50 protein-coding genes and 1 riboswitch are annotated in these 56,156 nt (G+C 65.6%); of the genes, 19 read left to right on the top strand and 31 right to left on the bottom strand.

What is annotated here, in order from left to right; all coding sequences use genetic code 11:
- Positions 1 to 294: 294 nt before the first annotated feature.
- Positions 295 to 1,185, bottom strand: coding sequence for a LysR family transcriptional regulator (locus tag IR187_RS11745; protein WP_194954806.1), 891 nt, complete (start codon positions 1,183 to 1,185; stop codon positions 295 to 297).
- A gap of 140 nt (positions 1,186 to 1,325) precedes the next feature.
- Here IR187_RS11745 and IR187_RS11750 point away from each other — a divergent pair, with 140 nt between their 5' ends.
- The 4 genes from IR187_RS11750 to IR187_RS11765 are packed head-to-tail and all read left to right on the top strand — an operon-like array spanning position 1,326 to position 3,239.
- Positions 1,326 to 1,958: a pyridoxamine 5'-phosphate oxidase family protein gene (locus tag IR187_RS11750; RefSeq protein ID WP_194954807.1), complete on the top strand. Its 633-nt coding sequence runs from the start codon at positions 1,326 to 1,328 to the stop codon at positions 1,956 to 1,958.
- Entirely contained in the window at positions 1,955 to 2,566 is a 612-nt protein-coding gene (locus tag IR187_RS11755) for a glutathione S-transferase family protein (RefSeq protein WP_194954808.1), read from the top strand. Before IR187_RS11750 ends, IR187_RS11755 begins: the two co-directional genes overlap by 4 nt.
- Positions 2,566 to 2,787, top strand: coding sequence for a tautomerase family protein (locus IR187_RS11760; protein ID WP_088443221.1), 222 nt, complete (start codon positions 2,566 to 2,568; stop codon positions 2,785 to 2,787). Before IR187_RS11755 ends, IR187_RS11760 begins: the two co-directional genes overlap by 1 nt.
- The gene (locus tag IR187_RS11765) at positions 2,784 to 3,239 is read left to right on the top strand and encodes a DMT family transporter (RefSeq protein WP_194954809.1); all 456 of its coding nucleotides are present in this window, start codon (positions 2,784 to 2,786) and stop codon (positions 3,237 to 3,239) included. The genes IR187_RS11760 and IR187_RS11765 overlap by 4 nt, the downstream gene beginning before the upstream one ends.
- Here the strand turns inward: IR187_RS11765 and IR187_RS11770 are convergent.
- The 3 genes from IR187_RS11770 to IR187_RS11780 all read right to left on the bottom strand — a co-directional run bounded on the left by IR187_RS11770 (position 3,236) and on the right by IR187_RS11780 (position 6,861).
- Positions 3,236 to 3,679, bottom strand: a complete 444-nt coding sequence (locus tag IR187_RS11770) for a DUF6265 family protein (RefSeq protein WP_324187688.1) — start codon at positions 3,677 to 3,679, stop codon at positions 3,236 to 3,238. The genes IR187_RS11765 and IR187_RS11770 overlap by 4 nt on opposite strands.
- A 67-nt stretch (positions 3,680 to 3,746) precedes the next feature.
- Entirely contained in the window at positions 3,747 to 6,047 is a 2,301-nt protein-coding gene (locus IR187_RS11775) for a TonB-dependent receptor (protein WP_194954810.1), read from the bottom strand.
- Positions 6,048 to 6,183: 136 nt separating this feature from the next.
- Entirely contained in the window at positions 6,184 to 6,861 is a 678-nt protein-coding gene (locus tag IR187_RS11780; protein ID WP_194954811.1) for a hypothetical protein, read from the bottom strand.
- Positions 6,862 to 6,998: 137 nt separating this feature from the next.
- Here IR187_RS11780 and IR187_RS11785 point away from each other — a divergent pair, with 137 nt between their 5' ends.
- On the top strand, positions 6,999 to 7,925 hold the full coding sequence (locus tag IR187_RS11785; protein ID WP_194954812.1) for a DUF4189 domain-containing protein: 927 nt from the start codon (positions 6,999 to 7,001) through the stop codon (positions 7,923 to 7,925).
- 40 nt (positions 7,926 to 7,965) lie between these two features.
- A riboswitch (TPP riboswitch) is annotated at positions 7,966 to 8,077 on the top strand.
- 54 nt (positions 8,078 to 8,131) lie between these two features.
- Positions 8,132 to 10,024, top strand: a complete 1,893-nt coding sequence (gene thiC / locus IR187_RS11790; protein ID WP_194954813.1) for a phosphomethylpyrimidine synthase ThiC — start codon at positions 8,132 to 8,134, stop codon at positions 10,022 to 10,024.
- Positions 10,025 to 10,689: 665 nt separating this feature from the next.
- Here the strand turns inward: thiC and IR187_RS11795 are convergent.
- Complete coding sequence (locus IR187_RS11795) at positions 10,690 to 11,349, bottom strand: SOS response-associated peptidase family protein (RefSeq protein ID WP_194954814.1); 660 nt, start codon at positions 11,347 to 11,349, stop codon at positions 10,690 to 10,692.
- Positions 11,350 to 11,396: 47 nt separating this feature from the next.
- Here IR187_RS11795 and IR187_RS11800 point away from each other — a divergent pair, with 47 nt between their 5' ends.
- The 3 genes from IR187_RS11800 to IR187_RS11810 are packed head-to-tail and all read left to right on the top strand — an operon-like array spanning position 11,397 to position 12,594.
- Complete coding sequence (locus IR187_RS11800) at positions 11,397 to 11,762, top strand: type II toxin-antitoxin system RelE/ParE family toxin (RefSeq protein WP_194954815.1); 366 nt, start codon at positions 11,397 to 11,399, stop codon at positions 11,760 to 11,762.
- Positions 11,755 to 12,078, top strand: coding sequence for a helix-turn-helix domain-containing protein (locus IR187_RS11805; RefSeq protein ID WP_194954816.1), 324 nt, complete (start codon positions 11,755 to 11,757; stop codon positions 12,076 to 12,078). The genes IR187_RS11800 and IR187_RS11805 overlap by 8 nt, the downstream gene beginning before the upstream one ends.
- Before the next feature lie 12 nt (positions 12,079 to 12,090).
- Complete coding sequence (locus tag IR187_RS11810; RefSeq protein ID WP_194954817.1) at positions 12,091 to 12,594, top strand: 2'-5' RNA ligase family protein; 504 nt, start codon at positions 12,091 to 12,093, stop codon at positions 12,592 to 12,594.
- A 3-nt stretch (positions 12,595 to 12,597) separates the two neighbouring features.
- Here IR187_RS11810 and IR187_RS11815 read toward each other — a convergent pair whose 3' ends face one another.
- Positions 12,598 to 13,257, bottom strand: a complete 660-nt coding sequence (locus tag IR187_RS11815) for a DUF2726 domain-containing protein (protein ID WP_194954818.1) — start codon at positions 13,255 to 13,257, stop codon at positions 12,598 to 12,600.
- 156 nt (positions 13,258 to 13,413) lie between these two features.
- Between IR187_RS11815 and IR187_RS11820 the strand changes: the two genes are divergently transcribed.
- Complete coding sequence (locus IR187_RS11820; protein WP_194954819.1) at positions 13,414 to 13,884, top strand: glycine zipper 2TM domain-containing protein; 471 nt, start codon at positions 13,414 to 13,416, stop codon at positions 13,882 to 13,884.
- Positions 13,885 to 13,897: 13 nt separating this feature from the next.
- Here IR187_RS11820 and IR187_RS11825 read toward each other — a convergent pair whose 3' ends face one another.
- On the bottom strand, positions 13,898 to 14,776 hold the full coding sequence (locus IR187_RS11825; protein WP_194954820.1) for an arylamine N-acetyltransferase family protein: 879 nt from the start codon (positions 14,774 to 14,776) through the stop codon (positions 13,898 to 13,900).
- Positions 14,777 to 15,023: 247 nt separating this feature from the next.
- Between IR187_RS11825 and IR187_RS11830 the strand changes: the two genes are divergently transcribed.
- Both IR187_RS11830 and IR187_RS11835 read left to right on the top strand, forming a co-directional pair.
- The gene (locus IR187_RS11830; protein ID WP_194954821.1) at positions 15,024 to 15,902 is read left to right on the top strand and encodes a hypothetical protein; all 879 of its coding nucleotides are present in this window, start codon (positions 15,024 to 15,026) and stop codon (positions 15,900 to 15,902) included.
- A 25-nt stretch (positions 15,903 to 15,927) separates the two neighbouring features.
- Positions 15,928 to 16,476, top strand: a complete 549-nt coding sequence (locus IR187_RS11835) for a hypothetical protein (protein WP_194954822.1) — start codon at positions 15,928 to 15,930, stop codon at positions 16,474 to 16,476.
- An 8-nt stretch (positions 16,477 to 16,484) separates the two neighbouring features.
- On the opposite strand, the gene IR187_RS11840 is transcribed toward IR187_RS11835, so the two are convergent.
- The 6 genes from IR187_RS11840 to ung form a co-directional block, all read right to left on the bottom strand.
- Positions 16,485 to 16,916 (bottom strand): OsmC family protein, encoded by a 432-nt coding sequence (locus IR187_RS11840; protein WP_194954823.1) that lies wholly within the window; start codon positions 16,914 to 16,916, stop codon positions 16,485 to 16,487.
- Between the two features lie 47 nt (positions 16,917 to 16,963).
- On the bottom strand, positions 16,964 to 17,296 hold the full coding sequence (locus tag IR187_RS11845; protein ID WP_194954824.1) for a DUF962 domain-containing protein: 333 nt from the start codon (positions 17,294 to 17,296) through the stop codon (positions 16,964 to 16,966).
- Positions 17,297 to 17,346: 50 nt separating this feature from the next.
- On the bottom strand, positions 17,347 to 17,802 hold the full coding sequence (locus tag IR187_RS11850) for a YaiI/YqxD family protein (RefSeq protein WP_194954825.1): 456 nt from the start codon (positions 17,800 to 17,802) through the stop codon (positions 17,347 to 17,349).
- Between the two features lie 13 nt (positions 17,803 to 17,815).
- Positions 17,816 to 17,947, bottom strand: a complete 132-nt coding sequence (locus IR187_RS17015) for a hypothetical protein (protein ID WP_267463781.1) — start codon at positions 17,945 to 17,947, stop codon at positions 17,816 to 17,818.
- 78 nt (positions 17,948 to 18,025) lie between these two features.
- Positions 18,026 to 18,784 (bottom strand): sulfite exporter TauE/SafE family protein, encoded by a 759-nt coding sequence (locus IR187_RS11855; protein WP_194954826.1) that lies wholly within the window; start codon positions 18,782 to 18,784, stop codon positions 18,026 to 18,028.
- Entirely contained in the window at positions 18,781 to 19,494 is a 714-nt protein-coding gene (ung, locus tag IR187_RS11860; protein ID WP_194954827.1) for a uracil-DNA glycosylase, read from the bottom strand. Before ung ends, IR187_RS11855 begins: the two co-directional genes overlap by 4 nt.
- Before the next feature lie 141 nt (positions 19,495 to 19,635).
- Here ung and IR187_RS11865 point away from each other — a divergent pair, with 141 nt between their 5' ends.
- Complete coding sequence (locus IR187_RS11865; protein WP_194954828.1) at positions 19,636 to 20,880, top strand: multidrug effflux MFS transporter; 1,245 nt, start codon at positions 19,636 to 19,638, stop codon at positions 20,878 to 20,880.
- A gap of 97 nt (positions 20,881 to 20,977) precedes the next feature.
- Here the strand turns inward: IR187_RS11865 and IR187_RS11870 are convergent, their stop codons facing one another.
- The 8 genes from IR187_RS11870 to IR187_RS11905 form a co-directional block, all read right to left on the bottom strand.
- Positions 20,978 to 22,537 carry an amino acid permease gene (locus IR187_RS11870; RefSeq protein ID WP_194954829.1) on the bottom strand — a complete coding sequence of 520 codons (1,560 nt, stop codon included), beginning with the start codon at positions 22,535 to 22,537 and terminating at the stop codon, positions 20,978 to 20,980.
- A 104-nt stretch (positions 22,538 to 22,641) separates the two neighbouring features.
- Complete coding sequence (gene pbpC, locus IR187_RS11875) at positions 22,642 to 24,786, bottom strand: penicillin-binding protein 1C (RefSeq protein WP_194954830.1); 2,145 nt, start codon at positions 24,784 to 24,786, stop codon at positions 22,642 to 22,644.
- Positions 24,787 to 24,953: 167 nt separating this feature from the next.
- Positions 24,954 to 30,797 carry an alpha-2-macroglobulin family protein gene (locus IR187_RS11880; protein WP_194954831.1) on the bottom strand — a complete coding sequence of 1,948 codons (5,844 nt, stop codon included), beginning with the start codon at positions 30,795 to 30,797 and terminating at the stop codon, positions 24,954 to 24,956.
- A gap of 137 nt (positions 30,798 to 30,934) precedes the next feature.
- Positions 30,935 to 31,312, bottom strand: a complete 378-nt coding sequence (locus IR187_RS11885; protein WP_194954832.1) for a histidine triad nucleotide-binding protein — start codon at positions 31,310 to 31,312, stop codon at positions 30,935 to 30,937.
- 9 nt (positions 31,313 to 31,321) lie between these two features.
- Positions 31,322 to 31,654: a phosphoribosyl-ATP diphosphatase gene (locus IR187_RS11890; RefSeq protein WP_194954833.1), complete on the bottom strand. Its 333-nt coding sequence runs from the start codon at positions 31,652 to 31,654 to the stop codon at positions 31,322 to 31,324.
- 142 nt (positions 31,655 to 31,796) lie between these two features.
- Complete coding sequence (locus IR187_RS11895) at positions 31,797 to 32,096, bottom strand: hypothetical protein (RefSeq protein WP_194954834.1); 300 nt, start codon at positions 32,094 to 32,096, stop codon at positions 31,797 to 31,799.
- Positions 32,097 to 32,122: 26 nt separating this feature from the next.
- Positions 32,123 to 35,008 (bottom strand): M16 family metallopeptidase, encoded by a 2,886-nt coding sequence (locus tag IR187_RS11900; protein WP_194954835.1) that lies wholly within the window; start codon positions 35,006 to 35,008, stop codon positions 32,123 to 32,125.
- A gap of 100 nt (positions 35,009 to 35,108) precedes the next feature.
- Positions 35,109 to 37,298: an acylase gene (locus tag IR187_RS11905; protein ID WP_194954836.1), complete on the bottom strand. Its 2,190-nt coding sequence runs from the start codon at positions 37,296 to 37,298 to the stop codon at positions 35,109 to 35,111.
- Between the two features lie 142 nt (positions 37,299 to 37,440).
- Between IR187_RS11905 and IR187_RS11910 the strand changes: the two genes are divergently transcribed.
- Positions 37,441 to 39,012, top strand: coding sequence for a leucyl aminopeptidase (locus tag IR187_RS11910; protein WP_194954837.1), 1,572 nt, complete (start codon positions 37,441 to 37,443; stop codon positions 39,010 to 39,012).
- Positions 39,013 to 39,080: 68 nt separating this feature from the next.
- Positions 39,081 to 41,660 carry an ATP-dependent chaperone ClpB gene (clpB, locus tag IR187_RS11915; protein WP_194954838.1) on the top strand — a complete coding sequence of 860 codons (2,580 nt, stop codon included), beginning with the start codon at positions 39,081 to 39,083 and terminating at the stop codon, positions 41,658 to 41,660.
- Between the two features lie 9 nt (positions 41,661 to 41,669).
- Here clpB and IR187_RS11920 read toward each other — a convergent pair whose 3' ends face one another.
- The 5 genes from IR187_RS11920 to IR187_RS11940 all read right to left on the bottom strand — a co-directional run bounded on the left by IR187_RS11920 (position 41,670) and on the right by IR187_RS11940 (position 44,577).
- Entirely contained in the window at positions 41,670 to 41,996 is a 327-nt protein-coding gene (locus IR187_RS11920; RefSeq protein ID WP_194954839.1) for a hypothetical protein, read from the bottom strand.
- A gap of 36 nt (positions 41,997 to 42,032) precedes the next feature.
- Positions 42,033 to 42,245 (bottom strand): hypothetical protein, encoded by a 213-nt coding sequence (locus tag IR187_RS16860; protein ID WP_228765884.1) that lies wholly within the window; start codon positions 42,243 to 42,245, stop codon positions 42,033 to 42,035.
- A 154-nt stretch (positions 42,246 to 42,399) separates the two neighbouring features.
- Entirely contained in the window at positions 42,400 to 42,717 is a 318-nt protein-coding gene (locus IR187_RS11930; RefSeq protein ID WP_194954841.1) for a hypothetical protein, read from the bottom strand.
- A 215-nt stretch (positions 42,718 to 42,932) separates the two neighbouring features.
- Positions 42,933 to 43,268: a hypothetical protein gene (locus IR187_RS11935; RefSeq protein WP_194954842.1), complete on the bottom strand. Its 336-nt coding sequence runs from the start codon at positions 43,266 to 43,268 to the stop codon at positions 42,933 to 42,935.
- Between the two features lie 124 nt (positions 43,269 to 43,392).
- Positions 43,393 to 44,577, bottom strand: coding sequence for an aspartyl/asparaginyl beta-hydroxylase domain-containing protein (locus tag IR187_RS11940; RefSeq protein ID WP_194954843.1), 1,185 nt, complete (start codon positions 44,575 to 44,577; stop codon positions 43,393 to 43,395).
- A 45-nt stretch (positions 44,578 to 44,622) separates the two neighbouring features.
- Between IR187_RS11940 and IR187_RS11945 the strand changes: the two genes are divergently transcribed.
- On the top strand, positions 44,623 to 45,651 hold the full coding sequence (locus IR187_RS11945; protein ID WP_228765886.1) for a hypothetical protein: 1,029 nt from the start codon (positions 44,623 to 44,625) through the stop codon (positions 45,649 to 45,651).
- A 100-nt stretch (positions 45,652 to 45,751) separates the two neighbouring features.
- Here the strand turns inward: IR187_RS11945 and IR187_RS11950 are convergent, their stop codons facing one another.
- The 4 genes from IR187_RS11950 to xseA form a co-directional block, all read right to left on the bottom strand.
- Positions 45,752 to 48,748 carry a TonB-dependent receptor domain-containing protein gene (locus IR187_RS11950; protein WP_194954844.1) on the bottom strand — a complete coding sequence of 999 codons (2,997 nt, stop codon included), beginning with the start codon at positions 48,746 to 48,748 and terminating at the stop codon, positions 45,752 to 45,754.
- A gap of 265 nt (positions 48,749 to 49,013) precedes the next feature.
- On the bottom strand, positions 49,014 to 49,949 hold the full coding sequence (locus IR187_RS11955) for a M23 family metallopeptidase (protein WP_194954870.1): 936 nt from the start codon (positions 49,947 to 49,949) through the stop codon (positions 49,014 to 49,016).
- Positions 49,949 to 50,161 carry a DUF2093 domain-containing protein gene (locus tag IR187_RS11960; protein WP_194954845.1) on the bottom strand — a complete coding sequence of 71 codons (213 nt, stop codon included), beginning with the start codon at positions 50,159 to 50,161 and terminating at the stop codon, positions 49,949 to 49,951. The genes IR187_RS11955 and IR187_RS11960 overlap by 1 nt, the downstream gene beginning before the upstream one ends.
- Before the next feature lie 76 nt (positions 50,162 to 50,237).
- Complete coding sequence (gene xseA, locus IR187_RS11965; protein WP_194954846.1) at positions 50,238 to 51,662, bottom strand: exodeoxyribonuclease VII large subunit; 1,425 nt, start codon at positions 51,660 to 51,662, stop codon at positions 50,238 to 50,240.
- Between xseA and purD the strand changes: the two genes are divergently transcribed.
- Both purD and IR187_RS11975 read left to right on the top strand, forming a co-directional pair.
- Complete coding sequence (gene purD, locus IR187_RS11970; RefSeq protein WP_194954847.1) at positions 51,661 to 52,953, top strand: phosphoribosylamine--glycine ligase; 1,293 nt, start codon at positions 51,661 to 51,663, stop codon at positions 52,951 to 52,953. The genes xseA and purD overlap by 2 nt on opposite strands.
- 46 nt (positions 52,954 to 52,999) lie before the next feature.
- Positions 53,000 to 53,632 (top strand): hypothetical protein, encoded by a 633-nt coding sequence (locus tag IR187_RS11975; protein WP_228765890.1) that lies wholly within the window; start codon positions 53,000 to 53,002, stop codon positions 53,630 to 53,632.
- A gap of 280 nt (positions 53,633 to 53,912) precedes the next feature.
- Here IR187_RS11975 and IR187_RS11980 read toward each other — a convergent pair whose 3' ends face one another.
- Positions 53,913 to 55,235, bottom strand: coding sequence for a hemolysin family protein (locus IR187_RS11980; RefSeq protein WP_194954848.1), 1,323 nt, complete (start codon positions 55,233 to 55,235; stop codon positions 53,913 to 53,915).
- A gap of 220 nt (positions 55,236 to 55,455) precedes the next feature.
- On the opposite strand from IR187_RS11980, the gene IR187_RS11985 reads away from it, so the two are divergent.
- The gene (locus tag IR187_RS11985; RefSeq protein WP_194954849.1) at positions 55,456 to 56,142 is read left to right on the top strand and encodes an OmpA family protein; all 687 of its coding nucleotides are present in this window, start codon (positions 55,456 to 55,458) and stop codon (positions 56,140 to 56,142) included.
- Positions 56,143 to 56,156: the final 14 nt, after the last annotated feature.

Below are 56,156 nucleotides of genomic sequence, written 5' to 3' on the forward strand. Positions count from 1 at the left end.
AGAGGCGCAGAGAACGCAGAGGGGAGCGCGGTTCAACTCTGCGATCTCCGCGCCTCTGCGCGAATTTTATAAAGTGCTGCGTTTCGACCGAGAGCAGACATGGCCGATCCTCCCCATCGACTTGCGATGGGGAGGGGGACCGCCGCGAAGCGGTGGTGGAGGGGCCGCGAGCGTCAGCGAGCGCTGCGCGCTCGCCCCCTCCGTCAGCCCTGCGGGCTGCCACCTCCCCATCGCAAGTCGATGGGGAGGATTATCAACGCCCGATCCCCACCCCAAAGCCGCCTTCGCCTTCCTTCACCCCAGCCCCGCGGTCCGCATCCGCGCCTTCATCGCATCGACAAAGGCGCGCACCGCGGGCAATCGCGCGCGCGAGGGTTCGAACAACAGGTGGACCGGCAGCGGCGGCGGCTGCTCGTCGGCGAGCAGCGCGATCAGTCGGCCCGCATCCAGCGCGTCCGCGATCTGATAGCTCAGCAGGTTGGCAATCCCCAGTCCCGCCTCGGCCGCCGCCAGCGCGCCGTCGACCGTGTTGAGCACCAGCCGCGGCCTTGGGTCGAGCCGCCACTTGCCGCTCGCCAGCTGCCATTCGCCCGCCGCGCGCGGCCCCATCGTCCCGATCAGCTCATGCCCCGCCAGCTCGGCGATCGCCTGCGGTGCGCCGCGCCGCGCCAGATAGGCGGGGCTAGCGACGAGCATCTGGCGCACCCAGCCGATCCGCACCGCCTTCAGCCCCGAATCGGCCAGCGCGCCGATGCGCACTGCGACGTCGATGCCTTCCTCGACGATGCGCACATTGCGGTCGATCAGCATCATCCGCACCGCCAGCGCGGGGTGCGCGGCGATCAGCGCCCCCGCCACCGGCAACACATGAAGCCGCCCGAACATCACCGGCGCGGTCAGGTAAAGCTGCCCGCCCGGGACGGCGGCGGCGCCACGCAACGCCCGCTCGGCCCCCGCAAGGTCGGTGAGAATCCGCCGCGCCTGGTCGAGAAAGGCCGCGCCCGCATCGGTCAGTGCGACCGCGCGCGTCGAACGATGGAACAATATGGTGCCAAGTCGCGCTTCGAGCGCCGCGATGCCGCGCGTCACCGCCGGCGGCGAACTGTTCAGCTTGCGTGCCGCCGCCGCGAAACCGCCTTCGTCGGCGACCGCAACGAACATTTCGAGCGTCAGCAACCGGTCCATCGATTATTCCTCAAACCGGAACATAAAAGTTCGATATGTGGTTATTATCACGCTTTGTGTAATGATCTAGCACCGCAAGACGGATGGCTGCATGTCCCCTCTGCCGCCATCCGCCCCTTGCGCGATGAAAGGTCCGCCCGATGGCCCGCAACTACCGCCACACGATGTTCAGCGAAGCGGTCAAGGCGCTGCAGGAGCGCCACGGCTCGCGCGCCGCCTATCTGAAGATGGACGCGGGCGCCGACGGCGCCCCCGACGCGCTGACCGCGAAAGAACTGGATTACATTGCACTGCGCGACAGTTTCTACATGGCCAGCGTCACCGCGCACGGCTGGCCCTATATGCAGCATCGCGGCGGTCCTGCGGGTTTCCTCCGCCACTTGGGCGGCAACCGCATCGGCTTCGCCGACTATCGCGGCAACAAGCAATATATCAGCACCGCGAACCTAGCGGGAGACGACCGCGTCTCGCTGTTCCTGATGGATTATCCGAACAAGGACCGGCTGAAACTGGTCGGCCACGCGCGCAGCGTCGAGCTCGCCGACGATCCCGCGCTGGTGACGTCGCTGATGCCCGTGGGGTATCGCGCCGTCCCCGAACGCGCCTTTCTGGTCGATGTCATCGGCTGGGAATGGAATTGTTCGCAGCACATCACCCCGCGCTTTACCGAGGCCGAAATTTCCGCCGCGATCCAGCCGATGGCGGCCGAGCTCAACCAATTGCGCGCCGAAAACGCCGCGCTTCGCACCCGCCTGTCCGGAGACCGCCGATGATCCAGCTGTACGCCACCGCGCTGTCGGGTAACGCCCACAAGGTCCGCATGGCGCTCGCCTTGCTGGACCTGGGGTGGGAGGAGATTGCGACCGACGCCGCGGCGCGCCAGTCCGACGCCTTTGCCGCCATCACCCCGATGCGCCAGATCCCCGTCTACGTCGAAGGTGACCGCACGCTGCGCGACAGCCAGGCGATCCTTTCGTATCTCGCCGCGCGCCACCGCCCCGGCGACTGGGACGGCCGAACGGCCGAGGAACGCGGCGAAATCGCGCTCTGGCTGTCGCACGCCGCCAACGAAGTCGCGAACGGGCCCGCCACCCTCCGCCTCGCGCGCCAGTTCGGCGCGACGATCGCCGAGGAACAGGCGCAGGCGGTCACCGCGCGCTTCCTGCCCGTCATCGAGGCGCATCTGGCGGCGCACCGCTGGCTGGTCGGCGACCGGCTGACCATCGCCGACCTTGCCGCGAGCCCCTATCTGGCGTTGATGGCCGAAGCCGGTATCGACCTTGCCGACTGGCCCGCAATCGGCGAATGGACACAGCGGATCGCGGCATTGCCCGGCTTTCCCGCCATGCCGGGCTGGCCCGCCGCCGAAGGAGCCCAATGATGCCCTATGTGAACATCAAGATTACCCGCGAAGGCGCAACACCCGAACAAAAGGCCGAGCTGATCGGCGGCGTCACCGAATTGCTCCAGCGCATCCTCGGCAAGAACCCTGCCACCACCGTCGTCACCATCGACGAGGTCGATTTGGACAATTGGGGCATCGGCGGCCTGCCCGTCGCCGAATTTCGTGCCGCGCAGGCCGCGAAAGCGCCGCCGCAATGACCAGCAGCAACGCGCCGACCTTCGCGGTCGTCATGCTGCTCACCGGCATCGGCATCCCGATCCTCGCCGCCTTGAACGGCGGCCTCGGCGCGCGACTGGGCAGCCCGCTGGCGGCATCGACGATCCTCTTCGGCCTCGCCTTCCTGATCGCCGCCACCGGCGCGCTGGCGACCGGGACGCTCGGCCAGATCCGCTTTGCGGGCGATATCCCGTTCCACTTCTACTTCGGCGGGCTGTTCGTCGCCTTCTACGTCATTTCGGTGACCTTCATCGCCCCCAAATTCGGCGTCGGCAACGCGATCTTCTTCGTCCTCGTCGGCCAGCTCGTCAGCGCCGCGGTGATCGACCATTTCGCGTTGTTCGGATCGATGCGCTTCCCCGTCGATGCCAAACGCCTCGCCGGCATCGCGCTGATGGTCGCGGGCGTCTGGCTGGCGCGCCGGACGGGCTAGCGCCGCCGATACATCCAGCGCATCGGCTTCGACCCGTCGATCAGCGAAATCGTCGCGGTCAGCGTGTCGCCGTCGCGGGCATAGTGGATACGCTGCGGATAATCATGCGCCGGATTTTCGAACGTCGCGCTTGCCGCATCGTGCTGCACCAACGCAAACGCCACCGCCGCCCGCCCGCCGGGCTGCGCGATATAAGCGGGCGCGCCGTCCGCCCCCGCCGCGATCCGCAGAAATTCAAACTCGCGCAAGGCATCACCGCGGCCCGACCGGCTGTGCCCCAGCATCACCCCGCCGCGCGGGCCGGTCCAGCTTTCCTCGGTCCAGCGGTCGTCCGCCTCGCTTGTCCACTGCCCCGCCAGCCAGCCAAAGTCTTCGACCTTTGCCGCGGGTGCAGCCGCGACCAGCAACAGGCTCAGCCCTGCCGTCAGCCAATTTGTCACCACGCCCCCTGACCCTCCCCGGCGCTCATCGCCGCAGCAGGGTCAGGATAGCGCAGCGGCGCCGCGCTTAAAAGCGCCCGATCACCTGCACCCCGTACATCCGCGGTTCGGCAGGGATGAAGGTCGGGATGCCGAACGCGCCGCCGGTGTTGCCCGCGTCGAGCAGATAATCCTCGTTGCCCGCGTTGCGGATGAAGCCCGCAATCTCGAACCGCTCGTTCGCAAAGCTCACCCCGGCGCGCGCATTGACCAATGTCACCGCGTCCTGGCTGATCCCCTCGCGGTTCGGCACTTCAAAGAAGATCTTGCTGCGATAGGTCACCGTCGGGGTCGCGAACAGCCGCATCCCGCCGCCCAGATCGGCGTTCACGGTAAAGCCCGCCGCCGCCTGCCATTCGGGCTGGAGGCGGAAACGGTCGCCGGCGAACACGCCGTTCGCCGCCTTGTCGTCGATGCCGCCGTCGATCCAGCCGACATTGCCGAACAGGCGCAGCCAGTCGCTCACCGCCACGCTCGCCTCGGCCTCGACGCCGAAATTGCTCGCCGTCCCCGCGCTCTGGGTGATCGTGGTGCCGTCGGGCTGGATTACCGACACCTGGAAATTGTCATAGGTCTGGTAATAGACGCCCAGCGAGCCCGAAAAGCCGCCGCGCGCCGCCTTCAGCCCGACCTCGTAATTCCACACATTTTCTTCGGCGATCCGGCTCACATTCGGCACCGGCCCCGCGGCGGTGCTGCGCGCGCCCAGATTGACCGTCGGCGACCGCCGCCCTTTCGACACGGTGGCAAAGGCATTGATGCCGTCGCCGAACCGGTAAAGGACGTTAAAGCGCGGCAAGAACGCCTGGAAGCTGTCCTCGCTGTAAAAGGTCTGCCCGCCGGTATCGACCTGCCCGGGGATCAACGACGCGCCGCCGGTGATCCGCGACCGCGGCACCACCGCAAAAAAGCCCGACCGGCGCTTCTCGATCAGCGCGCGAACCCCTGCGGTCACCTCCAGCGCCTCGCTGGGGATCCAGGTGCCGTCGGCGAACACCGAATAGCTCTGGTTCTTGCCGATATTGCCAAAGGTCGAGCTGTACGGGATCGCCGTTGCCAGTCCGCCGGTCAAAATCCCCGTCGCCGCCGCGGCCGCGACGCTGCCGTCGGGGGCGATGCACGGCAGGTTCGGGATCAACCGCGCCGCGCATTGCAGGAAAGTCCCTTCCTCGCTCGAAAAGGGCACGACCTGCGAGCCATCCTCGACAAAGCCGTTCCACCCGAACGAGCCGCGGAACGCGTCGCTGGTGTACGAAAAGCGCGTCTCGTGGTTGAACTGCCACCCCTTGGCGTCCTCGGCGAATTCCAGATACCAGGCGGCGCTGCCGTCGGCGTCGAAAATCTCGAGACTGTCGAAGTCGCGATAGCTGTTGACCATCGTGATCGTCCAGTCGTCGGCAACCTGCCAGTCCAGCGTCAGATTGGCGTCGTAAACGTCGCGGCGAAGCCCCAGCTTGGCGAGCCCCAGCACGCTTTCGGACAAGGGCGACCCGCCGAGCGCGGCATCGCCGAACGGGTTCGCCGGTCCCGACGCGGTCGGATAGGTGCCCGAAATGAAGGGCGTGCCGCTGTGCCGCTGACGGTCATAGGTCAGGATCAGGTCGGCGGTGAAATTCTCGGTCGGGGTCAGGCGCAGCGATCCGCGCACCCCCAGCTGGTCCTGCGCGTACAGATCCTCCTGCCCCGCGGCGAGGTTGCGGACATAGCCGTCGCGCTTTTTCCATTCGGCGGCGACGCGCGCCGCGATCTTGTCCGACCCCAGGTTGAGGAAGCCGCCCAGCGTATAGGCATCGAAATTGCCGTAACTCGCGCTGACCTCGCCCGCAAAGCCGGGTTTGGGCCGCGCCGAAATGATGCTGATCGCGCCCACCGCCGACGCGGTGCCGAACAAGGTCGCCTGCGGCCCCTTGATCACCTCGATCCGGTCGACGTCATAGATCGCTTGGTACGACCCGCGCGAGCGCGAGATGTCGGTGCCGTTATAATAGAGCGTCACGCGCGCCGCCTGCTGCGCCGATCCGCTGTCCGACGTGATGCCGCGGATGACAATGCCGGGATTGTTGGCGCTCTGTTCCTGGATGTTGAGCCCCGGCACATAGTTCGACAGCTCGTCGAGGTCACCGATCCCCAGGTCGCGCATCCGCGCGCCGCTGGCCGCCGAAATGGTGATCGGCACGTCGATCGCGCGCTGCTCGATCTTTTGCGCGGTGACGATGATGAGGTCGCCTTCGGCGTCAGCGGGGGCCGGGGCGGCGTCCGCCTGGGCCAGCGCGGGGGTGGCGGTGGCGGCGAACAGCGTGGCGGAAATCAGGCGAAACCGGTGCGACATGACAGGGAGCTTTCTGTGGCGATGGGGATCATCGCCCGCCCCTGTGACGCGGCTCGGCGGCTTTATCGCGACGCTTGCGCGACAAAGCGATGACAGGCGCGTGCGCCTTTATGACATGGATGCGTGCCCGCGCGCGTCAACCCGGCGGCGGATTTTGGACATCGTCAAACAATTCCCAGCAGGTCGCGGTCGGCCGGAACAACAGGGTGCCGCTTGGACCGCTGCCCTCGATCAAGGCGCCGGGCCCCTCTTCCAGATCGGCGGGTGCCGGGTCCAGATCCTGTTCGAAGGTGCCCGTCGCCCAATCCACTCCGCGGCGGTTGTCACCCGCCGTGTTGAACTCCAGCGCGACCGGGCGCAGCAGCTTCGGATCGTTGCCGCCGCCGCGTGCGAAGGCCGCCGCCGACGCGGCCGTCACAAAAGACATGTCAATCGTCGCGATCGGATAGCTTTGCCGGTCAAGATAATCGCGGCGCGTCATCAGCCGCGAGCTGCCGCGAAGCCCCGCGCCGACCTCTGCCGCGGTATAACGGGCCCGCACCGCCGCCGACCCCGAAAAGGCGAAGAAGAATCCCTCGAAATCATCGGCACGGCAGGCCGCTTCGGCCATGCCCAGCCGCAGCCGGTCGCTTTCGCCGGGCGACGGCGTCGCATCGGCTCGTGCAGCTTCCGCGCCGCCGCCTGGCATGTCGCGCGGCGATGCCGACGCCGCGTCCGCCGTGCTCCCGGCTTCGGCGCCGCACGCCGCGACCCCCGCCAACGCCAGCGCCGCCGCCGCCAGCTTGAACCGCTTCGCCGCCTGTCGTCCGCTCATCTTCCTGCTCCTCGTCACTGTCCTGCCCGCCCACCGCCGGTCTTGGCTAGACCAGCCGCCGGGCGCACGCAGCGGGCACCGCGCACCGGTACATTATCGGCTTGGCTGGCGCATTGAAAAGCAGATAAAACAGCACGATGATCCAAATTCTTGCTCCGCTGGCGCGGCTGTCGCTAGGCCTGCTGTTACCGGTCGCCGCCGCGATCTTCCTCCTCGCCCCGCAGCCTGCCCGCGCCGCCTATCCCTGCCCCGGCGGTCCTGGTCCCGGCGAGGTACAGGTCGGCGTATCGGGCGGCAGCCACGGCATCGCCGCCGTCCCGTTGTGCGAAAGCACCGGCGGCGGGGGCGGCGGGGGAGGCGGCGGCGGAGTCTATTATCGCTATGGCGCCATCGCCTGGCACCCCGATGCCTCCGACGTCTGGATGGAGGGCAGCTACGACGGCCCCGTCACCGCCGAACGGACCGCGCTCGCCGCGTGCAACCGTGCGATGGGCGGCGGCTGCACCTCGATCGGCGAATGGCATAATTCGTCGATGATGATCCTGCGCGACCGCAGCGGATCTTTGTGGTCCGCCTGGCACGGCGACGGCGGCGCCCACAGCCGAAAGTCGCAGGCCGATTGCAGCGCCCGGCAATTGCTGCCGTGCGAGGTGCTCGGCACCTTTTCGTCGAGCAAGAACCGCCATTATGCAAAGGCGAGCGCGCGCAAGCTCTACGCCGGCGCCGCGTGGGTCGAGGGGAGCGAGGGCTTCGACGGCCGCCTCTATATCGCCAGCGGTCACCGCGAACAGGCGGCTGCGCAGCGCCTCGCGCTCGACGCCTGCGCCGCGGCGACGCGCCAGCGCTGCGCGCTCGTCGCGCTTACCGGCAACGGCTTTATCCAGACCTATCTGCTCGGCGCCGACGACCAGAGCGCGACGTTCGAAACCAGCGCCAAGCGCGCCGCACAGGCCGCACAGGCCAATTGCAAGAAGCGCGGCCAGCGCTGCACCCTCCAGCGCGCCTACGACAGCCGCATTCCCGGGCAGTTCGTCCACGATTTCGCCGCCGCCACCGCGAAATGACCGTCAACGCTCGACAGCGACGCTACGGCCCGCTACACCTTCGCCATCCCCGGGGAGCCTGTCGCGCAAACGCAGGTTGAGAGCGGAATAGACCGCGACCCGTTGAACCTGATCCGGGTAATACCGGCGGAGGGAGGGCCGGTATTCCACCCAAAAGCCAATTGGGGGAAATCCGTTCTCGCTCCGAACCTATGGAGCGAACAGACATGGCCGACATCGACAGCCGCCTCGACAAGACGCAGGCCCAGCCCATCGGCGTCACCACCGGGCCGATCCGGGGCAGCCGCAAGATCCACGTCGCCTCGCCCACCGGCAGCGGCATCCGCGTCGCGATGCGCGAGATTCTGCTCGAACCCTCGTCGGGCGAGCCGCCGGTGCGCGTGTACGACACCTCCGGCCCCTACACCGATGCCAACGCCGCCATCGACATCAACGCCGGCCTTCCCGAACTCCGCGCCCCCTGGATCCGCGCCCGCGGCGATGTCGAGGAGGTCGCGCAGCGCGAGGTCCGGCCAGAGGATAACGGCCAGCTCGGCCCCGACCGCTCGGGCGGCGTCCCGCCTTTCCCGAACGTCCGCAAGACCGTGCTCCGCGCCAGGCCCGGCGCCAACGTCAGCCAGATGCACTACGCCCGCCGCGGCATCATCACGCCCGAGATGGAATATGTCGCCGAGCGCGAAAATCTCGGCCGCGCCCGCCTGTCCGAATATAAGCGCGACGGCGAAAGCTTCGGCGCCAGCATCCCCGATTATGTCACACCCGAATTCGTCCGCGACGAGGTCGCGCGCGGCCGCGCGATCATCCCCAGCAACATCAACCACCCCGAATCCGAGCCGATGGCAATCGGCCGCAACTTCCTCGTCAAGATCAACGCCAATATCGGCAACAGCGCGGTCGCATCCGACGTCGCGGCCGAGGTCGACAAGATGGTCTGGTCGATCCGCTGGGGCGCCGACACCGTCATGGACCTGTCGACCGGGCGCAACATCCACGACACGCGCGAATGGATCATCCGCAATTCGCCCGTCCCGATCGGCACCGTCCCCATCTATCAGGCGCTGGAGAAGGTCGGGGGCATCGCCGAGGATCTGACGTGGGAAATCTTCGCCGACACGCTGATCGAACAGGCCGAACAGGGCGTCGACTATTTCACCATCCACGCCGGGGTCCGCCTGCCCTACGTCCCCCTCGCGGCCAAGCGCATGACCGGCATCGTGTCGCGCGGCGGCAGCATCATGGCGAAATGGTGCCTCGCGCATCACAAGGAAAGCTTCCTCTACGAACGCTTCGACGAGATTACCGAGATCATGAAGGCCTATGACGTCGCCTACAGCCTCGGCGACGGCCTCCGCCCCGGCAGCATCTACGACGCCAACGACGAGGCGCAGTTCGCCGAGCTCTACACGCTCGGCGAACTCACCAAGCGCGCCTGGGCGCAGGATGTGCAGGTGATGATCGAGGGCCCGGGCCACGTCCCGATGCACAAGATCAAGGAGAATATGGAAAAGCAGCTCGAAGCGTGCGGCGAGGCGCCCTTCTACACGCTCGGGCCGCTCACCACCGACATCGCGCCGGGTTACGACCATATCACCAGCGGCATCGGCGCCGCGCAGATCGGCTGGTACGGCACCGCGATGCTTTGCTACGTCACGCCCAAGGAGCATCTGGGCCTCCCCGACCGCGACGATGTGAAGGTCGGCGTCGTCACCTACAAGCTCGCCGCCCACGCCGCCGACCTCGCCAAGGGTCACCCCGCCGCGCAGGTCCGCGACGACGCGCTATCGAAAGCGCGCTTCGAATTCCGCTGGCGCGACCAGTTCAACCTGTCGCTCGACCCCGACACGGCGGAGCAGTACCACGACCAGACGCTCCCGGCTGAAGGCGCCAAGACCGCCCATTTCTGCAGCATGTGCGGTCCGAAATTCTGCTCGATGAAGATCAGCCAGGAGGTGCGGGAGTTCGCAAAGCTGCAAAATCAGGACAGCGCGGACTTCATCGCGGCGGAAGAGGCGGAGAAGGGCATGGCGCAGATGAGCGAGGTTTACGAGGAAACGGGGCGCGAGCTTTATATGGGCTCGGGTGGTCGCGAGCATGATTGAGGCTACCGCCAGACGGGAAACTGGCAGCGAGAGGTAGCGCTATGCCGTCACATCCGAGGACATAAAGCGAAGGCCTAGATATTTGAGTTTAATGCTAGGGTATTCTAAACTGGTAGCTTGGCAATGGGTGGAGTGCGTTCTGATATGAAAGCTACAACGGTAAGATCATCAGCGCCATCGCTTACGGTTTCGGAGCTTAAAGAAACTGGATCCTTACTTATTAGTGAGCATGCGCTCCCAGAATCTGATGCATCAGTATATGAAGAAGACGGAAAAATAAAAATTCAGATTCAATATTTTGAAGATTATTTACGCCTTTTAGAGATTATTTGTTGGTTTGACGATATTATTATTGGAGAAGTGCCGTTTTTAATTAGGCTTCCCAATGATCGAGTTGATAGGAATTTGGTTAAAGCCGGCAGATGTCGGACTCACCCCCACATCATGCTACACTTCCACCCATGCGCGCCCGGAACCCCCTCTACATCATGGCCAAGCCGCCGCAGGAGGTTCAGGCGCAGATCGCCGCGGTGCGGCGAAACGATCCTTAGCGCGGACCGCACCTCCTCCATGTCACGTTGATCTCGCTCTACGACCTGAATTATGCGCCGCCCAGTGGCTGCCCGCGACCACCGCCGCGATCGGCAGCTTTGCTGCGCCCACCCCTACTCCACCACCATCAGCTGTGACGGAAACGGCACCGCCAGCGCCGCCGCCGCTTCGGCATCGCCGTCCAGCCAGGTCGCATAATCCTCCTCGGCCAAAATCACCGGCATCGCCTTGGGGTGCAGCGGCGCGACCAGCGGGTTGGGGGCGCAGGTCAGGAACGCATAGGCATCGCCGACCGCACTCGGGCGCCACAGCCCCGCGAACGCCGCAACCTCGCGGTCCGCGACGCGGAACCAATGCTCGTCCTTCGTCCCCTTGCCGTCCGGCCCCAGCTTCGGTTCGGCAAAGCGGCTGAACGGCACCAGGCACCGCTGCGCCGGGCGTTTCAGCATATTGGCCCAGAACGGGCTGGCCAGGTTGCGGACGTTGGTGACATATTTGGTCACCGTCGTCCCCGGCCGCTTGCCGGGCAGGGTCAGCGGCACCCCCCACGCCATCTCGCCCGCGACGCGCGCGCCATCCACCGTCCGCACCACCTCCCCCATCCGCCGCGGCCACACGTCGATCCGCGTGTCCGAAAAGGGCGCGTCATACGGCAGCGCGCCGATATATTCGCGCCACGTCGGAATCGCCTCGGGATGATTCTGATAATGGTGACAGGTGCAATAACCCCCAAACCCGGAGGGCGACCTTGATGAAAATCGGCGCGGGATCATGGTAAGAGGCTTGACTTTATATCAAAACAGGTATATTTGTTACTCCAATGCTTGACGAAACGCCTCTCGATTGGATCGGTTCGTCAAAGAAGGATTTGCTCGCCTTTCCGGAGCCGGTGATCAGCGCGATGGGATATGCGCTCGGCGTAGCGCAACTGGGCGGAAAACATCCGCATGCCAAACCGTGGAAGGGTGAAGGTGGCGGCGTGTTCGAGGTGGTGGAGAGCCACGACGGGGATACCTATCGCGCGGTATATACGGTGCGCTTTGCCGAGGTAATTTACGTGCTGCATGCGTTTCAGAAGAAATCGACCAAGGGCATCCAGACGTCGAAAACCGATGTTGCCATGATCAAGGCGCGATTGAAGCTGGCACAGCAGGATTATGAAGCGAGGAACACGGCCCATGGCTGACAACACTATCACCCGTGGCACGGGTAATGTCTTTGCCGATCTTGGCCTGTCCGACGCGGCCGACCGTCAAACCAAGACGCGGCTCGCGCTGGCGATCAACCGGATCATCAAGGAACAGCGCCTGAAACAGGTCGATACTGCGCAACTGCTTGGCGTACCACAGCCCAAGGTGTCGGCGCTGGTCAATTATCGGCTCGATGGATTCTCGGTCGAAAAACTGATGGATTTCATCGTCGCACTGGGCCGGGATGTCGAAATTGTCGTGCGCCCGAAACGCGACGCGTCGGCCAGGGTGCTGGTTCGCGAAGCGGCCTAAAGGCCGCCACCCATGCGAGCCCGGAACCCCCTCTACATCATGGCCAAGCCGCCGCAGGAGGTGCAGGCGCAGATCGCCGCGCTGCCGCGCAACGATCCTTCGCGCGGCCCCCACCTCCTCCATGTCACGCTCATCTCGCTCTTCGACCTGCACCATGCGCCGCCCGAGTGGCTGCCCGCGACCCTCGCCGCGCTGGACGGCTTCGTCGCGGCGCCCTTTCCGCTCGCCTTCGACCGGATCGAGAACCGCAAGGCGGTGACGCTGCGCACGCGCGAACCGCTGGCCGAGGCGCGGGCGTTCCAGAAGGCGCTGGTGAACCATCTGCTGCGCGAAAAGGCGCCGATCATGGACGGCACCACCCCCGAACCGCACATCACGATCAACTATCGCGGCGACCGCCAGAATGCGCAGAAGATTCCGCCGATCGGCTGGACGGTCGATGAAATCATCCTCACCGAAAGCATCGTCGGCAAGACCACCCATGTCGAACATGGCCGCTGGCCGCTCCACGGCTAATCGCTAGGAACCAGCCCGCCCCACGAGCTTCCGCACCATCGCCCGCACTTCCGCAGGCGTATCGCCGCTGACCACCTCGACATAGCCGATGCCCGCGCGGCGGAGCGCCTCGCGTTTTACCGCGTCGCGCGCGGCAGTGGTGTCGCTCAGGTGATGCCCCTTGCCCTGCATCTCGACCGCGTGGAGCGGGCGGCAGTCGGCGTCGACGATCAGCAGGTCGACGCGCTTCGAATTGACCGCAAAGAAGGCCGCCTCGTTCGGGCTCGCCAAAATCTCGCCCAAGGAAACCTGCCCCATCGCGCGCCAGCCGGGACTTTCCTCGGCCAGCGCCTTGTCGAGCACGCTCAGCAAGCGCCGCTCGCCCTGATTGAAAAGCGGCCGCGCGGTGAACGGCGCCTCCATCACGGCGCGCAATTGCTCGGCGGCGGTCGCGACCGGGCTGGCGGGCCTAGGCGGCGGGACCACCGGCACGACCTTCGCCTTGCCGCCGCCCCACGCCCGCTTGCCGCCACGCTTCTGCCACCGCTGCCGCCGCTCGGCCCGCTTCCACCCCTCGACGATTCGCTCGGCACCCACGCCAATCGCCGCGCCGACCGCCAGTACGATCGCCAGCAGCATCGGTTTGTCGATCAGGGCCAATATCTCGCTCGGCATGGGCCGCATGATAAGGCGGCGTTGGTTATCATCGGGTAACCCGGTCGATTGCACGCGGAGGGCGCGCCGCCGCGGAACTATGCCCGCCACCGGGGGTCTATCTACCAGAGGGGTAAAACATACGACCCCGCGTGCCCGGCACGCGACCCCATTGGAGAGACTTCGATGAAAAAGATGATGATGATCCCCCTCGCCGCGGCGACCGCGCTGGTCGCCGGGTGCGCCTCGAACGGCCTTTATGGCGGTGTCGGCGCCGGTACCGGTTATGACGACGGCGGCTACGGCTATTACGACCGTACCTACTACGACCGCTACGGCGCCTATGACTACAATCGCCCCGACCCGCGTCACGGCGGCTATTATGCCGACAATTATTACCGCAGCGACCGCCGGTATCGCGAACGCCGCCTGTCGAGCAACGACCGCATCTATCGCGGCCGCGACGGCAAATTTTATTGCCGCCGCAACGACGGCACCACCGGGCTGATCGTCGGCGGCATTGCCGGCGGCGTCGCGGGCAATGTCATCGCGCCGGGCGGGTCGGAAACGCTGGGCACCGTGCTTGGCGCCATCGGTGGCGCGGTTGCCGGTCGCGCGATCGAACGCAGCGGCAACAACGACGTGCGCTGCCGTTGAACGACGCGCGCCGCTACCCCGCAATCTCGGCGGTGGCGGCGCGCTCGATCGCCGGCCGCCAGCTGCGCTGGGTGGGCAGCAGGAAAATCTCACCCAGCACGCGCTCGATCTCGTCGGCAGTCAGGTAGCGGCGGTCGGTCCGCCCGTCGGCCAGCCGCGTCGTCAGCCGGTTGTCGCGGAGCGCATATCGCGCCTCGGCGGTCGTGCGCGCCGCGACCAGTTGCCGGGTGAAATGCGAAGCGGGGTGCGATGACGTGTACCAGTTGCCGACAATCCGATCGATCGGCGGCGCCGGGGCGTCGTCCAGCCGGTACAGCGCCTGCCACGCATCGCCGATCCGCGCCGCGACTTCCCACCCGAAATCGCGGCGCAGCACGCGATAATCCTCGTGCCGCGTCCGCTGCACCGCTTCGCTGTCCATCGCCAGCGGCTGCGGCGGCACCGCGGCGCCGAACCCGACGTCGGCCAGCCACGGCCGCCCATCCAGCGTCACCAGCGTTACCTGGTGGGTGCGCGGGGTCGGCGGCGCATCGTCCGCCAGCATCCAGCGCACCCGGCCCAGCATCGCCTCGGCCTCGAACCCGATCGCCCGCAATACACGCAGGAACAGGCCGTTCTGTTCGAAACAATAACCGCCGCGGCGCCGGTCGACCAGCTTCGCCTCGACCGCGGCATCGTCGATCGCGATCCCCGCCCCGGTCAGCGCGTCGATCGCCTCGAACGGGATCGCGGCGATATGCGCCGCCTGCAGCGCCGCCAGCACTTCCGCGGTGGGCGCCACCGGCCCGGTGTAGCCGATCCGCGCCAGATAGCGCGTCAGGAATGGCGCCCGGTCGGGGGCAGGATCGCCATCATCGGTGCTGGCATCAGGGGCAGCGGGATAGTGCAACATCGGCAAGGACTCCGTTCGCGAATCAACTGCCGAAGCTTATGCAAGCTCAAGTCTGCTTGAGATCAAGCGGCCTTTCGCACGATCGGCACTTTGTCCGCTGGTCGGCACGCGTCGGCGCCTTGTCGAAGTCATCATGACAGACATGGCGATCGCCGCCATCTCGTCACTGTCGGAGCCACGACGGCGGTCCGTCCCCGCGGCCGGGCTCCGGCGCCATTCTGCTTCGCATCCTTCCGGGAGGCTCTCCATGCGTATCGCCCTGCTTACCCTCACCTTGCTGGCTACCCCCGCGGCAGCGCAGGAGGACGCGCCGATCGTCGTGACCGGGCACCGCGACCTTGAACAGCAGATCGAATCCTTTGTCGGCGCGCTGACCCCGTCGTCGCCGCGCGGCCAGATCGCGCGGTTCGAAACGGCGGTCTGCCCCGGCGTGTTCGGGATTCCCGAAGCGCAGCGCGCCGCCGTTCGGGACCGCATTCGCGCAGTGGCGAAAGGCGTCGGGCTCGATGTTGCCAAGCCTGACTGCACCCCCAATCTGCTCGTCATGGTCGCGACCGACAAGAACGCCTTCGTCAAAGCGCTCGGCAAGGATCACAACTATATGTTCGGCGACCGGACCCCGGCACAGGTTCGCCAGATTCTCGCCGAACCGGGGCCAGCTACCGCCTGGCAGATCCAGACAATGGTGAACGCCGAAGGCCGCCGGATCGGCAACGAAGGTGACACGCCGGTCAATCGCACAGCCACCAGACCGTCACGAATCACCGCAGCCGCGCGGCCCGCTTTCATGGCTGCGGCGGTGGTGATCGAGAGCGCCGCGCTGGAGGGGCTCACCACGACCCAGCTCGCAGATTATGCGGCGATGCGCGGGTTGGCGCGCATCGATCCGATGCGGATCGATACTGCCGCGCCATCGACGATCCTGCGCATCCTCGACGCCTCGTCCGACAGCGAAGTGCCGGTGACGCTCACCCAGTGGGATTTTGCCTTTCTGAAGGGGCTTTATTCCAGCCCCGACAACCTCTACGCCCCGTCACAGCGTTCAGAGATCGAACGCGCAATGAACCAGGAATTTGACCGGGCGGGCGGCGAAGACGCACCCTCGCGCGGCAAATCCCCGGGTTAGGCACGCACGGGAATGACAGACGGCCATGGCGACACTTGAATCCGATCCTATCGTCGCGGCCAAACAGCGGCTCGCGCTGGCGCTGCGGCCACGCATCGCACTGGTCGGTCTGACCAGCTGCGCGCTTGCGTTTCCGGGCGACGCAGAAGATCGCATTTCGGTATCCGACCGCGTCGCGCATGCCGACGCCGCCGGGCCCGGCGCCGAAGCGTGGAGCGCCGCAACCGTCGCGCTGGTGACCGCGCTGGACGCCGACCCCGATCTGCGCGCGCTCCGCCAGCGGCTGTTCGATGTCGGCGTATCGTCGGCCTTCGAGGGCGATCATGACGAGACCGGCCTGTGGACCAGCCTGGTGCTGCGTTGCCCGCGGACGAACCTGCCGGCGCTCGAAACACTAGCTGCGGACGAGGCCGGAATTATCCCGGCGGACCGGGACGAGGTGTCGGCGCGATTCGCCATCTACATGCTGCGCAACCATCATCGCGACTGGCAGGTGAACTGCACCAAATTTCCCGATGTCGGCGACAGCCCCTATACCCCGCCCGAAGAATGGAACCCGCTGGTTTCCACCTGACGCTCAGGCTATTGATTATCGAGGCTGTGCTCCAGCGTGATCTCGCAATCGAGCAGCTTCGACACCGGACAGTTCATTTCGGCTTCCTTGGCGATCCGGGCAAATTCGTCGGCGTCGATCCCCGGCACCTTGGCGGTCAGCGTCAGCGCCGACTGGCTGATCTCGAACCCGCCCTCGACCTGATCGAGCGTCACCGCCGCGCTCGTCTCCAGCGTCTCGCCCGCATAGCCCGCGCGCGCCAGCCCGAACGACAGCGCCATCGTGAAGCACGCCGCATGCGCCGCGGCGATCAGCTCCTCGGGGTTCGTCCCCGGCACCCCTTCGAACCGCGTCCCGAACCCGTAGGGCTGCTTGTCGAGCACGCCCGATTTGGTGGTGATAGACCCCTTGCCCTCCTTGCCGAAACCTTCGTAGCGAGCGGATGCGCGATTGACGGTCATGCTTGTGTCTCCTTGGCTTGGAAAGAATGAAAGGGACGCGCCGCGCGTCAGCGAGCTACCCCCGCCTTGTCGAGTTCCGCCCCCAGCCGCCCGGTCAGCCACAACCCCCACATTTTGAAATCGGCGGCCAGGCTCCACAGCGGATAGGTAAAGGTCGCGGGCCGGTTCTTCTCGACCCCGAAATGCGCCGCCCACGCAAAGAAATACCCCGCCAGCGGCAAGGCGACGAGCCATTCCCACCGCCCGCTCACCACCGCGCCGATCGCGATCAACACGACCAGGCTGGTCCCGACATAATGCAGCGCCCGCGTTGACGCCTTGCTATGCTCGCGCAGGTAAAAGGGCCAGAATTCGGCGAAGCTGGTATAGAGTCGCGCCATGGCCACAGGATGCTGCGACGGACGGGCGCGGTCAACCTCCGTAAAAGCGGCTATCCCCGCTCCAACCGCACCAGCGCGCTGTCGAGCGCCTGCAAGAATTGCGAGCGATCAGCCTTAGTGAACGGCGGCGGACCACCAATCTGGTCGCCGCCCGCGCGCAGGTCGGCCATGATCGCGCGTGTCGCGATCGCCGGGCCGATCGACGCCATCGTGAAGGGCTTGCCATTGGGACCAAGGACGATCGCCCCAGCCTTGAGCGCCCGGTCGGCGAGCAAGATGTCGGCGGTGATCACCACACTCGCCGCGTCCGCCGCTTCGGCGATCCAGTCGTCGGCGGCGTCAAAGCCGTCGGACACCACGATCCGCTCGATCAGCGGATGGTCGGGAACGCGGAGCCGGCTGTTGCTCACCACCTTCACCGCCACCTCGTGCCGCCACGCGACGCGGTAAATCTCGTCCTTCACCGGACAGGCGTCGGCATCGACCAATATCGTCGGGGTCGGCATAGCGGCGGCGCAGCTACTTCTTCATATTGTCAAGGCCCGCGACCACCCCGACCTTGGTCGACGGATTGCTGGCGTTCGGTTTTTTGGGCTTTTCGGCCTTGGGCTTGCGGGCTTCGCGGTTCGTCTTTTTCTGGCCTTTGGCCATGATCAATACCTTGGAAAGCGGCGGACGCCTGTGCCCGCCGCGGTGCAGCCTACGCCGTTTGGCGCCGCAAGTCGCCCCTTATCCCGCCAGCCCGTCCCACATCAGCTTTGCGCCGAGCAGCACCATCAGCAGATAGATGATGACATAGAAGCGCGCGCCGTCGATCCGTTTCAGCCAGCGAACGGTGAGCAAGGTCGAAACGATCGCGAGCGGCATCAGCAGCGCCGCCGCGAACAGCACCTCGTGCGGAAAGGCGCCGAGCGCGATGTAAGCGGGGACCTTGATCCAGTTGATCGCGGCGAACAGCACCGAGCTTGTCCCGACAAAGACGAGGTGCTGCAGGCGCCGCGGCGTCACCCACATCTGGAACGGCGGCCCGCCGGCATGCGCGATCTGGCTGGTGAAGCCGGTGGCGACCCCGAACAGGCTGCCGACCCAGCCCGGCGACGTCGACGCCGCGACCACCCGCCCGCCGCGCTCGACCCACAGGCGGTACACCCCGAACGCCAGCGTGATCGCGCCGAGCGCCGCCATCAGCTTCGCCTCGTCGACCTGCTCGGCGAAAAAATAACCTGCGGCGATGCCGACCGCGGCGCCGGGCAGCATCCAGCCGATGATCCAGCCATCCCATGTCTTGCGAAACGACCAGACGCTGATGACATCCTGTACGAGCAGGATCGGCAACAACAGCGCCGCCGCGATCATCGGCGGCAGCACGAGCGCCGCCAGCGGCGTCGCGAGCGCGCCAACCCCCGACAATCCGCCCTTGGCCAGCCCGAGCAGGATCACCGCGAGCGCCAGCACGGTCAGCGTCTGCGGGTCGCTCAGCAAACTCATGCGCTGGCACCGTCCGGATGTTCAGGCAGCGCCCAGTCGATCGTTCCGCGTCCCTGCGCCGCCAGAAACGCGTTGGTCTGGCTGAACGGCCGTGATCCGAAAAAGCCGTTGTGCGCCGACAGCGGCGACGGATGCGGCGCGCGCAACACCAGATGCGGGCTATCCGCGCCGAGACCCGGCACATTCGCCGCCTTCTTCTGCGCATGGCTGCCCCAAAGGATGAACACCTTCGGCGCCGGATCGGAGGCGACCGCAGCGACGACTGCGTCGGTGAACCGCTCCCACCCCTTGCCCTGATGCGACGCCGCCTGCCCCGCTTCGACCGTCAGGCAATTGTTGAGCAGGAGCACACCCTGCCCGGCCCAATGCTTCAAATATCCGTGCGAAGCGCGAGCAACGCCCAAGTCGCTCTCCAATTCCTTGTAGATATTGACCAGGCTCGGCGGCACCCGCACCCCCGGCTGGACCGAAAAGCACAGCCCATGCGCCTGCCCCGGGCCATGGTATGGATCCTGCCCCAATATGACGACGCGCACATCCTGCGGCGGCGTCGCATCGAGCGCGGCGAACCAGTCGCGCGGACGCGGATAAATGGTCTTGCCCTTCGCCCGCTGGTCCGCAAGAAACGCTTTGAGCGCCGCCATATAGGGCTGCGCAAACTCGCCGCCGACGCGAGCGAGCCAGTCGGGATGCAGTTTGACCTCCGCCATGGCGGGTGCTTCACCAGAGCCGCTTGCCATTGTCCAGCCCCGTGGCGCGCAATTAATGGGCCTTGGCTCCAAGGGGCTTGCATAGCTTTTCGTCGGTTGGGGACTATCCAAAGGATCGCCATGGGCGCATAGGCTGCCGCCATGCACAGCCCGGCCCCTCTCTCCCAACGGACTCTGCCGGGCGAGCGCGAGATGGTCGTCATGATGGCGATGGTCATGGCGCTCAATGCGCTGGCCATCGACGCAATGCTGCCAGCCCTGCCCGCTATTGCCCGCGGCCTGGACGTCGCGGTCGCCAATGATCGCCAGTATGTCATCTCCGTCTATCTGCTCGGCATCGGATTCGGATCGCTGATCTATGGCCCGCTTGCCGACCGGTTCGGGCGCAAGGGTGTGCTGGTGCCGGCGCTGCTCGCCTATATCGCCTTTGCGATCGGCTGCGGCCTTGCAACCAGCTTTCCGATGCTGCTTGCCTTGCGATTCGGCCACGGGCTGGTCAGCGCAGCGCTCGGCGTGATCGTGGTCGCAGTCATTCGCGACCTGTTCGCGGGCGACGCAATGGCCAAGCGATTGTCGCTGATCTTTCTGGTGTTCATGATCGTCCCGATCATCGCCCCGACGATCGGTGCCGTCGTCGAGGCGGTCGCGGGCTGGCGCGCGATCTTCATCGTGCTGGCGGTGATGGGACTGGTCATGCTGGCGTGGTTGCGCCGCCTGCCTGAAACGCTCAATCCCGCCGACGTCCGTCCGCTCGACTGGCGGACGATGGTCAGCGGGTGGGCGACGGTCACGCGGCATCGCCGCGCCGCGGGCTATATGATTGCGTCGGGCATGATGCAGGGCGCGCTCTACGGCTATCTCAACAGCAGCGAACAGATTATTGCCGAGGTGTTCAACGCGCGTTCGCTGTTCCCGCTGATCTTCGCCTGCGTTGCGCTGGGCATTGCGATCGCCAATCTGTCGAACGCCGCGATCGTCGAGCGCTTCGGGGCTCGGCGCGTGTCGCAGACAGCGGTTTTTGTTTATGTGGCGACGTCGATCGCCCAGATTGTTGCCGCCTTAAGCGGGGCGGAAACGCTGGCGATGTTCACCCTGTTGATGATGGTCAACATCGGGTTGATCGGCTTTATCGGCAGCAATTTCGGGTCGATCGCGATGGAGGATTTCGGTCATATGGCGGGCATCGCTTCCTCCTATCAAAGTTTCGCCAAGACGCTGCTGGCCGCGGTCGTCGGCGCGGTGATCGGGCAGCAATATGACGGATCGACGCTGCCGCTGGCCTATGCCTTTCTGATCTGCGCCGTGGTCGGACTGGCGCTCGTGCTGTGGGCCGAGCGCGGCAAGCTGTTCACCCGGCCGGGAACGGCGCCCAAAACGCCGTACTGACTGATGCCCCGCTACTACTCGCGGGGGTCAATTCGAAAGTAGAAAAGGGCCGCCGCGGCAGATGCCGAGGCAGCCCTTCTTTGGTCGGTGCAGCCGATCAGTTGATCGGGCTATGCGGTTCCAGATCGTCCTCATGCACTTCGACAATCCCGCGGCCAAGATGGCTTCGGCTGCGACTATAGAGGAAGTAGAAGATCAGCCCGATCACGGCCCAGACGGGGAGCACGATCATCGCGTCGAACGGAAGGTTGAGGAACAGGAACACGGTGCCCGCGATCGTCAGCGGACCGATCAACCACAAGGCCGGCGTCTTGAAAGCACGCGGCGTATTGGGCGCCGTTTTGCGCAGGATCATCACTGAAACCGCGACCATCATGAACGCATAAAGTGTCCCCGCATTCGCGATGTCGGCCAGCTTGCCTACCGGCAGGAACGCCGCCGCAAAGGCAACGGCCACACCGGTGATCGCGGTGATCACATGCGGGGTTTTCCACTTCGGATGCACCTTGCTCCACGATTCGGGCAGCAAGCCGTCGCGGCTCATCACGAACGCCACGCGGGTCTGGCCAAACAGCAGGATCAGGATGACCGACGGCAACGCAATGAATGCCGCGATGCCGAGCATGTTGCCAACCCCCGACCAGCCGATCTGGCGCAGGACATGCGCCAGCGCCTCGTTCGAGCAGACGAGCGGCAGTTCGTTTGCGGCGAAGGTCGCGCACTGCCGCGCCAGTTCTTCCGACCCGGCCGGAAAGGGCACGCCGTTCGGCCCCATGATCGGCTGACCGCCGACGGTGCCAACCGCGCCCGCAGCAACGAGAATGTAGAAAACGGTACAGAAAAGCAGCGAACCGATCAGGCCGATCGGCACGTTGCGCTGCGGGTTCTTGGTTTCTTCAGCCGCGGTCGAAACCGCGTCGAAACCGACATAGGCGAAGAAGATTGTCGCCGCAGCGCCCACCGCGCCGATGCCCGAACCAAAGCCGCCGAAGACGCCAGCGGGCAGGAAGGGGTTGAACTTGTCGGTCGAGAAAGCCTCGCTCGGCAGCGTCAGGGCAATGAATGCGGTCAGCGCAGTGACCTTGATCGCGACCAGCACGGCATTGACGCGCGCGCTTTCGGTGGTGCCGATCATCAGCAGCCAGGTTATGAGCAATGCGATGAACACCGCAGGCAGGTTAATAATACCACCCTCGATGCCGCCCAGTGCCAATGGCGCGCCCGCGAGCGCAGCAGGGAACTGAAAGCCGAAGAACTCCATCAACAGGCCGTTGAGATAGCCTGACCACCCGACCGACACGGCGGATGCGGCGACCGCATATTCGAGAACGAGCGCCCATCCGACCGTCCAAGCGAGTACTTCGCCCATCGTCGCATATGTATAGGTGTAGGCGGAGCCGGCGACAGGAATCATCGCAGCGATTTCGGCGTAGCACAACGCAGCGACGATGCAGATCAGCCCGGCAATGGCGAAGGCGAGCATCAGGCCCGGCCCGGCCTTTTGTGCGCCGGCGGCGGTCAGCACAAAAATTCCGGTGCCGATGACGCAGCCAATGCCGAACAGCATCAATTGAAAGGCGCCCAAGGTGCGGTGAAGCGATTTCTTCTCGGCGGTCGCCAAGATGGCGTCGAGCGATTTAACGCGGCCAAATATCATGAATGTTGATCCCCTTGTCGGCGGCTTTGCCGCCATTCTCCTAGCGGACAGACTAGCCGCTTCGCGCGGCAGCGCAACTTAATTTCAGGCCTGTGACACGCACTTTATCGCACCGTAAAGCGCACCCGGTCGATCGTCCGTCCGCCAGGATCGACGAGCGCAAGAATGTGTACGCCCGGACGCGGCAGGATCTGCTGGCCGCCGTCGGCATCGCCGAGCGTCCGCTTGTCGAGGATCAGGCGATGACCGGCGACTGCACCGCGGACCGTGATCGCGAGCCGCTGGCGATCGATCGGGATATCGGGGTCGAGCGCGTAGACGCTGCCGCTGACCGGGCTGGTGATGCGCGGCCGGCGCGCGGCCTGCGGCGCGGCGGCCATTTCGGCCTGCGCGGTGCCGGCCATGAAATATTCGCGGCGCGGCGGTTCGCGGGTTCCGGGCAGCGCGATCTGGCGCGCCTCGACGCCGTCGGGCATCGTCGGCGCCTTGCCCGGATTTCCCGCGTGGAGCGCGAGCATCACGTCGCGCCAGACGGGCGCGGCGCCCGACGTGCCCGACACCGCGCGCATCGCATCGCCCTCGAGATTGCCGACCCACACCGCCACGGTGAAGCGGTCGGACCAGCCGATGCACCAATTGTCGCGCATTCCCTTGGACGTGCCCGTCTTCGCCGCCGCCCAGAAGGGGAGGCGGAGGGCGCTGTCGGCGCCGAAGGCGTCGGTGCGGGCGGCGGCGTCGGCGAGGATGTCGCCGACGATGAAGGCGGCGGCGGGGCTGACGATCTGGCGCGGCGGAAGTTTACGAAGTTGTTGCTCGGTGCTGAAGGCAACGGGTGACCAATTTCCCATATTTGCTAATGTTCTAAATGCGTTAGCTTGTTCGACGAGGGAAACTTCGGCTGATCCGAGCGCTAAGCTGAAACCATAATATTCGCCGTCTTCGACCAGGCCGTGATAGCCGAGCGCCCAGAGGCGGTCGCGGAATTGCTGGACGTCGTCGATGACGAGCGCGCGGACGGCGGGGACGTTGAGCGAGGCGGCGAGCGCGTGGCGCACGCTGACCGGCCCCTTGAAGCTGCGGTCGTAGTTTTTGGGGACATAGAGGCCCGAGGCGGTGTCGAGCTGGACCGGGCTGTCGTCGAGGATCGACGCGGCGGTGAGCCAGCCATGCTCGATCACCTGCGCGTAGAGATGCGGTTTCAAGGTTGATCCCGCCTGCCGCCGCGCGTTGGCACCATCGACCGACGCGGCGGTGGACTTGAGACCGACGCCGCCGACATAGGCGAGGACTTCGCCGGTGGCGTTGTCGAGCACGACGACCGCGCCGTCGCGGACGCGATCCGATCCCAGTCCCGACAGCTGGCGGCGCAGCGCGACGATGGCGGCGGTCTGGATGCGACGGTCGATCGTGGTGGTGACGCGCTTGCCGGGCTGGTCGAGCAGGCGGACGGCGAGGTGCGGGGCGAGCGCGGGGTCGAAACGCGCGGCGTGCTCGCCCGAAACGAGGGTTGCGGCGGCGGCGCGGATCGCGGTGCAATCGCGGGTTCGGGCAACACGGCACGCGCGGCGGCCAAGCGCTTCGGCGCCAGCGGCGGGGTTGGGGAGCAGGCCCGCGAACAGCGCGGCGTCGGTGCGCGTCATGTCGGCGGGTTTTTTGCCGAACAGGCTTTGCGCGCCCGCACCGATGCCTTGGGCTTCGCCGCGCAGTGGGACGAGGTTGAAATAGGCTTCGAGCATTTGCTCGTGCGACCAGCCCGCCGCAAGCGCTTGTCCGGCGCGCATCTGGCGCAGCTTGGTACGCCAGTCGCGCTTCCCCGGCTGGGCGAGGCTGGGATCGAGGAAGGCGGCGAGCTGCATCGGCAGCGTCGAGGCGCCGCGCGAGCGGTCGCCGCCTCCCCCCAACATTGTCAGGCGCGCGCGGATCGCGCTGGCGACCGCGAGCCAGTCGACGCCGCCGTGCGACCAGAAGCGCCGGTCCTCGTTTTGCACCACCGCGGTGCGGACCGCGGGGCTGATGTCCTTCAGCGGCACCCACGCGAGGCGGCGGCGTTCGAAATTGACGCGTTCGCTGTCGAGCAGCTGGTCGTCGCGGTCGTAGAGCCACGCCTCGCTCGGCTGCCAGTCGGCGCGGACGGCGGCGTAGGTTGGCATGGGGGGTGGTTTGGTGGCGAGGTGGGCGATGGTGGCGAGAATGAGCGCGGCGAGAGCGAGCCATGCGAGGGCGTCGCGGATGCGGTATCGGGCGTGCATGGGGAGCGAAATCTAAATGATCCTCCCTGTGGCGAAGCCATGGGGAGAGGGACCATCCGCAGGACGGTGGAGGGGCAGCAGCGGTAGTGCCAACGCCCCTCCGTCAGCGCTTCGCGCTGCCACCTCCCCATCGCTGCGCGACAGGGAGGGCTTTCCGTCGCCGATCGTCACGACCCCACATTCGCCACCGTCAGCGGCGCATTTGGCCACTGGCCGCGGATCGCGGGTGAATACATCGCCTCGACCCGCGTCGGCGGCAACGAGAAGCGGCCCGAGCCGTTCAGGCGCACGACATATTCGACCGCATGGGTGCCCGCGGGCATCCAGCCGAAATAGCCGCGCCAGCTGTCGCGGCCGCGCTCGACATAGCTTGGCTGCGCGCCCGATCCGCCCGCTTGGCTGCCCAGCATTTCGGACTGGCCGCCGAGGTTGCCGACGATCGTGGCGCCGGGGGCGACCGGATCGTTGATCACGACCCACGTCCGGCCCGCGGCCGCGACGACCTCGATCCGGATCTTGATCACGTCGCCGCGCGTCAGGCGGTCCTTGTTCGCCGCCTTGACGATGCTCACCGAGCGCTTGATCCGGTAGCCCGCGTTGAGCGGTTCCTTGAGCGGCACTGCCGCCTTGACGCTGACCGTGGCCCAAGGCGCCCCGCTACCTTGGTGGTTGAGGCTCATCGTCGCGGCATTGAGCGCAACGCGCAGCGGTAACGGCGTTTCGGCCGGCAGCGGCCAGCTTTGCGAGGCGCTGGCGCCCGCGAGACTGACGTTGGTGACGCCGGTGATCGCATTTGCCGGATAGAGTTCGGCGAAGCGGCGGACGGTGACCGCGCCCCACGCGTTGGCGGGGGTGGTGTCCCAATGGCCCTTGCGCTGGCGCTGGGCGACGCCGACCATCAGCTTGCCCGCGTCATCCTCCCAGCCCTGGCGTCCGAGGACAGCTTCCAAGGCCTTGATCGCCATTTCGTCACCGCTGGTCATCATCCACCAGGGCGCGCGGGCGTCGTCAACGAGATCGAGGCGGGTGCCTTCGTAGACGAGGCGCTTGCGCAGCTCGGCTTCGGCGGCGGTGCGTAGCGCGGGGGCGTTCCGCACCCCCGGCGTCTTTTCGATCGCCACCAGCCAGTCGGCGAGCGTACCGGTCGCCATGTCGACCGGCGCGACGTCGATCGCGGCGACCAGTTGCGGGCCCGCAGCATTGTTGCGGGCGAGCGCCGCCAAGGCCGCGATGCGGACGGGGCGGATGTCCCAGGGACCGTAGCCCTTGCGGGTCATACGCCCTTCGACCACAGCCTGCAACGCCCCCACCATCTTGGCCTTCGACGCTTCGGGGATCGCATAGCCGTTGGCCGCGGTGATGCTGAGCACATAGGCGGTGAGTTCGATGGAGCCCTCCATCCGCTCGTTCGGCCAGTAACGCAGTAAGCCGTCACCATCGAGATAGGTCGGCATTGCTTCGGCGAGCGCCTGCCAGCGACCGATATCGCCGAGCGCGATGGCGCGCGAGGTTGACTGTTCGAAGCAGGTGTAGGGATAGGCAGCCATATAGTCGCGCACCCCCGACAAGGGCGGCGCGAGCGTCCCGGCGAGCGCGACATCGACATAGCCGCCGGGCAAGGCGCCCGCGGGGATGGCGATCGGCAGCGTGGTGGCGGGGCCGACGCGGAACAGGCTGGCAGCCCAGGTTTCGACCGGGACGGCGGGTTCCACCTGCTGCGCAAAGACCAGCCGGTCGCGCTGCTTGCCGCCCTTCGCCACCGCATCGACCGTCCATTCGATCGGACCGGTGGTTTCCGGGGCGGTCATCGCCCAGCTGATCGGTACCGCGCCGCCCGCCGGGATGGTGACGATGAGTGGGGGCGCGGTCGCGACCGCGGGCGACAGCGTAGCGGTTGCAGTAACCTCCATCGCCCGGTCGGTACCGTTGCGCAGCGTGAAGCGCGCATCGTAACTGTCGCCGGTGCGCACCAGTTCGGGCATCCCTGCAAAGATGCCCAGATCCTGCACGGTGCGGACGGTCGTTTCACCGGTGCCAAAAAACTGTGCCCCATCGGTAGCGATCGCGACGAGGCGGAAGCCCGACAGATTGTCGCTGAGCGGGACGTCGACCGTCGCACGGCCCTTCGCGTCAAGCGGGACATTGCCCCTCCAGAGCAGCACGGGGCGGAAGTCCTCGCGCGTCAGCCCCGACAGGTCGCCGCCGCCACCGCCGCCGGGTTCGAGCGCCTTGCGGCCATAATGGCGCTTGCCCACGACCTGCATCTGTGCGGTCGAGGTCAGCACGTCGAGGGTGCGTTCGCCCATCATCGCCTCGATCAATTTCCAGCTTTCGTTGGGGGCGAGCTGGAGCAAGGCTTCGTCGACCGCGGCAAAGGCGACGTCGGCGTTTCGGGGCGCCTTGCCATCGGGGGTCTTGACCTCGATGCTGGCCTTGGCGGTGTCACGCACGGCGTAGGTTGCCTTGTCGGCCTTGACCTTGACGCCGAGCTGATGGCCTTCCCAGCCGACCTTGATCCGCGCGATGCCCATACGGTAACTGGGCTTGGCGAGATCGACCAGCGCGGTCGGCGGGGCGCCTTCGCTGTTTTCGACCTGAAAACCGACCGCGCGCTTCATCTTGCGGAACCAGCTTTCGCCGCCGGTGACGCGGCCGCGCACCGCCATCACCGAGACATAGACGTCGGGCGCATAAGTCGCGGGCAGCTTGACCTTGACCACCGGATTGGTGCCCTTGAGCGGCACGACAAAGCTGGAGAGCACGCCTTCGCGTTCGACGGTAACAAGCGCGGTCGCTTCGCGGAACGGCATGCGCACCTGGAAGCTGGCGGTGTCGCCCGCGGCGTAGCGCGGTTTTTCGGCGATCACGTCCATGCGGTCGCCATTGTCGCCGCCGAACCACCAATCATCGTCGCCCGCGAGCCAGACCGAGCGGACGGCGCGCGCTTCGTTGCCGTCAGCGTCGGTTGTGGTCGCGACGACGGTGACTTCGCCCGAGATCCCCGGCGCCATCGCGCACCGTGCGCGGCCGAGCCGGTCGGTGGTTGCGGTGCAACTGGCGGGGAGCTTTGTCGTCCGCATCTGGTTGTCATAGGCGTAGAAGCCGCCGATCAGGCGGCGCCGCGCGGTGATGGTCTCGCGGCTGTAGAGCGCGACCGACACGCGCTGGCCCGCAATCGGCTTGCCGTCGAGGTCGAGCGCGATGAAATTCAGCTTGAGATCATTGTCGCGCATCAGCCAGCCGTCGGTCTTGAGCCCGAGGCGAACGGCGGACGGGTAAAGCGTGATGCGGCGGCTGGAGGTCAGGGTTTCGCCATTGGCATCCTCATAATCCATTTCGGCGGCCATCACCGTCGGTTCGGTGATCGGCTGGTCGACCGTCACGCTTGCGGTCGCGGCACCGTTGGCATCGAGTTTGAGCGGCACCGAGCGCGCCAGCGGCAGTTCGGCGGCGGGTTCGTCGCCGCTGTCGTCGAGCTGGATGACGCCTTCCTTGACTGGCTGGCCGTCGAAATCCCAGTCGCGATAATCTTGCGGAGGCGACCAGCTGGCGCGGAAATTGGTGCGCAGTTCGACCGGGATGTTGGGCGCCGGGCCGCCCGACAGATAGCCGACAAACAGGCTCAGCGGCACCGTCGCGGGACGGACCAGCGCGGTTTTGGGGCCGGTGATCGTCGCCTTCATCGTCGGCAGGCGATATTCGTCGACCTTGACCGACTGGCCCGACCAGATCGACTTGTCCTCGCCCTTTTTGTCCTTGGTCACAAAGACCAGTTCGTAATCGCCCATCGGTGCGGAGGCGGGGACGTTCCACACGCTGTCACCGCTGCCGCCGGTGCTGATCGCGAAGGGCATTTCGAATTCGGTGTCGGAGCCGCGGTGGACGAGGCGCAGCTTGCCCGCGAGTGGTTCGGGGGTGCGGAAGCCGAGGCCGACGGGGCGGCGCAGGATATGTTTCATGTGGACCGTCTCGCCCGCTTTCACGAGTGCGCGGTCGAAAACGGTGTGGAGGATGTCCTCGCGATCCGACCAGCCGTAAGGAAGATCGAAATCATAGGGGCGGAGGCCATTGCCCCAGTCGGTCAGCGTAAAGCTGAAATCGTCGCCCGACCGCGCGCTGACTATCAAGGCGTGGCCGTCGCTGTTGGCCGTGTCGGGATTTTCTTCGCAGCTCGACCAGGTTTCGGGCTGTGGTAGCCCGGCGGGGAAGGCGAGGCGCCCCGCCTTGTCAGCGGTGCCGCGCGCGAGCAGGCGGCCGGTGCAGCTGTCGGTGACGCGGATGTCGGCGCCCGCGACGGGCAGGCCGGTGTCGAGCGACGTCACCCAGGCGAGCGAGGCTTCGCGGCCCCATTTGAAATGCACCGCCATGTTGGTGACGAGCGCGGCGGTCGCGACGTAGCGCGTCGCCCGGCGCCCGAGCAGCGCGGCGCCGAGTTCGGGGCTGGCGATTTCGACGACGTGAAATCCCTTTTCGCCGAGCGGGATGCCGACGACCTCGAACTCCTTGCCGCCGGCGGGCGGGGTCAGTTGCAGGTCGCGGCGCTCGCCGCCCGCGGGGGCGCCCGCAAACACCGATTGGCTGCCGGTGTGGTTGACCGTGACGTCCTTGCCGGTGCGGTCCTTTTCCTCGCGATAATCGGTGTTGTCGGCGTCGGCGACGCGTTTCAGCCAGCGCGCGACCGCGGCATCGTCATTGCCGACGCGCAGGGTCGCGGCGGGCATTTTGAGGTTCGACTGGACCAGACTGCTTTCGACCGCGCGCACGGTGACGGGCAGGACGCCGCCCTCGCCCGCTTCGAGGATACCGAATTCGGCGGCGAATTTGACCAAAGGCGGGGCGCGGTCGATGTGGAATTTCAGCGGGAAGTTCGACTGGTTCTGCAACTTGCGGCCGCTCTGGTCGGTGACATCGGCGGGGAGGACGAGCGTCGCGTCGACATTTTGCGGCAGCGGGCCAGCAAAGCGGACGCTGGTGAGATACGCGTCATTCTTGTCGTTGTCGGCGACTTTGGGGGTCAGGCGCTTGCCGTCGGCGGTCGTCAGCGTCGCGGCGAGCGCGGTGTCGCGCGCGACCGGGGCGGCAAAGACCAATGTCACATCCTTGACCGGGTTGCATCCCGCCTGCGGATTGACGCGGCTGCATGCCATGCGCGCGGTAAAGGCGGCGCGGACATCGTGGTCGAAACGCTGGTCGCGCCCGGCGGTGCGCGCGGGAACCCCGGCCTGCTGGATCCGCGCGTCCCAGACGAGCGCCATCTCGCGCCCGGGGGGCAAGGGGCGGCGACATTTGACCGGGACAACGCGGTCGAGCAACGCGTCGCGGTCGGCGCCCGCGGCGGGCAGGCGCAGCGGCAGTCCGGCGTCATAGGCGAAGGACTGCCGCGACCAGCTGTTGTCGCCGAGCCCGGTCAATATCTCGGTCGCGATCTCGCGCGGCAGGACATCGAGCGGGATTTTCTCGCCGATGCCGTCGACCGCGCAATAGCCGAAACGGCCGACCGAGGCGCGGTCGGCGGCGACGTTGGTGGCGACGAGGAATATCTGGTCCTCTTCGATGCCGTCGCCCGAGCCACCCGCGAGCACGGCACGCGCCGAGGGGCCGCCGGTGTCGAGCGCGAAACGGTCGTTCCCCGCGACGGTGATGCCGCGCGCCGTTTTGAGCCCATTGCGGAGCTCGACATGACAGCGCAGGCCGCCGGGCAGCGGTTTGTCGAATTCGAGCACCCAGGTGCGGGTGTCGACCCAACGACCGGTCGCGGGGAGTTTGCAGTCGTTGGTCGCGGGCGCGGCGGCGCGCGGATCGCCGAGCGGCACCATATCCTCGGAAAAACGCAAGGTGAAACGGGTGATCGTGCCGTCGCCGGTGCCCGAGCTGCCGGGGGTGGCAAGGGTCACTTGCGGCACGGTGTCGGCGGTCGCGGTCGCCGCCATCGCAAGACCGAGCGGGACAATGAGCGCCAGCTTTGCCTTGCCTGCGAGTCCCGCCGCCAGCGCGCGCCAACCCTTGCCCATCCCCGACTCCCCGCTTTGGTCCCAATGTCTATCCTGCTGGAAACAGGGGGCCGAGTCCACCCGTTGCCGCGTACCGGGAACGCTTAGCCGCGGTTCAGGAAAAGGCTGTGACCGCGGTCATAGACAGCGGCGGAATATCAGCGCGCGAGCATCGGGCCGAGCTTCCGGCCGGCAAAGATATGGACGTGGAGGTGCGGGACTTCCTGGTGGCTGTCGAGCCCGGTGTTGGCGAGCAGACGATACCCCGGCTCGACCAGCCCCGCATCGCGCGCGACCTGGCCGACGGCGCGGACAAAACCGGCGATTTCGGCGTCGCTGGCGCGCGCCGAAAAATCGTCCCAGCTGACATAGGCACCCTTGGGAATCACGAGCAGGTGGAGCGGCGCCTGCGGGTTGATGTCGTGGAACGCGAGGGCGAATTCATCGTCATAGACGGTCTTCGACGGCAGCTCGCCGCGCAGGATGCGGGCAAAGATATTGTTGTTGTCATAGGGCTGGGTGGCGTCGATCGGCATGGTGGCTCCTTAGGGCTGTCGGCTGGCTTTTTCGGCGTGGCCCGAGGTGCCGTGGCGGCGGGTGAGTTCGGCGGCGATCGCGTCCCACGTCAGTCCGCGTTCGGCGAGCAGGATCGAGAGGTGGAAGACAAGGTCGCTGGCTTCGCCGATCAGCGCCGGGTCATCCTCGCTGACCGCAGCGATGACGGCTTCGACGGCTTCCTCGCCCAGTTTCTGCGCGATCTTGCCGCGGCCTTTGGCGACGAGACCGGCGACATAGGAGGCCTCGGCTTCGCCCGCGGCGATCCGGTCATGAATCACCGCCTCCAATCGCCCCAGCGCCTCGCCCATTGCCTTGCTCATCCGCGCGCTCCTTTGCGAGCGTGACTAGCGACCCGGGCGCGTGCCGACAAGCGCCGCCGAGCAGAGGCGGTCCGCGCTGCACGGACAAAAAAAAGGGCCGTTCCCGGAGGAACGACCCTTTCATTTCCGGTGGGACCGAAAATCAGGCCTGACGGGTTCCCGTCATCGCCATCGATCCGAAAGCGCCCGCCTTGATCGTGCCGGTCAGCGTGTCGCCGTCGATCGTCGCCTCGCATTCCAGCGTCATCGGCATCGGCACCTTCATATTCATGGTCCAGGTCAGCTTGTTTCCGTCAACCTTGCCGTTTTCGACGTCGAGCGCCCCCATCGCCCCGGCGTTCGATCCGGTGAAGCTGTCGCCGTCGCTGTTGACCGTGAACACCGACTTCTGGTCGCCCATCGGCGATTTTGTTACGCAATCATAGCTGCCATCTACGGACATCGAAGCTCTCCTTACTGAAATCAATGTTAATTAGCTGGAGCTGCTGTTTCCACCGCCAGACCCAATCCGTCAAGCTGCGGTTTGACCACCGCCGCATCGCCGACAACGACATAGACGAGGTCGTCGGTGCTGAGCGCGCGCCGCGCCGCCGCATCGATTTCAGCCGCGGTCATCGCCTCATAGGTCGCCGGCAGCGTTTCGTAATAATTATCGGGCCGCCCGAATTTGACGATGTTGCGGAGCCCCGCCAGCACATCGGTCGAAGTTTCGAAACTGCCGGGCAGTTCGCGCACGCTGCCGTTGACGGTGCGTTCCAGTTCGGCCTGCGACACGCCCTTGTCGGTCAGAAAGCTTTTGAGGTCGCTCTGCAGTTCCCTGATCGAATCGCCGGTCCGGTCGGCCTGCACCGGCGCCACCGCGACCCAGCTCAGCCGGTCGGTCTCGCCCGAAATTCGCGTCCGTACGCCATATGACCAGCCTTTGGTTTCGCGCAGGTTGGTGTTGAAGCGCGACAGGAAATTGCCCCCGAAAATATCGTTGGCCGAGCGCAACACTTCCAGGCTGTCACGCCCCTTGGCGTCGAGAACCTTGCCGGCAAGAATCACCGACTGCGGCGACTTGGGCCGGTCGAACAAGACGATACGCGGCCGCGGGGCGGGAATGGCGATGTCAAAATTCTTGACCGGCTTCGCCGTCGCGGGTGCTTTCCATGCGCCCAGGCTGGCATCGAGCTGTTTCTTCACCTCCGCCAAGGTCGTATCGCCGACGACGAAGATCCGCGCATTGTCCGGACGGATCCACGTTGCATGAAAAGCCGCCAGCTGCTCGCGAGTCGCCGCTTCGACCGCCTTGGCATCGCCCAGACCCGACGGCGGAATGCCATAGGGATGGTCGGCGCCATAGAGCATCGGCGCCATGAGCCGCGATGCAATCGCGTTCGGATTGTTCATCTCCGCCTTCAGGCGGTTGAGCTGCTGCGCCCGCACGCGCTCGAGTTCCTTCGCGTCAAACGCGGGGTTGCGGATATAATCGGCGAGCAGCGTCAGCGAAGCGCCCAGATTGGGCTTGAGCGCGAACAGGCTGAACACGGTCTCGTCGGCGTTCGCGGTGCCGCTGATTTGCGCGCCCAGCCGTTCCTTCGCCTCGGCAAAGGCGATCGAGTTGAGCTTGGTCGTGCCTTCGTTCATCAGGTTGAGCATCAGCGACTGGGTACCAAGCGCATCGTGCGGATCGGCGGCGTAGCCTGCGTCAAAGCTGACCGCGACATTCACCGTCGGCACCGTCGTGCGCCGCGCGAAAACGACCTCGATCCCGTTCTTCAAACGGGTGCGTTCGATGTCGGGAAATTCGAGCGCGGTCAGGTCGGCCACTGCCGGCCATTGCGAGCGGTCGGCGATCGAGGTCGCGTCGCCGATCCCGGTGTCGGGGCCGATGTCTCCCAGATCGGGGTTCCAGTAACGATCGGGCGCGACCGCCATCGTCGCTTTGCCCCCCGTCACCGCGCCGCCGCGATTCTCGCCACCTTCGGTGCGTTCGCCGGGGGTATAGGTCAGCGAAAAGGCCGGGCGCGACATCCATTTGCGCGCGGTCGCCGCGACCTGTTCGGGGGTCGCCTTCGCCATGCGGTCGAGTTCGACTTTGTAATAGGCCGGATCGTTCGAATAGAGCGCGCCCTCGGCCAGCGTCACCGCCTTGCCGCCAAAGCCGCCCACCGATTCAAGCCCGGCGATCGTCCCGCCCAAATAGCTCGCGGCGGCACGTTGCAACTCGTCGGCGGTCGGGCCGCTTGCCAGGAATTTCGCGATTTCCGCGTCCAGCTTTTTGCCGACCGTATCGACATCCGTGCCGGGCTTTACGTCGGCCTGCACGATCAACAGGCCGGCATCTTCAAAGCTCTGGGCAAAGGCGCCGACACTGACGGCCACCGGATCGGTGCGGACCATCGCATTGTCGAGCCGCGACGACGACAGCCCGCCCAGCACCGCGGTCGCCATCTGTAGCGGCACCGCTTCGGGGTCGTTCAGACCCGGGATCGCCCACATGCGATAGACACGCGGGGTCGGGATCAGATCCTTGACCTCTTTCGCCAAGGGTGCGGGCAAGGTCGGGACCGACGTCGCGGGCGCCTTGACATCGGCGCCGCGCGGGATGTCGCCGAACCAGTGCTGCACCTTGGCCTTTGCCGTCGCGACATCGATGTCGCCAGCCAGTACCAGCACGGCATTGTTTGGACCGTAATTATCGGTGAACCATTTTTTTACATCGTCGAGGCTCGCTGCATCGAGGTCGGCCATCGAGCCGATCGTGCTGTGGTGATAGGGGTGTCCCTTGGGAAACAGATTCTCGAAAATCTCGTAACGCAGCAGGCCAAAGGGATTATTGTCGCCCTGGCGCTTTTCATTCTGGACGACGCCGCGCTGGTTATCGAGTTTTTCCTGCGTCACCGCGCCGAGCAGATGCCCCATGCGGTCGCTTTCGAGGAACAGCGCGAGATCGAGCGCTCCGGTCGGAACGGTTTCGAAATAATTGGTGCGGTCGACATTGGTCGTGCCGTTGAAGTCGGTCGCGCCGACCTGTTGCAGCGGCTCGAAAAAATCGTCGGGAGCGTTTTCCGACCCGTTGAACATCAGGTGTTCGAACAAGTGGGCAAAACCGGTCTTTCCTTTCGGCTCGTGCTTCGACCCGACGCGATACCATACCGACACTGCGACGACCGGCGCCTTGCGGTCCTCGTGGACGATCACCCGCAGGCCGTTGTCGAGCGTGAAGGCTTGGTGCGGGATATCGACCGCTTTTACCAGTTCGGCGATCGGCGCCGGAGCGGCGGCTTTGCTCTGGGCGATGGCGGGGGCTGCGGCGACCAGCGACGTGGTGGCCGCCAGGGCAAGCGCGAGACGATGGAAACGGGGCATGGCATCCTCTTGGATTACGGACGCAGGCCTGAATCAACCTGCGCGCGACCGTGTGCCGGACGGCACTGTATCAACGGTTTAGGACAGTCGCCCGCACCTTTCAAGGGCGATAGAATCGGGCGCCGCTCGCTTTCAGCGCTGCCGGGTCAAACAGCACCGGCTTCAACTGGTGCCGCACGAACAATGGTGCCTGATCGTTATAGTGCGGGCTGGCCGGGCGCGTCGTTGCCGCACCGAATGGCTGGATCGATTCCGACCGCACCCGCCCCTGCCGGTCCCAGGTAACGAACATGATGAAACTGTCGCCGTGGCGCACCTTCAGCCGCCCGTCGGGCTCGGCATCCCACAGCGTCGAGGCGCGTACCGTGTCGTTGCCGCCGTCGAGCGGCAAGTCGACGCGCGATGCGCCTTCGCCGTGCCGGAGGCGCAGAACAGTGCCGAGCCTGGGGTCCAGACCGCCAAAATGGTCCTGCAGGTGCGCGACGGTTTCGCTCAGCACTTCGCGCGGGTCGGGAGGGGCGCGGCGCTGATAATGGCGACCGTTGGCAGGGCGCAGCACCATGAGCGCCAGCGCATCGCCCCTGCCCTTGCCGTCCAGATTCCAGTCCCATTTGCGAAGCAGATCCTGCGCCCGCGCGAGCGCCGGGTCGCCTTTGGTGTCGAGCGCCAGCAGCCGGTCCATCCACGCTTTGGCATAGCCGGTCCTGGCGTAGGCGGTATCATATTTGATCGCCTTCAGCCGCGCCTCGTCGATCCGGCCAGACTCCTCGAACAGTTCGATCAGCCGCGTGGCGCGGTTGGTCATATCATCCTCGATCCCGAGCAACGGCGAAAAGGCGGCCGCGTCCAGTTCATCGCCCGGTCCCGCCGCCACCCACGGCGTGTTGTTGGCGTTCATCACATAGCCCGAACGCGGATTGACCAGCGCCGGAACACGGTCGAACGGCAGGGTCTTGGTCCACAGCGCCGTCGATGTGTCGCCGGGCAGCGTCGCCCGCCAGTTGAACCCCGCCGGACGGTCGGGGAACATCGCGTTGTAGAACAGGGCGATATTCCCTTTGGCATCGGCATAAATAAAATTGGTCGCGGGTACGCCCTGCCCTGCCATCGCGGCGCGCCATTCGGCAAAATCCTTGGCCTTGTTCAGCCGATAATATTGGGTGACCATGTTGGCCTGGTCGATCCCCGCATAACGGATCGCGAACGCGCCTTCGTCATTTTTCACCACCGGCCCGTGAACCGAGCGATAGACGGTGCGCGGCACCGGCAGCACGAACGGCCCGAACTTGACCTTGAGCCAGATCCGCTTTTCCTCCAGCGGGCGCCAGGCGCCGTCGAACCGGTACTGCTTACCGCTTTCGTCGAGCGCCAGCCGGTACACGTCGATCAGGTCGGGCCGATTCACCGTGTTGGTCCAACCGAGATATTTGTTGTGGCCAAGGAAGGGATAGGGCGAGCCGGGGAAGTTCGCCCCCGCGAAATCCCATCCTTCCTCGCTATGCACCACCAGTTCGTACCACGCGACGCCGCCCGTCCACGGCTGGTGCGAGTTCGACACCAGCCGTGTCGCGCCATCGGTCGAGCGCCCCGGCGCGACCGCCATCGCGTTCGATCCGTTGTCGGCCGGGTCGCGGCCGACCGGCGTCAATCGATCGGCAGGATCACTCCCGACCGGGGCCGGTTCGCGCGGGATGAGCTTGCCCGTCGCGTCGAGCGCGGGGCCGCCCTCGCGGCCGACCGGCTTGCCCTCGACCAGCGATCCCAGCACCGAATCGAGCCCGAAGAAAAAGGGCGAGCGCAGCACGAAGCCCGCGACGACATCTTCGCCGGTCACCGGGAACAGCCCCGATAGACGCACCTCGCCCGGATGCTTGTCGGCATAATGGTTGAGCCCGGCGGCATAAGCGGTGAACAGCGCCCTCACATCGGCGGGCAGGCGCGGCCAGTCGCGCGCGGTCGTGGCGCGCACGTCGAGCAGCGCGGCGGCATAGTCGACCTTTGCGCCATCTTCGCCGAGCATCGCCCCGGCGCGCCCGCGCGTCATCGCCAGCACTTCCTGCAGCGTCGAAAAATCATCCTCGGCATGGGCATAGGCGACGCCATAAGCGACGTCGGCATCGGTCTTGCCAAAGATATGCGGCACGCCGAAACTGTCGCGCGCGATGCGGACATCCTGCGGCTTGAACGTCGGCGCGGTTGGCGCTTCGGCGGTCAGCGGTTCCCAAAGCGCCAGCGAAACCGCGGCAACGACGATCAGCCCCAGCAACCCCAGCACAATCCGTCGCAGCATATCCGGTCCTTTTCGCGTCGCGCGTGGCGGCTGTGTGACCGCCATGTCGTCGGAAGGCAAGCGGCTGTCGTTCGTCGAGCCGAATTTGCGATCCGGGGCAACCCCGCTATCAAGACGCCATTGTTTCAACCGGGGAATCTCCATGTATCGCAAAAGCCTGCTTCTCGCCGCCTGCCTGTCGTTCACGCTCGCCTCGCCCGCCATCGCGCGAAATGTGACGGGCTCGGGCATCGCTCCTGCCACCGTTGCGAACAGCGCCGAGCGGCCGATCGGCTTTGCCGCCACCGCTTCTGCGGGCGGCGCGCTCGTCGTGCTGATGACCGACGCGGCACTGCCTTCGCTCGACGGGGTGGTGCTGGGCGATGCGGAGCGGCAGGCGCTTGGCGCTGCCATCGCCGCCGCGTCTTTCGACGCCAAGGCCGGATCGACACTGTCGCTGCGCGGCATCGGCGCTTTCCCGCGCATCCTGCTCGTCGGCACCGGCGCGGCGCCCACCGCGCTCGCACTTGCTGAGGCGGGCGGCAAGGCAGCGCAGGAACTGAAAAACGAAGCGCATCCGGTGACGATCGCCGGGGCGTCGAACGATACCTCGGCCGCCGACGTCGCCTATGGTTTCGCGCTCGGCCAATATCGTTTCGACCGGTACCAGACGGTGGGTAAGAAAACCCCGCCCACCGGCGCGGTTACCATCCTCGCCGCAAACCCGGCCGCCGCCGAATCCTTTTTCGCCAGCCGTGGCAAGCCGCTCGCCGACGGGGTCCGTCTGTCGCGCGACCTGGCCAATGAACCGGCGAACGTCATCTATCCCGAAAGCTTTGTCGCCGAAGTCCGCAAGGCTTTTGCCGGAGTCGCGGGCGTGAGCATCGAGGTGCTCGACGAAGCCGCGATGCGCCGGCTCGGCATGGGCAGCATCGTCGGCGTCGGGCAGGGCAGCCCGCGGGGGTCGCGCATGATGCTGGTGCGCTATCGCGGCAGTGGCGCGCCCGATGCGCCGCTGGCGCTGGTCGGCAAGGGCATCACCTTTGACAGCGGCGGCATTTCGATCAAACCCGCGGCGGGCATGGGCAATATGAAAGGCGACATGTCGGGTGCCGCGTCGGTCATGGGCGCGGCGCTGTCGCTCGCCAAATCGCGCGCACCGGTGCATGTCGTCGCGGTCGCCGCACTCGCCGAGAATATGCCCGACGGCAATGCCCAGCGCCCCGGCGACGTCGTCCGCAGCATGTCGGGCAAGACGATCGAGGTCGTCAACACCGATGCCGAGGGGCGGCTGGTGCTGGCCGACGGGGTCGAATATGTCGCGCGGCAATATCGCCCGCACAGCATCGTCACCGTCGCGACGCTGACCGGCTCGATCGTCGGCGCCCTGTCGGACCAATATGCCGGCCTGTTCGCCCGCGGCGACGCGCTGGCAGATGGCCTGCTCGCCGCCGGCACCACCAGCGGCGAGGAATTGTGGCGGATGCCGCTGCACAAAAACTATGCCGAGCGGGTCAAGTCCGACATCGCCGATATCCGTAACAGCGGCGGCGATGGTCCGGGCGCCAGCCTGGGGGCGCATTTCGTCGGCTTTTTCGTCGACGAGGCGACCCCCTGGGCCCATCTCGACATTGCCGGGGTGAACCGCAGCGAAAAGACCAGCCCGCTGGTACCCAAGGGCATGACCGGCTTTGGTGTCCGCCTGCTCGACGCCTTTGCGCGCGGCGGGAAATAAGCATGGCAAGCCCCTTGTGTTGTATAATGGCAACACTATCTCTCGGTGAGAGAAAGGGGCTTACCTAGATGAACCTCGAAAAATTCACCGACCGCGCCAAGGGCTTTTTGCAGGCGGCGCAGACGATCGCGATCCGCCTGAACCACCAGCGGATCGGCCCCGAGCATATCGCCAAGGCGCTGCTCGAGGACAGTCAGGGCATGGCGGCGGGGCTGATCGCGAACAGCGGCGGCGACGCCGCGCGCGCCGTCGCCGGGATCGATGCCTTGCTCGCCAAGGTTCCCGCGGTGTCGGGGTCGGGCGCGCAGCAAACGCCGGGGCTCGACAATGACGCCGTACGTCTGCTCGACCAGGCCGAACAGGTCGCCGCAAAGTCAGGCAACGAGTTCGTCGCGGTCCAGAATATCCTGCTCGCCATGGTGCTGGGCAGCGGGACCCCCGTGGGGAAGGCGCTCGCCGATGCCGGTGTGACACCCGAAGCGCTGAATGCCGCGATCGCCAAGCTGACCGGCGGCCGCGCCGCCGACAGCGCCTCGGCCGAAGACCGCTATGACGCGCTCAAGAAATTCGCCCGCGACCTCACCGAGGTGGCGCGCGAGGGCAAGCTCGATCCGGTGATCGGCCGCGACGAGGAAATTCGCCGCACCGTCCAGATCCTCGCGCGCCGTACCAAGAACAACCCGGTGCTGATCGGCGAACCCGGCGTGGGCAAGACCGCGATCGCCGAGGGGCTGGCGCTGCGCATCGTCAATGGCGACGTGCCCGACAGTTTGAAGGACCGCCGCCTGCTCGCGCTCGACATGGGCGCGCTGATCGCGGGCGCCAAATATCGCGGCGAGTTCGAGGAGCGCCTCAAGGGCGTGCTCGACGATGTGAAGGCCGCCGCGGGCGAGATCATCCTGTTCATCGACGAGATGCACACGCTGGTCGGCGCGGGCAAATCCGAAGGCGCGATGGACGCATCGAACCTGCTCAAGCCCGCCTTGGCGCGCGGCGAGCTGCATTGCATCGGCGCGACGACGCTCGACGAATATCGCAAGCATGTCGAAAAAGACCCCGCGCTGCAGCGGCGCTTTCAGCCGGTGTTCGTCGGCGAACCGACGGTCGAGGATTCGATCTCGATCCTGCGCGGGATCAAGGAGAAATACGAGCTGCACCACGGGGTGCGGATCACCGACGGCGCGATCGTCGCCGCCGCGACGCTGTCGCACCGCTATATCTCCGACCGTTTCCTGCCCGACAAGGCGATCGACCTGATGGACGAAGCAGCGAGCCGCATCCGCATGGAGGTCGAATCCAAACCCGAGGAGATCGAGAGCCTCGACCGCCGCATCATCCAGATGAAGATCGAGGAGGCGGCGCTCGGCAAGGAGAGCGACGCCGCGTCGAAGGACCGGCTCGCCGCGCTCCGCGCCGAACTCGCGAACCTCGAACAGCAGTCGGCCGAACTCACGCAGAGGTGGCAGGCCGAAAAGGACAAGATCCACGCCGAGGCGAAGATCAAGGAAGAACTCGACGCCGCGCGCGGACAGCTCGAACAGGCCCAGCGCGCGGGCGACCTCGCGAAGGCAGGCGAGCTAAGCTACGGCACCATCCCCGCGCTCGAAAAGCAGCTTGCCGACGCCGAAGCCGCGGCGGGCAATGCGATGCTGCGCGAGGAAGTCACCGCCGACGACATCGCCGCGGTGGTCAGCAAATGGACCGGCATCCCGGTCGACCGGATGATGGAAGGCGAGCGCGAAAAACTGCTTTCGATGGAAAGCACGCTCGCGAAACGCGTGATTGGCCAAGACGAGGCGGTGCGCGCCGTATCGACCGCGGTGCGCCGCGCCCGCGCCGGCCTGCAGGATCCGAACCGCCCGCTCGGCAGCTTCCTCTTCCTCGGCCCCACGGGAGTCGGCAAGACCGAACTGACCAAGGCGCTGGCGCGTTTCCTGTTCGACGACGACAATGCGATGGTCCGCATCGACATGTCCGAGTTCATGGAAAAGCACAGCGTCGCGCGCCTCGTCGGCGCGCCTCCGGGCTATGTCGGCTATGAAGAGGGTGGCACGCTGACCGAGGCGGTGCGGCGCCGACCCTATCAGGTCGTGCTGTTCGACGAGGTCGAAAAGGCCCATGCCGACGTCTTCAACATCCTGCTGCAGGTGCTCGACGACGGACGCCTGACCGACGGGCAGGGGCGCACGGTCGATTTCACCAACACGCTGATCATTCTGACGTCGAACCTCGGCAGTCAGGCGATCGCCGCGCTTCCCGACGACGCTCCGGTCGAGCAGGCCGAACCCGCTGTCATGGAAGTCGTGCGCGCCCACTTCCGGCCCGAGTTCCTCAATCGCCTCGACGAAATTGTGCTTTTCAACCGCTTGGCGCAGCAACATATGGCCGGCATCGTCGATATCCAGGTCGCGCGGGTGCAGAAACTGCTCGCCGATCGCAAGGTCACGCTCGACCTGACCGATGCCGCGCGCGCGTGGCTCGGCCGGGTGGGCTATGACCCCGTCTATGGCGCACGACCGCTGAAGCGCGCGGTGCAGAAATATCTGCAGGATCCGCTGGCCGACCTGATCCTGAAGGGCGAGGTTAGGGACGGATCAACAGTCCGGGTCGATGAAGGCGACGGAGCGCTGGCGTTGACGCCGAGTTAAACGCACGGGTCAGCACGTTCCTGTGGCGCGACAGTCTCCCGCCTTGCTGGTCATGGCATCCATCGTTTCGCGGGAGTTTTGATTGCCCCGCGTCCACGCCTGCTTCCACTGTTCATTGGTTCGGCAAACTCGCGCCTTTTTTACCAATGACCCGATTTCTTCTATTTTGCGGCATTTGATATATTGCGGGTGACTGGACGCAAGTCCTTGGTTAAAAGTGCGAATTTCGGCATTGGTCATCTCTGACGGAACCTGTTCCGGCGGCGTGCGATCTGCGCTTGCTGTCGTTGCGCCCGGCGACGATACCAGCACCAGAATAGACATCAGCAGCGGCATCACCGGCATCCCTGGCTACACGGCGACCTTCAATGGTCAGCGTGGTTCGGCATGAGACATCAAATCCTGTTGGGGTTCAACCGAATTGCTCCAGCCGCGCGCCAGGGTTTCCATCGTATCGCGTGCGTCCAGATTGCCTTTGTTGGACGAAGCGATCCACTGCGCGTTGGTGCGACACACGCGGTTCTTTTTGACCAGTGATCCCGATTCCGGGATGCGACGACATTTGATATAGTCGGGATCGGTCATGGTCCGCCCCTCGTTATAGGCGTCGATTTCCTTGCCCGTCATTTCCGACGGGATTCGCGGTGCCGGATTGGTTTCACTGGCACCCGCGCCGGACACGCCAGCCAGAAAGACTCCGATCAACAATATCCGCATATCATCACCTCGCGTTTTTGGGTCAGTTTGAATTGCCCGCCTTACTCGTCATCGCCTCTGTTGTGTCCCGCGCATTTTGACTGCTGTTGGCGATAACCTCTTTCCATTTTGCATTCGTGCGGCAGACGCGGTTCTTTTTCACAAGCGAGCCGATTTCCACGGTCTTTCGACATTTGATGAAGTTGGGATCACTTGGCGCAAGCCCTGCATTATGCGCGTTAATTTCGGTTGGCGTCATCGCCGACGGTGTCTTCGGGGGCGGCGCGCTTTCTTCGGCAGCAAGGGCAGCCGGCGCCACTATCAACGCCGCCGCAATCAGTGCAGTCAGGGACTTGGCCATTTATATTCCTCCTCGATAGCAGACCCTGTCTGTATCACGCGCATCCGACAGATATAGCCTGAATCGGACGCCGCACGATCGGCTTTGTCGAGCTCCAAGAGCTGCGTCCTTGTCCATCACTTGGGACTGTCTTGCGCTATAGGACCGTAAATGTTCGGCGAGTCCAGCGAACGAGGTCATGGTAAAATGCCGTTGGCAAGGTCAGCGTATCGGCATCAATCGCTACCCAACATATAGCTGGCTCCGCTCGCCTTGCTCGACATGGCCTCGACGGTGGCCCGGGCGTTCTGGCTGCTGTTCGCAATGACCTCCCGCCACTTGGCATTGGTTCGGCAAACGCGGTATTTTTTGACCAGCGAGCCGGTTTCCAACACCTTGCGGCATTTGATGTAATCAGGGTCGGCCGGTGCCAGAGCTGCGTTATGGGCGGCAATCTGTGTTCGCGTCAGGGTGGACGGCATTTCTGCTGGAGCCGCCTTTTCCTGGGCGCCAACGGCTACAGGCGCCGCGATCAGTGTGGCAGCAACGAGCACAGCCGACGACGTCCCCATAATCATTCCTTCTCGCAACATGACGGATCCACTACGCCCAGCAATATGTTGGGGCCCTTTGGTCACCAAGCGAATTTGCGTCCCGGGTCATTTTCGCGGCAACGAAGGATCGGGTGATGCGAGATTACCGGGGTACAGCATATCCCGACTGGTCTGCTGCGGCAAAATAGCGCGTCAAAAGTTCGCGTTCGTGGGCGCTGAGATGCGGGTTCCAAACATCCAGAATCAGGACCGCACGCAGTTCGTCGCTATCGTTCCACGCCTCATGCTCAATCGTGTCATCAAAGGCAAAAGCCTGACCCTCGATCCACTCGCGGGTCTCGCCGCCGACCCGAAAGCCGCAGCCGGGCGGGACGATCAGCGGGAGATGAACGATGGCCCGCGTATTCGTGACCCCGGTGTGGGGCGGAATACGGGTATGCGGTCGAAGCAGCGAGAAAAAGGCGCTCGGCGCGCGCCCGGCTATCCGCGCACCCGGCACGGCGGCCAACGCGGCCGCCGTCGACGGACAACGGTCGAGTACCGGCCGGTTCGGTTCGCCATATTCCCACAGAAAGCAGGCGCTCCAATCGAGCTGGTGATCGAGCGCCGACCAGATCGAGTCGGGGGTGCCGGCCTCCATCCTGACGTAAGGACGCAGGGCATCACCCGGATCGGCAAGCAGCGCTTTCAGCTCGCCGCGGATCGCCGCGGTCTGTGCTTCGAGATTGGCAAACCACGGGAAATGATGGCGATCGAAATACTCATCGGCGGGCAAAAACGGATAGTGAACGCCGGCGCATTCGTTCCGATAAATGCGGCGCCTGCCCAACGCAGCCGCGACAAAGGCGTCTCCCCGGCGCACCTCCGTTTCGGATAAGTGATCGCGCATGGGAGCAAGCGCAGCGGTGACGTTGTCCAACATGGTTCCAGTCGCGGTGTCGACAAAGGCTTCGCCCTGTTCGAGCAAGGCGGCGATTGGCGGAGGTACCGTTTCCAATTGCGCGCCCAGCGCGAGAGCCGCACTCCATGCCGACAGCGCCTCGCCCAGATCCTGCCGCGCCTGATGGCGTTCGGCCTTCCGCAGCCACGCCATCAAGTCGCGCCGGTCGATTGCCAGCGCAGCGTCGAGCGCCTTCAACTCATTGGCGTCATCACCGAGCGCGCGGTGTACCGAAGCCAGATTGCGCCGCAGCGCTCCCGATCCCGGATCGGCGCTGATCGCGTCGGTGAAATGGGTGATCGCAGCGGTGAAGTCACCCGCCTGAAGCGCGGCCAGACCCAGCCTGTTGGCTTCGACGGCGGCGGCGGGCGGAGGAGGGGTTGCCATGTCGTCATGCTTGCCATCGCACCGCGCAATCGGCAAGGTTCAACGATGACCGGGTTATCCGCCGCAAGCACCCTAGTCCGCGACGCCACGTGGCTGGCGCACCGTTACGACCCAGGCCATGATGCCTTTCATTTTCGTCATGTGGCGCGCGAACGGCGAAGCGAAGTTCCATTTCTGACCGATGACTATCTTGGTCACGAGGCGGGTCCAATTGTCGTTGAACGCAACGACTGCGCGACCGCGATCGCGGGCCAACAAGTTACGCCGCTACATTTCCTGTTTCATTCAGCATATTGCGCCTCGACAATGCTGGTGCAGGCAATTGGCCAGCCCGGGATCGCGACCGGCCTTTCCGAACCGGTGCTCCTCAATGACATGGTTGGCTGGCGCCGCCGCGGTGCCGACCCCCGCCAGCACGGCCGGGTGATGCATGACGCGCTGTCGTTGCTGGGACGAGGGTTCGGCGGCGATCATGCCGTCGTCATCAAGCCTTCGAATATCTTCAATCCGCTGGCACGGGGCGCAATGACCTTGCGGCCGGAGGCGCGCGCGTTGTTGCTCTACGCCCCGCTACGCGCGTTTCTGTTGTCGGTAGCGCGAAAGGGGCTGGGCTGTCGCCTGTGGTGCCGCGAGTTGCTCGAGAATTATCTTGCCGACGGCTTCGTAACCTTTGGCTTCGACGCGCGCGCATATTTTCGGCAATCGGATCTGCAGATCGCCGCGGTGGGCTGGCTCGCGCAGCAACAGGCGTTCGCGGCGCTCGCAGCATGGACACCCGAGCGTATCGCGACGCTCGACAGCGAGACCCTGACCCGTGCGCCGGGTGACGCAGTCGCCGCGGCCATGGCGCACTATCAAATACCAATGGCAGATGACATCATTTCGGGTAACCCGGCGCTGTCGCGCAACAGCAAATCAGGCGCGCCTTTTGTCGCCGGCGAACGCCAGCGCGATCTGGCCGCTGCCGAAGCGGCATACGGAGCCGAGATCGACCAGGTCGTAGCCTGGGCGTCGGTCTTGGCCGAGCAAGCCGAGATCCCGCTAACGCTACCGCAACCGCTCGCACTGCCCTGAAGCAGGATTGGCAGGCGCCCCGATGCCCGCCGCATCGGGGACCAAAGAAAAGGGGCGGACCTTGCGGCCCGCCCCCAGTTCTTGCGAAAGCGCGAAGCGACTAGAACTTCAGCTTCGCCGACACCGCATAACGGCGGCCCAGCGCGTCGTAGGTCGACGGATAGGTGTTGCCGCTGTTGTAGGTAGTCGAACCGATCGTGTTGCCCAGGATCGGCGGCTGCTTGTCGAGCAGGTTCTGCACCGTGGCGGTGAACACCAGGTTCTCGCTTACGTTGAAACGCCCGGTCAGGTCGAAGTAATGCGCCGACTTGACCTTCAAGAACCGCGGATCAACCGAGTTAGCCGGACCACCGTCATCGATGATCTGCTGCGGTTCGAATTCGACACCGTCGATCCAGCGCCACAGCAGCGACAGATCGACCTTGTCGAAGCCGAGCGTGAAGCGCTGCGAGAACTGAAGTTCCGGCTGGATCGAACCGGTGAACGAGCAGTTAACGCTATAGTATCCAACGCACTCGCGATCGATCGAGGTTGCCAGATTGACGTCCGACCTGAACCTGGACGAGTTGGTCCAGTTACCCACGAACGACCAGTCAAGGCTGGCAAAGCCAAGATCGGTGTTCCAGTTCATCAACAGATCGATGCCGTCGGTGAACAGGCGGCCATTGTTATTCGTCTGACCGAACAGGCCGGGTGTGATGGCCGGATCGCCGTCAAGACCACCGGTGAACGGGTTACGACGAATGATCGTGCACGACGGGTCGGTTGCGCTTGCCGCCGTGAGATTCCCGAAGCAGGTCGAGATGATGTCGCCGGGCAGCGGCGCACCGATCACGTTGTTGATCTTGATGTTATAATAATCGATCGACATCGAGAAACGCGGCAGGAACGACGGCTGCAGCACTGCACCAATGGTCCAGGTATTCGCCTTTTCCGGCTGCAACGCCAGGCTGCCACCAACGGTGATGTTCGCCTGTGCTGCCGTCGGATTGGTGATGCTGCCGATCGTGCCGACCGGAGCACCCTGTGCCAAGCAGACGGCGCGCAGGTTGGCATTGGTCGTCGGCGCTGCACCGGCACAGGGGTCGATCCCCAGGTTGGTCAGGCCAACGGTCAGCGGCGTGAACAATTCACCGATGTTCGGAGCACGAACCGCGCGGCTGTAATTGCCGCGAAGCTTGAAGCCATTGACCGGAGTCCAGCTGCCGCCAGCCTTCCAGGTCCAAGTGTCATAACCGGCCGCACCCCGGATGCTGTAATCCGAATAGCGGATGCCGGCTTCGAGGGTCAGATTTTCGAAGAAGGGTTTGTCTTCGATCAGCGGCGCGACGAGTTCGGCATAGGCTTCATAGACCGCATACTGACCGTCGATATCGGGGGCTGCACCGCCGGCGCCGCCGAGTTCACCCGGGGTTTTGGCGAGCAAATCCGATGCTTGCTGCGCACGATATTTCCGGTGTTCGCCGCCGATTGCGAAACCGATCGGCTGAACCGCGCCCGGCGAAGTAAAGCCGAGATCGCCCGAGATGATCGCGCGAACCTGCGCCAGCGAAGTCCGGTTGGTCGTCGAGCTGTTTTCCGACAGATAGTCGGCCATCGCCGGCGTGATCGACCCTTCGGGCCCGAACAGGTTGACGGGGACGCACCCGTTGGTGTTGTTCTGACAGGTCGTGGTGTTGTCGGCCAGCGATGCCTGGCGGAAACGCGACTGCAGGGTGTAGTTCTTGATCGTCTGGATATTTTCCGATTCGCCGTACGAACCTTCGATGTTCCAGTCGATCGTATCGGTGATGCCGCCGCGGGCGCCGACGCGATAATCGAAGAACGTCGTCTGATAGTCGCTGATACGCGGACCAACTTCCGGCGTCCGGCGGTTGAGCGTCACGGTGACTTCGCGATAGTTCGGATCGGTCCGTCCGGTCGCGGTCGCCGCGGCGGCGCATTCTGCCGTCGAGAAGCGAGGCGTGTAAACGCCTTCCGTCGTTGACGTGTTGAACGCACAGAACTGGCTACGCAGCGCCGCCGGCAGGAACGGATTGTTGAGGTTCACCGTTACGGTGCCGCCGAACGAACCCGACGGAGCGATGATCGTCGACACGGTGTTCTTCGAGAACATGCCGCGCGCATAGACTTCGATCGCGTCGGATACTTCGTAATTGCCCTGACCGTAGATGTTAAAGCGCTCGAAGGGCGTCTGGAAGATGTTGAACGGGTTGAAGTTGTAAGTGGCGAAGGTGCCGACGGCTTGTCCAGCGGCGTTGATCTGACGAACGCCTCCGTTGGCAACGGCAGGATCGGTGCTCGGCAGACCGGTCACCGGATCGATCGGGCGGGTACCCGAAAAACGCGACGGAACGCTGGTGCCGGAACCGAAGAAGGTGTTCGAATAGCTGTCGAGCGTGTCCAGCGAGAACGAGCGCGCACCCTGATACACAGGGTCTGCCTGCTGGTAACCGATGCTCAGCACGGCGTTACCGCGGCCATCGTCGAAGTTGGCACCGATGGTCGCATCAACGCGGAAGATATTGCCGTCGCCACGCTCGGTGATCTGTTCCGAAGCGGTGACTTCCAGACCGGCGAAATCGCGCTTGGTGATGAAATTGACCACGCCGGTGATGGCGTCGGCGCCATAGGTCGTCACGGCAGCGCCGGTCAGGGCATCGACGCGCTCGATCAGCGCCAGCGGAATGTTGTTGAGGTCGACACGGCCCAGAGGATCCGACGGGGCGATGCGATTGCCGTTGAGCAGAACGATATTGCGGACCGAACCCAGGCCGCGAAGATCGACATAGGAGGCGCCGGCGTTGCCGTTGTTGACCGCCGAACCGATGTTCGGAACGACGCCGGGCAGTTCACGCAGAACTTCTTCCGCGGTGTTCGACTGCTTCAGTTCGATCGTGTCTGCCGTCGTCACGTTGACGGGCGTCGACTGCTCAAGGTTCGGATTGCGGATCAGCGTACCGGTCACGACGATTTCGCCGCCGGTGGTCGCGCTGTCCTGCGCGTCCTGCGCATAGGCAGGAGCCGAGGCCAGGGCCACGCTCAGTACGAGCGGCGCGGCGCCTAGCTTCAGCTTGGAATATTGGGTTTTCGTCACAGTGCAGTCCCTTGCTACTGGTGGAATGGATTACCCGAGTCCTTGTTTTGTCGGCGCACGCCGACGCACAAACACCCCGATAGCGTGCGGAATGATCCTTCACTGACACCGAGTAAAGCCAAATTGCGGGCTAATTCGCAGTTTCGCGACACATTGTGACGTATTTGCAACAAACCGGAGAAACAAAGACATACTATGCGTCGCCATGTCGTTACCGACGACATATTGTTTCAATAGAAACCAGTTTTTGCCGACAACCGATTGCCTATCGGCCCATCGGCGCAGCGAGTTTGGCGGGATCGAGCCGCGCGTCATTCCATTTCAGGCCCCAGTGCATATGCGGCCCGGTCGCACGCCCCGTGCTTCCGACGGTCCCCAGCACCTGTCCCTGCACGACCCGGTCGCCGACCTTTACGTCGAGCCGCTGGCAATGGAGAAAGGCGCTCGACAGCCCCATGCCGTGATCGACGATCAGCAGATAGCCTTCGAGGGTAAAGGGCGCGTCGGCCGCGAGCGTGACGACGCCATCGGCGGGTGCGACGAAGGGCGTTCCGGCGGGCACCGCAATATCGGTGCCGCTGTGATAGCTGCCGGGCTGGCCCTGATAGACGCGCTGCGACCCGAAAACGCCCGACAGCCGCCCGGTCACCGGCCAGCGAAAGCGCTGTTTCCAGCCGTCCGATTCAACCCGCATGTCGCGCGCCGCGGCGATCAGCGCCAGCTCGGCGGGACGCCGCCGCGCGAAATCGGCGTCGCTCGCGGCGCTGCCGCGATAGGGGGCGTTGATCCGTTCGATCCGCCACGCGCCCGGCGCGACCGCGATGTCGCGCGCGATGCTGCGCCCGTCGGCCAAGGTCGCCACCAGCCGCGCCGCGGGTGCGGCGTCACGGTCGAAAGCGATCAGGAAACCGCCATCGCGGTCGAGCGCGATCGACCGTCCGTCCAGCGTCAGCGCCCGCGTCCCCCCGGGCGCTTGCCCCAGCATGGCCGCGCCCTGCTCGGCGACGCCCCGCAGGATGAAATCGCCGGGAGCCAGCGGCGCAAGCGGCGCGACTGCCGCAGCGGGTGCAGGCGTCGGACGCGCGGGTGTGTCGACCGACGCAACCGGTCGCGCGGGCGCCTCTCCGGCGGGTACGCAACTGGCAGCGACGATCAGCAGCGGCAGGGCAGCGGCGCAACGACCCCGGTATCGGTGACGCATCATGCGCCGCGCGCGGCGTCCAGATCGGCCTGCACCGAAATAGCGGCACTCGCATAAGGTTCCTGCCGCGCCACCGACCAATAGCGCAGCTCGTCAAGCCCGATCGGCACGCCGGTCACCGAGCACAGTACGTGATCGCCCGGTTCGAGAACGCGGTAGCCGTTAGGACCATAGTGGAGGCGGGCGAGGCGGTTGCGGCTGGCGATCAGCATGATTTATGTCCGTGGAAAGCTTCAGTGGCGTCGACCACTATAGCAGCCGACGACGATGGGGCCACCCCCGGCAATGTCAGAACAGCTCGCCCTGTCCTCTTTTGGGCGGCGGGACAGGCGGGCGGCGGGCAGGACGCGGCGCGGCGGGCGGCGGCGGATCGCTGCCCGCGGAGGCAACCAGAATCTCGCCATCGGCGAATTGCAATCGCAGGTGCCCGGCGTCTTGCGCGCGGGCGGCGGTGGTGACGATCGCGCCACCCGCATCGCGGACCATCGCATAGCCGCGCGACAACAAGGCGCGCGGGTCGAGGCTGTCGAGCAGGCGCCCCAGCCCCTCCAGCCGCGCGCGGTCCCGATCCCAGCGCCGCGCCAGCAATGCGGGGCGCAGCGCAGCGCCGCGCGTCGCCAGCCGGTCCGCAACCATCGTCAGCCGCTGCCGCTGGCTGCGGTCAAGGCGGTCGCCCGCTTCGTCGAGCCGCTGGCGCTGCGGCGCATAGAGCGCCTCGCGCCGCGGCAGATGGCGCGCCAGCGCGGTCAGCCGTTCGTTCGCCAGCGCCTGATGGCGATTGGCGGCGCCGATCATCCGGCCGTTCCATGTCGCCAGCAATTCCTGCAGTTCGGCGCGCACCGGCACCGCCATTTCGGCGGCCGCGGTCGGGGTCGGCGCGCGGCGGTCGGCGGCATAGTCGGCCAGCGTCGTGTCGGTTTCGTGCCCGACCGCGCTGATCGTCGGGATGCCGCAATCGGCGATCGCGCGCACCACGATCTCTTCGTTGAACGCCCACAGGTCCTCGATCGACCCACCGCCGCGCGCGACGATCACCAGGTCGGGGCGCGGCACCGGCCCGTCGGGTGTCAGCGCATCGAAACCGCGGACGGCCTTCGCGACCTGCGCCGCAGCGCCGTCGCCCTGCACCAGCACCGGCCAGACGATGACATGCGTCGGAAAACGATCGGCCAGGCGGTGGAGGATGTCGCGGATCACCGCACCTGTCGGCGAGGTCACGACCCCAATGATCCGTGGCAGGCGCGGCAAGTCCTGCTTCCGCTCCTGATCGAACAATCCCTCGGCGCCCAGCCGCGCCTTGAGCTTTTCGAACAAGAGCATCAGGGCGCCCTCGCCCGCAACCTCAAGCGTATCGACGACGAGCTGATATTTCGAGCGCCCCGGATAGGTTGTGAGCTTGCCGGTCGCGATCACCTCGATCCCGTCCTCGGGCCGGAACGCCAGCCGCGCCGCCTGCCCTTTCCACATCACCATGTCGATCAGCGCGTTATCGTCTTTCAGCGCCGCATAGAAATGCCCCGACGCGGCACGTTTCGCGCCCGACAGCTCGCCGCGCACGCGTACCCGCGCAAAGCCGTCCTCGACCGTGCGCTTGATCGCCGCCGACAATTGGCTGACCGACAGCGGCGGAACATTGTCGCCGGACGTCGCCTCGGCTAACAGCCGCGCCGCGGGGTCGGTTTCGGACGCCGGATCGGGAAAAGGGACAGACATGAATATCCTGCTGGTCGGCTCGGGGGGCCGCGAACATGCGCTGAGCTGGCAGTTGGCGCAATCGCCGTCTTGCCGCAAGCTCTATGCCGCCCCCGGCAACCCGGGGATCGAGGCGTTTGCCGAATGCCTGGCGGTCGCCGCCGACGATCTCGACGGCCTGATCGGCGCCTGCGCGGCGCATGCGATCGATTTTGTCGTCGTCGGTCCCGAGGCACCGCTGGTCGCGGGGCTTGCCGACCGGCTGCGCGCAAAGGGCGTCGCGGTCTTTGGTCCCGGTGCCGCGGCGGCCCAGCTCGAAGGGTCAAAGGGCTTCACCAAGGATTTGTGTGCGCGCGCGGGCATCCCGACCGCGGCCTATGTCCGCTGCACCAGCGCCGACGAGGCGCTGGCCGCACTCACGGATTTCAGCATCCCCGTCGTGATCAAGGCCGACGGGCTCGCCGCAGGCAAAGGCGTCGTCATCGCCGAGACGCGCGCCGACGCCGAAGCCGCGATCGCCGATATGTTCGACGGCGCCTTCGGCAGCGCGGGTGCCGCGGTGGTGATCGAGGAATTTATGACCGGCGAGGAAGCGAGCTTTTTCGCGCTGTCCGACGGCACTAATGTGATGGCGTTCGGCAGCGCGCAGGACCATAAGCGCGTCGGCGACGGCGATGTCGGACCGAACACCGGCGGCATGGGCGCCTACAGCCCCGCACCGGTGCTTACCCCCGACCTCGAAGCACAGGTGATCGATCGCATCATCCGCCCGACCGTCGCCGCGCTCGCCGCCGAGGGCACCCCCTATGTCGGCGTGCTGTTCGCCGGGCTGATGCTGACCGATGCGGGGCCGAAGCTCATCGAATATAACGCGCGCTTCGGCGATCCCGAATGCCAGGTGCTGATGATGCGCTATACCGGCGATCTGGCCGCGCTGCTTTACGCGGCTGCGACCGGCGCACTGGCGACCGCATCGCCGCCCGCCTTTGCCAGCGGCTATGCGCTGACTGTCGTCATGGCGGCGAATGGCTATCCGGCCACCCCCGAAAAAGGCGGTGCGATCGATGGCATCGCGGAGGCGGAAAGCGGCGGGGTGCGCGTCTTTCACGCCGGTACCGCGCGCGACGGCGATAGGATCGTTGCCGCAGGCGGGCGCGTGCTCAACGTCACCGCGACCGGCCGGACGGTGACCGAAGCACAGCAACGCGCCTATGCGGCGGTCGACCGGATCGATTTCGCGAGCGGCTTCTGCCGCCGTGACATCGGGTGGCGCGAGGTCGCGCGCGAAACGCGTTCGGGCGGCGAGGCTTGAGGTTCGCGGCCACGCGGCATAGGCTGGCCAAAACAGGAGCAAAGACATGGTGATGTGGCTTCAGGAAAATTGGGTCGTCGCGGTCGTCGGCCTGGTCGTCGCGGTCGTGCTGCTGTGGTTTCTGTTCGGCCGGACGCGAGCTGAGCCCGCCGAAACGCCGGTCGCGCCGCCCGCCGAACCGCGCAAACCGCTCGAACCCGTCAAGCCCGATATCGTCGCCGCCGAACCGGCGCGATTCAAGCCGGTCGAACCGGCACCGGCATCGATAGCAAAGGCGCCGCCACCTCGCGCGCCCGAACCGGTCGCTGCGACACCGCCGCCGCCTCCCGCTCCGGAACCGGATATTGCGCCAGAACCTGTTGCCGGGGTGGCGAACCCCGAACCGGCGCCCCCGCCACCCGCCGAACCGGCACCGCCGCCGGTCGCCAAAATCGACAATCTGCAACTGATCAAAGGTGTCGGCCCGAAAATGGTGGCGCTGTTGAATGGACTGGGCGTCACCAGTTTCCAGCAGATCGCCGACTGGACCGAAGCGGATATTGTCGCCATCGACCCCCAGCTCGGCGCCTTTCAAGGCCGCATCACGCGCGACAATATCGTCGATCAGGCGGGCTATCTGGCGCGCGGCGACAAGGCCGGTTTCGAAGCCAAATATGGAGCCCTCGGCGGCGAACTCTGAGGTTTGCAGACGACCGGTAGCGCACATAAGCGATCCTCCCCCGACGGGGGAGGGGGATCACCCGAAGGGTGGTGGAGGGGCGCTTGCGGTTTACGAAGCGCTTGACGGGGTGAGTCAAACTTGCCGGGAGCCTGGCAGCGGAGCACTACAGCAACGGTAAAGCAAACCGCCTGTACCCCTCCACCAGCTTCGCTGGTCCCCCTCCCCGTTCCGGGGAGGATCGGCAGTTCCCCACCCCTCAGCCGACCTCACCCAGCCAAGGGTGAACGCCGCTCCGGAGTCAGTCTTCGTCGGCGTCCTTGGGCTTCGACAGCTCGGTCACGAGCAGCTTGTCGATCTTGCGTCCGTCCATATCGACGATCTCGAACTGCCAGCCCCGGTCGGTAAACTTTTCCCCTTCCTTCGGCAGCCGTTTCAGGATCGCCAGTGCGTGACCCGCGGCGGTCGCATAATCGCGGTCTTCGCCAAGCTCGATCCCCAGCCGTTCGGCCATCTGGTCGGCGGGCATCGATCCGGCAATCAGCAGGCTTCCGTCGTCGCGCTCGACGACGAACGGCTCGCTGCCGATATCCTGATCGGACGCAAATTCACCGGCAATTGCGGCGAGCAGGTCGGCAGGGGTCACCAGTCCTTCGAAATGGCCATATTCGTCGTGGACAAACAGCATCGGCACATCAGCGGCGCGCAGCGCCTCGAGCGCGTCCATCGCGTCGATCTGGTCGTGGATGACCTTGGCCGGGCGGATCAGTTTTTCCAGATCGATCGCTTCGCTACCAAACAGCGCCGCGGCAATGTCGCGTGCCTGCACCACGCCGACCAGCTCGTCGACCGATCCGCGCGCTACCGGCAGGCGGCTGTGCGGCGTTTCCAGCAATTTGTCGCGAACCGCCCGCGCGTCGAGCGACAGGTCGATCCAGTCGACATCCTTGCGCGGCGTCATCACCTCGCGCACCGGCCGGTCCGCGAGGCGCACGACGCCCGATATGATCGCGCGTTCGCTTTCCTCGATCACCCCCGATTTCGACGCCTCGGCGACGATCAGATGCAACTCCTCCGCAGTAACGCGGTCCTCGGACTCGCGGTTCAGACCCAACAGGCGGAACACGAGCGCGGAGCTAGTGTCGAGCAGCCACACCAGCGGCGCAGCGATGCGCGACAGCCAGTACATCACCGGCGCGACGACGATCGCGATGCGTTCGGGGGCGCGCAGCGCAAATTGTTTTGGCACCAGCTCGCCCGCGATCAACGACACATAAGTGGTCAATGCGATTACGACCGCAAAAGCGGTGGTCAGCGCCGTCGCCGCATCGAGACCGAACAGCGCCTGCAACCGTTCGGCGACCGGCCGCCCCAGGCTCGCGCCCGAATAGGCGCCGGTCAGCACGCCGATCAGCGTAATGCCGACCTGGACCGTCGACAGAAAGCGACCGGGGTCGGACGCGAGCTGGCGGGCAATCGTCGCGCCGCGGCTGCCGCGCTTTTCGGCGGCCTGCAGGCGCGGATCGCGTGACGACACGATGGCGAGTTCGGACATGGCGAACACGCCGTTGAGCAAAACCAGGATCAGGATGATCGCGACGTCGGACCAGGGGAAAGGCGTCATGCGCGGGTGTCGGGGCGCCGCCGCGCCCTGCCCCTGGATCGATCGTTCATGATCGCCCTATATGCGAAAGACACCGCCCTGCACAATGGCCGACCGCTGAACGCGTCGATCAGCCGCGGTTCAGCACAATTCGGGAACCAGATGCGCCGCCATATGTTATCGGCATGGACGGCGGCCTGCGCGAGGACCAGATGCGCCCGCCAAAAAAGGGAGCAACATGATGAACATCAAGACGATCAAGCTGACCACCATTGCCGCGATGGGGGCCCTCGCCCTCGGCGGCTGCGTCACCGATCCGGAAACCGGCGAGCGGCGCATCTCCAAAGCCGCGATCGGCGGCGTCGGCGGGGCGCTTGGCGGCTATCTGCTCGGCGACCTGATCGGCGGCCGCAGCGACCGTACCGAAAAGATCGTCGGCGCGGGCATCGGCGCGGTCGCGGGTGCAGGTGTCGGCTATTATATGGACCAGCAGGAAAAGAAGCTGCGCGAACGCACCGCCGGAACCGGCATCGACGTCGAACGCCAGGGCGACCAGTTGGTGCTCAATATGCCCGGCGACGTCACCTTCGACCTTAACAGCGCGATGGTGAAGGCGCAGTTCCGCACCGCACTCGACAATGTGGCGGCGACACTGGTCGAATATCCCAGCACCTATATCGACGTTTACGGCCACACCGATTCGACCGGCAGCGACAGCTATAACCAGGGTCTGTCCGAACGGCGTGCCTCGTCGGTCGCCGACTATCTGGCTGGTCGCGGTATCCAGCGTGCCCGCATGGCGACGATGGGCTTTGGCGAATCGCAACTGAAATGCGCGCCCGAACGCAGCGAGGCCGATTATCAGTGCAACCGCCGCGTCGAAATCCGCATCGCACCGGTAACCCAGGCCGATGTGAACGCGCGCTGATTTCCATTCCCGTG

It is taken from the genome of Sphingopyxis solisilvae, assembly GCF_015475875.1.
In the GTDB taxonomy this organism is placed as follows: Bacteria; Pseudomonadota; Alphaproteobacteria; order Sphingomonadales; family Sphingomonadaceae; genus Sphingopyxis; species Sphingopyxis solisilvae.

What these genes read in the sequence shown, in the direction of transcription:
- IR187_RS11750 (WP_194954807.1), top strand. Translation starts at nt 1,326, where the DNA reads ATGGCCCGCAACTACCGCCACACGATGTTCAGCGAAGCGGTCAAGGCG.
- IR187_RS11815 (WP_194954818.1), bottom strand. Translation starts at nt 13,257, where the DNA reads ATGCGGCCCATGCCGAGCGAGATATTGGCCCTGATCGACAAACCGATG.
- IR187_RS11905 (WP_194954836.1), bottom strand. Translation starts at nt 37,298, where the DNA reads ATGCTGCGACGGATTGTGCTGGGGTTGCTGGGGCTGATCGTCGTTGCC.
- IR187_RS11885 (WP_194954832.1), bottom strand. Translation starts at nt 31,312, where the DNA reads ATGCCGATCGACGCCACCCAGCCCTATGACAACAACAATATCTTTGCC.
- purD (WP_194954847.1), top strand. Translation starts at nt 51,661, where the DNA reads ATGAATATCCTGCTGGTCGGCTCGGGGGGCCGCGAACATGCGCTGAGC.
- IR187_RS11865 (WP_194954828.1), top strand. Translation starts at nt 19,636, where the DNA reads ATGCACAGCCCGGCCCCTCTCTCCCAACGGACTCTGCCGGGCGAGCGC.
- IR187_RS11935 (WP_194954842.1), bottom strand. Translation starts at nt 43,268, where the DNA reads ATGGGGACGTCGTCGGCTGTGCTCGTTGCTGCCACACTGATCGCGGCG.
- IR187_RS11820 (WP_194954819.1), top strand. Translation starts at nt 13,414, where the DNA reads ATGAAAAAGATGATGATGATCCCCCTCGCCGCGGCGACCGCGCTGGTC.
- IR187_RS11890 (WP_194954833.1), bottom strand. Translation starts at nt 31,654, where the DNA reads ATGAGCAAGGCAATGGGCGAGGCGCTGGGGCGATTGGAGGCGGTGATT.
- IR187_RS11745 (WP_194954806.1), bottom strand. Translation starts at nt 1,185, where the DNA reads ATGGACCGGTTGCTGACGCTCGAAATGTTCGTTGCGGTCGCCGACGAA.
- IR187_RS11960 (WP_194954845.1), bottom strand. Translation starts at nt 50,161, where the DNA reads ATGCTGATCGCCAGCCGCAACCGCCTCGCCCGCCTCCACTATGGTCCT.
- IR187_RS11895 (WP_194954834.1), bottom strand. Translation starts at nt 32,096, where the DNA reads ATGTCCGTAGATGGCAGCTATGATTGCGTAACAAAATCGCCGATGGGC.
- IR187_RS11850 (WP_194954825.1), bottom strand. Translation starts at nt 17,802, where the DNA reads ATGCCGACCCCGACGATATTGGTCGATGCCGACGCCTGTCCGGTGAAG.
- IR187_RS17015 (WP_267463781.1), bottom strand. Translation starts at nt 17,947, where the DNA reads ATGGCCAAAGGCCAGAAAAAGACGAACCGCGAAGCCCGCAAGCCCAAG.
- IR187_RS11985 (WP_194954849.1), top strand. Translation starts at nt 55,456, where the DNA reads ATGAACATCAAGACGATCAAGCTGACCACCATTGCCGCGATGGGGGCC.
- thiC (WP_194954813.1), top strand. Translation starts at nt 8,132, where the DNA reads ATGGCCGACATCGACAGCCGCCTCGACAAGACGCAGGCCCAGCCCATC.
- IR187_RS11880 (WP_194954831.1), bottom strand. Translation starts at nt 30,797, where the DNA reads ATGGGCAAGGGTTGGCGCGCGCTGGCGGCGGGACTCGCAGGCAAGGCA.
- IR187_RS11940 (WP_194954843.1), bottom strand. Translation starts at nt 44,577, where the DNA reads ATGGCAACCCCTCCTCCGCCCGCCGCCGCCGTCGAAGCCAACAGGCTG.
- IR187_RS11780 (WP_194954811.1), bottom strand. Translation starts at nt 6,861, where the DNA reads ATGAGCGGACGACAGGCGGCGAAGCGGTTCAAGCTGGCGGCGGCGGCG.
- IR187_RS11870 (WP_194954829.1), bottom strand. Translation starts at nt 22,537, where the DNA reads ATGATATTTGGCCGCGTTAAATCGCTCGACGCCATCTTGGCGACCGCC.
- IR187_RS11755 (WP_194954808.1), top strand. Translation starts at nt 1,955, where the DNA reads ATGATCCAGCTGTACGCCACCGCGCTGTCGGGTAACGCCCACAAGGTC.
- IR187_RS11800 (WP_194954815.1), top strand. Translation starts at nt 11,397, where the DNA reads ATGCTTGACGAAACGCCTCTCGATTGGATCGGTTCGTCAAAGAAGGAT.
- IR187_RS11945 (WP_228765886.1), top strand. Translation starts at nt 44,623, where the DNA reads ATGACCGGGTTATCCGCCGCAAGCACCCTAGTCCGCGACGCCACGTGG.
- IR187_RS11980 (WP_194954848.1), bottom strand. Translation starts at nt 55,235, where the DNA reads ATGACGCCTTTCCCCTGGTCCGACGTCGCGATCATCCTGATCCTGGTT.
- IR187_RS11805 (WP_194954816.1), top strand. Translation starts at nt 11,755, where the DNA reads ATGGCTGACAACACTATCACCCGTGGCACGGGTAATGTCTTTGCCGAT.
- IR187_RS11830 (WP_194954821.1), top strand. Translation starts at nt 15,024, where the DNA reads ATGCGTATCGCCCTGCTTACCCTCACCTTGCTGGCTACCCCCGCGGCA.
- IR187_RS11765 (WP_194954809.1), top strand. Translation starts at nt 2,784, where the DNA reads ATGACCAGCAGCAACGCGCCGACCTTCGCGGTCGTCATGCTGCTCACC.
- IR187_RS11785 (WP_194954812.1), top strand. Translation starts at nt 6,999, where the DNA reads ATGATCCAAATTCTTGCTCCGCTGGCGCGGCTGTCGCTAGGCCTGCTG.
- IR187_RS11775 (WP_194954810.1), bottom strand. Translation starts at nt 6,047, where the DNA reads ATGTCGCACCGGTTTCGCCTGATTTCCGCCACGCTGTTCGCCGCCACC.
- IR187_RS11900 (WP_194954835.1), bottom strand. Translation starts at nt 35,008, where the DNA reads ATGCCCCGTTTCCATCGTCTCGCGCTTGCCCTGGCGGCCACCACGTCG.
- IR187_RS11855 (WP_194954826.1), bottom strand. Translation starts at nt 18,784, where the DNA reads ATGAGTTTGCTGAGCGACCCGCAGACGCTGACCGTGCTGGCGCTCGCG.
- IR187_RS11955 (WP_194954870.1), bottom strand. Translation starts at nt 49,949, where the DNA reads ATGCGTCACCGATACCGGGGTCGTTGCGCCGCTGCCCTGCCGCTGCTG.
- IR187_RS11825 (WP_194954820.1), bottom strand. Translation starts at nt 14,776, where the DNA reads ATGTTGCACTATCCCGCTGCCCCTGATGCCAGCACCGATGATGGCGAT.
- IR187_RS11835 (WP_194954822.1), top strand. Translation starts at nt 15,928, where the DNA reads ATGGCGACACTTGAATCCGATCCTATCGTCGCGGCCAAACAGCGGCTC.
- IR187_RS11920 (WP_194954839.1), bottom strand. Translation starts at nt 41,996, where the DNA reads ATGCCGCTGCTGATGTCTATTCTGGTGCTGGTATCGTCGCCGGGCGCA.
- xseA (WP_194954846.1), bottom strand. Translation starts at nt 51,662, where the DNA reads ATGTCTGTCCCTTTTCCCGATCCGGCGTCCGAAACCGACCCCGCGGCG.
- ung (WP_194954827.1), bottom strand. Translation starts at nt 19,494, where the DNA reads ATGGCGGAGGTCAAACTGCATCCCGACTGGCTCGCTCGCGTCGGCGGC.
- IR187_RS11760 (WP_088443221.1), top strand. Translation starts at nt 2,566, where the DNA reads ATGCCCTATGTGAACATCAAGATTACCCGCGAAGGCGCAACACCCGAA.
- IR187_RS16860 (WP_228765884.1), bottom strand. Translation starts at nt 42,245, where the DNA reads ATGACCGATCCCGACTATATCAAATGTCGTCGCATCCCGGAATCGGGA.
- IR187_RS11930 (WP_194954841.1), bottom strand. Translation starts at nt 42,717, where the DNA reads ATGGCCAAGTCCCTGACTGCACTGATTGCGGCGGCGTTGATAGTGGCG.
- IR187_RS11910 (WP_194954837.1), top strand. Translation starts at nt 37,441, where the DNA reads ATGTATCGCAAAAGCCTGCTTCTCGCCGCCTGCCTGTCGTTCACGCTC.
- IR187_RS11810 (WP_194954817.1), top strand. Translation starts at nt 12,091, where the DNA reads ATGCGAGCCCGGAACCCCCTCTACATCATGGCCAAGCCGCCGCAGGAG.
- IR187_RS11845 (WP_194954824.1), bottom strand. Translation starts at nt 17,296, where the DNA reads ATGGCGCGACTCTATACCAGCTTCGCCGAATTCTGGCCCTTTTACCTG.
- IR187_RS11795 (WP_194954814.1), bottom strand. Translation starts at nt 11,349, where the DNA reads ATGATCCCGCGCCGATTTTCATCAAGGTCGCCCTCCGGGTTTGGGGGT.
- IR187_RS11840 (WP_194954823.1), bottom strand. Translation starts at nt 16,916, where the DNA reads ATGACCGTCAATCGCGCATCCGCTCGCTACGAAGGTTTCGGCAAGGAG.
- pbpC (WP_194954830.1), bottom strand. Translation starts at nt 24,786, where the DNA reads ATGCACGCCCGATACCGCATCCGCGACGCCCTCGCATGGCTCGCTCTC.
- clpB (WP_194954838.1), top strand. Translation starts at nt 39,081, where the DNA reads ATGAACCTCGAAAAATTCACCGACCGCGCCAAGGGCTTTTTGCAGGCG.
- IR187_RS11975 (WP_228765890.1), top strand. Translation starts at nt 53,000, where the DNA reads ATGGTGATGTGGCTTCAGGAAAATTGGGTCGTCGCGGTCGTCGGCCTG.